This is a genomic window from Pseudoalteromonas sp. MER144-MNA-CIBAN-0113, from assembly GCF_040308965.1.
Taxonomy (GTDB): Bacteria; Pseudomonadota; Gammaproteobacteria; order Enterobacterales; family Alteromonadaceae; genus Pseudoalteromonas; species Pseudoalteromonas tetraodonis.
Window position 1 is genome coordinate 1 of sequence record NZ_JBEOOG010000005.1, and the last position, 57,671, is coordinate 57,671.

The window sequence follows — 57,671 nt, forward strand, 5'->3', positions numbered from 1 at the left end:
GTTACAAACCTCGCGCCGCGATTAAACCGCCCCTAGTTTGAACAAATTTTAATCCGCAAAGGTCAACAGACCCTAGAACCCGATTAGATTTTAGTTAACCAACCGTGTGTATCTTCACTTTTACCCCATTGAATATCGTTCAATGCTTGACGTAAACGTGCTGTTGTTGGTCCTGGTTCACCATTACCCACTTTGTATTCTTTATCGTTATGGATAAACGTACCTACTGGTGTTAATACTGCTGCAGTGCCTGAAAGTGCTGCCTCTGTACCTGGTTTTGCTGCACGCTCTAAAAGCTCAGTTACGGTAAAGTTACGCTCGCTTACCGTCATTCCTAAATCTTTCGCAATGGTTAAAATACTATTACGAGTAACACCATGTAAAAAGGTGCTGTCGAGTGCTTTAGTAATGATTTCGTTGCCATCAATTAATATGAAGTTGGCCGCGCCGGTTTCTTGCACATCGCCACCTGGGCAAAATAAAATTTGATCCGCTTTATATTTAGTGCGCGCTGCTGATATTGGGCCAAGCGCGCTAGCATAGTTACCACCGCTTTTAATCATACCCATATGCGGGGCACAGCGCATGCCGTCTTCTTCTAATAAAACACGTAACGCGGTAGCACCACCTGAAAAGTAGTCACCCACTGGCGATAATAACGTATAAAGCAATGAGCTCATTGAAGGTGCAGCCGCTTTGCCAATGGCAGCTTCAGTACCAATGTGGGTTGGGCGAATATACATAGAACCAGGAGGAAGCGGCGTTTCATCGGCGTATTCACGAACAATATCGATGATCATTGTTTTTAGCATCTCGCCATCAACCGCTGGTAAACTTAATAATTCAGAACTTTGCTGCATACGCGCAATATTTGCATCCATTCTAAAAATATTTACCGAACCATCTTCATGGCGAAAGGCTTTTAAACCTTCAAAACATGTACTTGAATAATGAAGAACGTGTGCACCTGCATGCAACTCAAGCTTATCGCAAGGAACAATTGAGCTTTCGCCCCACTGATTGTCAGAAAACTTAGCTTGAATCATCTGCGGCATAAACACAGTACCAAATGCGGCCATTTTTATTCTCTCTTGTGTGGTCTATTTTTCTCCATTGTATGACAACCCGCTACTATTTAACCATAGCAAAACAGGCTGTTTTTAAATTAATTAGACGAATTATTTGCATGTACTGATGATTATTTAATCAAAAAAGCACTTACTAACTCTTTAATGCAATAATCAGCTAACAATTTAAGGTTAGCTGATTATTTAATGCATACATTATAGTAGCGGCTATTTTATTAACCTCTATTTAAATGAATAACGAAATATACGTTTTAACACCGAGGTATATTGGTGAAAAAAACCGCCGGTGTTGTATGCAATGCCCTGCTTTTGTAAAGCAGCTTGCACTTGTGGTGCTATTTCTTGGTAGCGTGACGATGGCAAGTCTGGAAATAAATGGTGTTCAATTTGAAAACTTAAATGCCCCGTTAAAATATGAAACCAACGCGCCCCTTTAATGTTTGACGACCCAAGCGCTTGGCGATAATACCACTGACCTTGGCTTTCGTTTTCACAATCTTGCTCGTAAAAGGTATGCGTTTGCTCGGTAAAATGGCCACAAAAAATAATGGTTGATGTCCATAAATTACGAATTAGGTTCGCCAATAAGTTACCGCTTAGCACCCATAAAAACAGAGGCCCCGCTAAAAGTGGAAACAGCACATAGTCTTTAATTAATTGGCGCGCCCCTTTACTAAAAAAGCGTTTTTTTAACGTACTATGCGCTACAGCCCCTTTGCGGTTTGGCTTCTTTTTACCTATAAACACACGCTCACCCGCCAGCTCATGGTACGACACGCCCCACTGAAATAGCACACTTAAATTTAAATAGGTAATAAACTGCCAAGTATTTTTTAAACGCCATTTAAAGTCATTACTTAATCTTAATAAGCCATAACCAAAATCGCGGTCTTTGCCAATAATATTAGTGTAAGTATGGTGCTCAAAATTGTGTACTCGGTTCCAACTTTGGCCGTCGCAGGCTATATCCCACTCGTATGTTTTTGAATTAAGCTGTTTGTCGTTCATCCAATCGTATTGACCATGCATTACATTGTGGCCAATTTCCATGTTGTCGAGAATTTTAGCCAAAGCCAGTAATAACACACCCGCCACCCAAAGTAAGGGCTGAATAAAACCAAGCATTAATAAAATGCGCCCACCTATTTCGCACAGTCGCTGCTTGCGGACAATAGAGCGTATATAATTAGCATCCTTTTGCCCTACTTTAGCAAGCGTCGACATTTTTATGCCATCTAAATCTTCGGCTAATTGTTGATAATTTATGGTTGTCATAGCTGTAACTCCAAATCACTGACCGCTTGGCTAACACACAGTTGAATTAACTGCTCGCCGTTATCTGATAACTCACCGGTTTTTAAATTGCGCACCACGCCCGTTTTTTTAATGCACTGGCATTGATGACAAATACCAATCCCACACCCTCGCTGCACAGGTAGTTTTTTTGCCTCAAACTGAGTTAACAACACCTCATTCGCTGCTACGTCGTGGTGATCATTATTAATTTTTACAGTAAATTGACTGTCATCATTTAAGCTTGGCAATGCAAGGCTAAAGGCTTCTTGGTAATAGGTTAAATGATGCTGGTTTGCAAAATGTGCAATTTTTTGCATAAACGCTGCTGGCCCACAGCAGTAAATATCAGGATTGTCATCGATGTTTATATGCGTAGTTAATTGCGGGCTCATATCGCGAGTGAGTAACAAGTAAGAAAAATGCGCATAACGCTCTGCTAATGCGGCAAGTTCTTCAACGCATTGGTGCTCATTAGCTTTTGCAAAATACAGTAATTTGATGGTGTGCTGAGTATTTGCTAATTGCTGGCTAAGCATTGCCAGCATAGGTGTAATACCTGAGCCACCAGCAACAAAGGTGCTGGCTTTATGCCAGCTTTTAAATACAAAGTCGCCACTTGGCGCAGAAATATTACACCACGACGGCGCCTTTAATGTGCTTTGCAACTGAGCTGTAAAACGTCCTTGCTCATTGGTTTTAATTAAAACTCGCAGCAATCCGGTTGCTTTGTATTGCGCGGGGCTGCAAGCAAGCGTAAATACACGGGTAAGCAAACGCCCGTTGAGCTCAAGCGTTAAACTAATATGCTGGCCAGCAATGTGGGCGCGCCACTGTTTATTGGGTTTAAGCGTTACACTTAAAAACTGACCACTCAACGCGTGTACATCAACAATTTGCGCACGAAAAAAGCCGGCTCGCCATGCAGGTTTAACGACCTGTATTAAAGGCTCTATGTAAGCGGCAAAGCTTTGATGGTGTAAAAACCATTTTGAAAATTGGTCTAATACCGAAGTTAGCATGGTTATTAATTCTCTACTTAAATCGACTACCCATCACTTTGTGTTAAGCGAATTCACGCAAACACATGTGCTGGGCTTTAAATATTTGAGCCTACACGTGTAAGCTCAACTTTCAGCGCACAAGTGTACGCTCGAATTTTTAAATTTCAACCCTAATAGAGTAATTATTCAATTTTTTTAAAGCGGTCTTTAATTCCTATACCCGTAAAGTTAGTTAAACACCTGAGGGACATAAACAAGCTCATTAAGCTAAAAACCAACATTAAAGCGGTTAAATAGCGTGCAATTTCATTCATCCCAAATACTTAACACTGTGATTAATAGCGTGCTAAGGTAGTTAAAATTTAGTTAATTTTGGAAGCCATTATGAACAAAGTAACAACGCGTAAAAAATTTTCTACACTCGCCACAGCCAGTTGTGCATTGGCATTTTCGGCGCTTACCAGCCTTAGTGCTCATGCAGTTGATTTTAAAGAACTAGATAAATTAGCGCTTAATGTAAAACCGGTCACTGTTGCCCAAGGGATTTCTATTCCATGGGCTATTGAGGCTCTGCCAAACGGTGATTTATTAATAACCGAGCGCAGTGGCACCTTATATTTATTGCGTAAAAATACCACTAGCTTAACTAAAATTTCTGGGCTACCTAAAATTGATGCCAACGGCCAAGGCGGCCTACTTGATTTAGAGCTGCATCCTGATTTTGCTAATAATCAATGGCTGTATATCACTTACTCAAACAGTGAAGGTGACGGTGCTGGCAGTAACACCGCACTTATGCGCGCAAAATTAAGTAACGATCACAGCCAATTACGCGAGCAACAACAATTATACAAAGGCGAGCATAATTCTAAAAAAGGCCAGCACTACGGCAGCCGTATTGTGTTTGATAACCAAAATTATGTGTATTTTTCGATTGGCGATCGCGGCTCGCGAGATATTAACCCACAAGATTTAAGCCGCGATGGCGGTAAAATTTATCGTTTACACGACGATGGTAAAATTCCAACCGACAACCCCTTTGTAAAACAAAAAGACGCAAAATCAGCGATTTGGTCTTACGGGCATCGTAACCCACAAGGCATGTGGTTCGATGGTGAAAATAATGTATTTTGGGCACACGAACACGGCCCCCGTGGCGGCGATGAGCTTAATATGATTAAGCCTAAAACTAACTACGGCTGGCCAGTGGTAAGCTATGGTATTAACTACAGTGGCACCTCGTTTACCGATTTAACCGAAAAATCAGGCATGCAAGCGCCCACATTACAATGGACACCCTCTATTGCTCCTTCAGACATGCTGCTAGTAAAGGGTGACAAATATCCTGAGCTTAAAGGAAAATTTTTACTCGCTTCAATGAAATACGCGTTTATTAGCGTACTTGAAATAGCAGATGGCAATGTCGTTAAACAAAGTAAATTACTGGAAGGCATTGGTCGTATTCGCAGCCTAGCACAAAGTGATGATGGCACTATTTACTTAGGATTAGACGGCCAAGACATTGTGCGCCTTGACCCACAGTAATCTTTTAATACGCTAATTACAGTAACAGAAAACTTTTTGCGCCTTTACTGCGTATTGTTACTGTAACTAGCTAATAAACAACGAGGGTGTTGATGTTTTCATTTTTAAAGCCAGATCCAATCAAAAAATTACGTAAAGAATACGACGCAAAATTAGAACAAGGCATGCAAGCGCAAAGAAAAGGCGATATTAAAAGCTATGCGATGTTAACTGACGAGGCTGAAAAAATTTGGAATGAAATAGAAGCGCTCGAAGCAAAAAAGGCCAAGTAACATTAAACTAAATAAGTTTAAACCTATCCCCCGCATTAACAGTGCGGGGTTTGTATTTCCCCGACTAAATAACTTCGATAAACATTTACCCAACTAAGTAAAATTAAATACACTTCTTATAAGTTCACTTTGCATTTCCCCCATCACGTTATTACAGCCCTATTGGTGCGACACTCAAAAGCCATTTTATTTCTCGCATAATCAGTTGTTTACATTAAAGTTAATTAGTGGAATTATTAACCAATAATTACTTTCCTCTGTTTGAGGGATATCCACTTTTAGGTCACGGGGTATTTATGGAATTTAAGCAAGCACAAAAAGACATGGATCTCGCCTATTTTGGTGGCGCAACAGGTGTTGTTATTTCTGGGTTAGTTTGGTGTTTTGCTGGTTTAATTGCAGTACTGTATTCAACTAAAGCGAGTATGCTTACCCTGTTTATTGGTGGTATGTTTATACACCCGCTGGCTATGTTGCTATCAAAAGTACTTAAGCGCCCTGGACAACATGACTCCACAAACCCATTAGGCAAACTTGCTTTAGAAAGTACCGTTATTTTATTTGTTGGTTTTTTCCTCGCCTTCTATGTTTCTAAGCTGCATCTGCAATGGTTTTATCCAATAATGCTGTTGGCAATGGGTGTGCGTTATTTAATTTTTAATACTTTATATGGTGCAAAAGTTTATTGGCTTTTAGGTGCTGTGCTTATGCTAGCGGGAGTAGTTTGTATATTATTAAATGCTAACTTCGTCATTGGTGCTTTTGTTGGCGGCATAACAGAAGTTATATTTTCTATTGTGATCTTCAATAAATCAAAAGAGTCAGCAGTAAAAGCCTCGTAGCGAATTGTTATCTAAAAGGAAAGTTACAGATAAAGATACTCTTAGCTTAACACTATGCATCATTAACTTTAACGTCTCCATTATTTAAAAAATAGAAGTACACCGTCAGCACAAATTTAACTTAAATTTTTGCTAACAGTCCACTAATTCTCAGGCTATTTATATTCTACCTTGGCGGTTAAGCGATTAAATAAACTAGGGAAAAACCGTTTTATAAACGGTGCCCAACCGCTTAACCCTTGGCCTATTACAACTTCGTCTTTTTTATTATAGATTGCGGTGAGCATTTTCGATGCGGCTACATTTACATTCATACCATTTTCTATTGAAGGCTCAGGTTTGTTTTGTGCCTCTCCTTGCCCGTTCAATGAATTATGGGCAATCGCTGTTTTAATTGAGCCAGGGCAAATAGTTAAGCAATGTATATTGTGCTGCGCGACTTCGGCGCGTAAGCAATCCATAAAGCCTACTACAGCGTATTTACTGCCTGAATAACCCGTTCTAAACTTAGAGCCCACTTTGCCTGCCACGCTACTAATAGCCACTACTGAGCCGCTTTTTCGCGCCACCATTGAAGGTAGCACCGCTTTAGTGAGGGCAATTAAACCAAAGTAATTTACTTCCATGAGTTGGCGGTACACTTTAAAGTCATTTTCTAAAAATAAACTACGCTGTGATACGCCACCATTATTTATTAAAATATCAATTGGGCCTAAGCTATCTATTTGCGCTGATACATCCTGCAGTACAGTTTCGGGCTTTGATAAATCAAGGGGAATAACACGATGCCCCTCGCCTTTTAACTCGTCTTTTACTTGGTTGAGTTTATCGATATTTCGCGCTGATAAAATAACCTTCGCACCTTGCTCTGCAAATTGTTTTGCAAGCTCTTCACCAATACCTGATGATGCACCGGTGATCCACACTGTTTTATTATTATAATCCATGGTTTACCTTATAGTCTTTGACTGATTATGCTTTAGTTGGGCCCGCTATTTCATTAACTTGCTGTTCTAAATTTTTATAAAAGCCCATTAAAAATAACAGCTCTGCGGTAACATACAAAGGGCCAATAATTAAACCCACTAAATCATCAACAAATGCGGGCTTTTTGCCTTCAAAATAATGACCAATAAACTGTAACACCCAGCCAAATAAAAACACCCCCACACCAATCGTCAGCCAATATGTAAAGGGCATTGCGGCGATAGGCTGCGCTGCCACTAACAATACAGTAAAAATAATGCCCATGATTAAACCTAGCGAAAAGCTCAGCATAAAATAGTAAACCACACTGGCAAGGACAAAAAGCTGCGCCCCATCGACATTAAAACTCCCTATGGGAATTTCAACACGCGCTAGTAAGCACAATGCCGCAAATACAATCAGTGGAATACCAAAAAAGTGAGTTAATACGTTACGCTTTGAACGATGATACAAGCCATACTGGCCAAGTTGTTGTTGTAGAGTTTTCATCGGTTGATCCCATTGTTATTTTTATAAGCAAAGTTCACCTTATAAAAAAGTGCGCACAATAACAACAAATACCGATGGTTATAAATTAAAAGGCTAACTAATGGCTCTATAATTGGGTATTAATGTAAACTATTTAAAATAAATGTTTAACTGTTGGCTTTTGTAATATAAGGAAATCATCATGTTATTAAAAGCCCTAGCCATAGGCTTATTACTTGCTTTGGGCGAGATAATTAATGGCAACATTAGAGTGCGAGTTCTGCATCGATTATATGGGCAACGACGCGCTAAAACACTTAGTTTACTCTCAGGCATCGCCATTATTTTTGCTATAACTTGGTTAACCCTGCCATGGGTTGCCCCTACAAATTACCTAGACTGTTTAAAGTTAGGCTTAGTGTGGCTAATGATAATACTTAGTTTAGATATTTTTGTGGGTAGGTATTTATTTAAATATAAGTGGCAGAGAATTTTTGATGACTTTAATCTCTTTAAAGGCAACTTGCTTAGTGTAGGCATGTTGATACTTTTTATATGCCCAAGCTTGGTTTTTTGGTTGCAGATGAAAGTTATGGTTTAGATCACTGCTCTAAAAGCGCAGCGTCTCTTCGCTCTCTTTGTGTATTAATCACTTAAAAATAATTTAAACTGATAGAAATGAATGAGGATAAAATGAGCAGGAAAAAATAAATTTATTTCAGCCGCTTACTCTAAAGTCGCAGCGTCTCTTCGCCCTCTTTGTAAATTGATCATAAAAAACAGTATGAGCTGAGAGAATTGAATGAGAAGCCATAAAAAATATGCTTTAGATCACTGCTCTAAAAGCGCAGCGTCTCTTTGCCCTCTTTGTGCATAATTCTTAAAATCTATTTAAAATCAGAAGTAAATGAGCTTGCAACGTGTCGTTATCTAAGCTAACGCGGTTACAAGCTTGCCTTTTTCATGCGTAGGTTGCATGGCCATTCGATCAGTGCCTTTTTCGTATTCTTGCTCCAGCATTTTTTGTAACTCTGCAAGCTGCTCTTTAATGGTGTCTATATCAGCACCTTGCTCTTGAAGTTTTTCTGCCAATGCTTCGATTGCAGCTTTTAACTCAGCAATTTTTTCTTTATCAACCCCTAATCGTTGATAAATAAGCGCCTCTTGCGCATTTTCTAAAAAGCTTTTGTCTTGTGGCTTAGTGCTTGCGATTTGCGTTTGTTCGCTATCGTTGGTTTTAGCTGTTGCCGCAGGGCCAGAAGTTGCCACTACTTCGTCAGCTTTTGCCGGTTTATTTATTGTACTAACATAAGTACTATATTGATTTTTAAAGGTTATTGATGTCATCAGCTCAAATCCATTTTTGCGTTAAAATATCTATCTTTAACTATTTTCACTTAGATACTTGTATGTGAATAACTACAGCAACTTTAATACCAACTTATATTTTTTTCGCTTCGCTTTAACTCTTTAGGGCCTGTTGACCTTTGCGGATTACAATTTGTTCAAACTAGGGGCGGTTTAATCGCGGCGCGAGGTTTGTAACCTAGTGGGCTAAGTCAAAACCGAGCAACAATGAGTAAATCGCCCCTAGGCAGAACCCGAAGGGCAGCGCCTGTTTGGCATTGATGCTGCGTTATCGCCTATTTATGGGGAATAACCACACTACATAGGCTCTGCCTTGCCTAAATACCAAACAGACTGCTGCAAATTTAATCTTGAAAGGTCAACAGACCCTAATGTAAATTAAGCCCATTTAGCTCATTACGCACCCATTGCTTATCGAGATATTGCTCTAAATTCAGCTGGGCAAATTTAAAAAAGCTGCGCGCAGCATGAGAAATATGCCTGTCTGTGCGCACTACAAAATACCAATGGCTGGCTAAGTAGGTGTCGGTTACATTGAGCACTTTAAAACTGTTATCGCCTTTTGGTAATACATGATGGGAAAGCACAGCAATCCCCATTCCCGAGGAAACAGCAACTCGTATGGCTTCGTTACTGGCCATTTGCACACTATCACTAAGGACTAAACCACGGCTTTGTAATTCGCTTTCAAAAAGCATACGCGTAGCAGAGCCTGGCTCTCTTAATAAAAATCGATATGGCATTAAATCAGCTAATGTTAATGCTTTTACATCGGCAAGCGGATGATCAAGCGGCACAATAAAAACTAAGGGGTTATGTAAAAAACGCGCAGCTTGGGCATGTTCAAGTGATGGTGGGTGGCTAAACACATAAATGTCGTCTTCTCCACGCTCAAAACGCGCTAACACTGCAGAGCGGTTGCCAATTTCTAATGGCAGCTCTACATGGGGATGGGCATTACTGTAAGGCCCAAGTAGCTTAGGCAAAATATATTGTGCAGTGTTTACCATGGCAATTTTACAGCGCCCGCGCTCCCCGCCTTTAAGCTCGGCTAAATAGTCTTGGTAATCATCAAAGTGCCCAAACACTTGCTCACAAGTTCTAAATAATTGTAAGCCAGCCTCGGTAACCTGTAATTTTTGCTGTTGCATAACAATTAAAGGCTCATTAACGGCTTCTTGTAAGCGCTTAATTTGCAAAGAAACGGTAGGCTGGGTTAAATGCAATTGCCGAGCTGTTTCGCTAATGGAGCCGGTTTTAACTACACTCATAAAGACTTCGAGTAGCCTAAATGATAGCTGCCTTATGTTCATTACTCACCTCATAGATTTTTATCTATAAGATACTATCATTCATTTTATTATTTACTATACAAAGATAGGCTTACAATAGCGCCGCTTAACAAATTGAGTAACTAATAACAAAAAGGAGAACAGTGTGCCTGATATCGTCGTAATGTTTTTTATTTTAGGATTAGTGGCGGGGATTTTACGTTCTGATTTAGCGATACCTAAAGCCACTTATGACACACTAAGTCTATTGTTAATGCTCACCATAGGGTTAAAAGGTGGCATGGTGCTGCATGGTAACTTAAGCTGGCAACTTCTTCCTGAAATGGCCTCGGTTATGTTACTCGGTGGTCTTATTCCCCTTACTCTTTACCCTATTTTAAAATATGTTGTTAGACTCAGTGTGGCCAATAGCGCCAGTATTGCTGCGCATTATGGCTCGGTAAGCGCAGGTACCTTTGCAGTTGCATTGGCTTATGCAGAGTCAGCTAAATTAGAGGTAGGTGCTGAGGTTACACTGTATTTAGTGATGCTCGAATTACCTGCCATTATTGTCGGTTTAATGCTGTATCGTAAACTCGATAAACAACATAGCCAAAGTAATACACTGTCACTCAAAGCGCTTTGGCACGAAACACTTACTAACAAAAGCGTGATTTTATTGGTAGGCGGTGTGATCATCGGAATGATGTATGGCACACAGCAAGGCAGTCAAGTAACCAGTCTTTTAACCAGTAGTTTTAAAGTAGTACTGGCATTGTTTTTACTTGAAATGGGTTTAGTGGCTGCGCAAACTCTGCGCCCATTTCCTTGGCAGCATTGGAGACTCGCTGCATTTGCTATTATTACTCCGCTATTTTTAGGTGCTATCGGCGTGGCTGTAGGCACACTATTAAAATTAGAATTAGGCTCGGTAGTGATACTCGGTAGCTTAGTGGCTAGTGCGTCTTATATTGCAGCCCCTGCGGCAATTAAAGCAGCCGTTCCCAAGGCTGATATTGGCCTAGCTATGCTCAGCTCTTTAGGGGTAACGTTTCCGTTTAATGTGATTGTTGGTATTGGTTTGTACCATAAGCTTGCGCTTGCCATGCACTAAAATAAACACCAATAAAGCCCAACATGGGCTTTTATTTTTTAACTATACCCCGCCATTACTACGTTATCACCCTCTTTAAAAAATCAACAAATATAAAACAAAAACGCTAACTTATTTCTACAATCAGATTGCAATTAAGCGATTAGTTTACGTAAAAAAACATTTTAAAAATTATTTTGATTGAGCAATTAAAAAACACTTTACTTGGTATAAAAAGCAGCATAAATTCGCAGCCAAATTAATCTGCTTCAAATAATCGCGCCACTATCACACCTAAATCAGCAATTATTTAAACCCTTTTTATCGGAATAATCTAATGGTGGAACTTGCCGATAATAGTAAATCAAATAATCCTTTAGCCCCTGTTATTGGTTTATCTTTTTTTGCTATTGCTTCGGGCTTTTTAATGAGCCTGATCCCGTTATCACTGAGTGCTTTTAAGTTAAGTATTGATCTTGCGCCTTGGCTTGCCAGCGTCTTTTATTTTGGTTTACTTATTGGCGCTCTGTGTATTGAGCGTGTGGTAGTAAAAATTGGCCACCGTATGGCATTTATCGCATTTTTAATGTTGCTGATCATCAGTGTTATTGCACAGATTATATCCCCTACAGCAACAATGTGGTTAATTGCTCGCTTTGTTGCTGGTATTGCTGTTGCGGGAGTATTTGTAGTGGTTGAGTCGTGGTTGTTAATGGCGAATACACCTAAGGCGCGAGCTAAACGCTTAGGTTTATATATGACCTCTTTATATGGTGGCAGCGCTGTGGGGCAATTAGCAATCACACCGCTTGGCACTGAAGGTGCCGTACCGTATTTATTTGTCGTGGCCCTTTTGGCGTTGGCTATTTTAGCTCCATTATTAATTACAAAAGGCCAACCTAATGCTCAGCAATTACAAAAGCTGCCACTTAAAGAGTTAAAAACTCTCAGCCGCCCTGCTATTTTAGGCTGTTTAGTATCAGGATTATTACTAGGCCCTATTTACGGGTTATTACCAGTTTATATAGCCGCGCAAACTGATCAAGCCCAATATACCGGCTTACTTATGGCGGTGATTATTTTAGGTGGCATGCTGGTGCAACCTTTAGTGAGTTATTTATCAACCCGTATTATAAAAAGCTTACTTATGGCTATTTTTTGTTTTGTTGGTGCTGCCAGCGTAATGGGAATATTAAACGCGCATAGCTTTGGCGGATTAGTTGTAAGTTACTTTGTATTAGGTGCGTGTAGTTTTGCACTTTATCCGATTGCGATTACTTTAGCGTGCGACTCGTTACCTATGGCAAAAATAGTGTCAGCCACTGAAATAATGCTGCTCAGCTACAGTGTCGGCTCTGTATTAGGCCCGTTGTTGGCAACGCATTTTTCTGATGCAAGCCATGGTGTGCTTATTTATTTAGGTGGTTGTTTAATTACCACCTGTATTTATATGCTCATAAAAAGTATGAAAAAAATACCCACAGGTAACACCCCTGTTGCAGGTTAACTAACGCAATAGACCGCTTAAGCTTATTCGTTTGCCACTAAGCGGTTTATACCTGCGCTACCACTTTACTGGCTATGTTTTTTAACTCTTTTAGCTCAATTTGATGCTCGTTTATGAGCTCGTCAACAAAACAGCTGCGGTTGTTGTCATCACTTATGATAAACACCTTGTGTTTAGCACGAGTGAGCGCCACATAAAATAAGCGTCGCTCTTCGCTATGGGCATACAAATCTTTAGCGGGTAAGAGAGCTTCTAACATTGCAGGCGATGGCTTAGTGCTCGGAAATCCAAATTGCCCGCCATGCATACCTAATATAACTACATAATCGGCTTCTTTACCCTTTGAACCATGAAAGGTATCACACTCAATTTGTAATGAAGAAAAGGTTTGCTGCAAGGCGTTAATATCGGCTTTAGTAGGTAACTGAAAGCGATAGCGTGCCAGTAAATACACAACAGCGGGCTTATTTTTGTTGATAGTGTCGAGTAAATGGGCAAGTGCCCCATTATTTAGCTCAGCTATTTTTGTATTTTTGCTTGAGACAACATTCGCTGTTTTTAATACGCTAATAGCGGGCTTTGTCACTTGTGATAACGAGTTAATTTGCTTAGCTAACTGGGCAGGGTTTTTCATGATAAAACATGAAGCAACCTCACTAATTTTATTATTAAAACGAAACGTAACATCCAGTATGGTTTGTGTGGTAAAACCAAAATGTGCGGCAAATTCTGTGGTCAGGCGCATATCAGCACCACTAAAACGGTAAATAGCTTGCCAGTCATCGCCTACTACAAACAATGAGCTTCTAGGCTTACTATCGCGCAGCGCTTTAACCAACGCCGCACGCGTAGGCGATATATCTTGAAATTCATCAACCATGATATAACGCCAAGGTGATATAAACTTTCTTGTATTAACATAATCGAGGGATTTGAGGATCATATCGTCAAAGTCTATTTCACCTTGAGTATCTAAATAATGGTTATAGTTGGCTAGTAATGGCTTTAATAATTTCCAAGCCTGCTGTATCTGCTTTGAATCGTTCTCAAACGTTATATTTGCTGTTTTATACACGCTAATTAATTGACTAAATAAAGTCGCTAATTTGGTTAAATAACCGCCAGCTTTTATCTCTTGTAGAAGCGCTATATGATTAGGCTTTGCAGTGCTTAATTCAAACCCACTTTTAACGTCATTAAGATTGTTATTTATATAGTTTACCAATGCTTTAGCATACTGTGGCTTAGCATTAGCAAGCGATTCAAAACACCCTTCAACCCATTTTATTTTAGCTTTTTCGTTTTCAGCAAGTTTAGATATTTTAGGCGTTTTTCTCTCAACCTCATTAATAATTGTTAAACCTAAGCTGTGAAAAGTGGCGGTTTTTATAGCCTGTGTATTCAGCTTAGCTTTAATACGTTCGTCCATTTCACTGGCAGCTTGCTTACCATAGGCGAGTAATAAAATATCATCGTAATTAGCTTGCTCACTGTTAACTAAATAGCCCGCTCGCGCCACCATTACACTGGTTTTACCTGTGCCGGCTCCGGCTAATACGAGGTTATTATCGTCATCGATAATGCATGCCCGTCTTTGCTTTTCAGTAAGTGGGGTTGCTTCAACGTTATCGAAAAAACCAGCATAACGCTGCAACTGGGTCTGTGTGTATTTATGCTGTAAAAAGCGAGTTAATGAATCGCTCCACTGACTATATTGTTCGAGCAGTTTTATTTGCGTGCTAACAACTGCCAATGCCTCACTCTTTTTTATCCAAGGTAACCAGCGGTTGTATTGTTGTTTAACGCGCTGTTTTATATCTGCCACATAGGATTGACGCAAAAATTGATGATGTGCAAATTGGTTAATATTTTCTAGCAGCTCATTTAATGGTTCAATATTATTATTGACCCATAGCTGATCCGTCTTGGCTTTAAGTATTCGGTGACTGCCATAAGCCCTCATCCACACTCGATACTGCCCAGACTGTGTTGAAAAACGTAGTGTTTGTCCAAGCACCCCATATTCATAACAAATAGGCGAGGTTAAATCGCACCAATTCAGTGTATCTGTGTGCTTTTTGTTGTTAATGACTAAACCTTGTTGATTAATATCAACAGCGAGGTGTGGGGTAAACAGGCGGCCAAATACGCTGGGGAAAATAGAATTCATTAACAGCAGAATTCCTTTATAAAAATGAACCAATTAACGCTATTTTAAGGTAATACGCGCTGTAAGGATAATAAATCTGGCGGTAAAATTTTCAACGCGTTAAAGTAGAACAAAAAACAACCAATCAATTTATCCATTTCCTTGGCATAACTCCCTATTGTGACTAATATTTACTCTACATACAGTGATTTAACAAGGATTGAAACATGCGAATTAACTCAATTAGAACCAAAGTTATTTTACCTATTGCTTTTTTAGCACTGATCCTTGCAGGTTTACTTGTTTCAATTGCATCAATTACTTACATACAAGACAACGCGATGAAAAGGCAAACCGAAACCTTTTTTGAAGCCGTTACCGTTATTTTAAATGCTGACAGAGACATATACCAAGCACGTATTGCACTGGAAAATCTACTCAGTGCCACAGGCGATAATGAGACCAATAAAGCAGAGTTTTTAGAAAACGCTGAACAAGTCAAAGACCGCTTCAACAAATACTTAACGTACTTAAAAGATGAACAAGCACTATTGTCAAAACATGACTCTTTTTCTCGTTTTGAGCCTTTATACAATCAGTGGCTAGGCCACAGTAAAACGTTAATGGATTCCAGTCACTCACAAAGTAAAATGCAAAGTGATTTGAATCAAACTGAATCTGAATTTTTACAAATACGAGAAATGATGGATCAAGCAGGTGAAGAGCTTCGCATCCATACCAATAAACAGCAGCAAGATAAAGTCGGCTCAGAGTTATTAAGTCGCTATGTAGAAGCAATGGCCGAGGTGCTCAATGCAGATAGAGATATATACCAAGCTCGACTAGCAAAACAAAAAACTGTAAACCAACATGGCGAATTGGCACAAAACCAAAAACTATTTGAAGAAAATGCAGCTCAGGTTATTCGTCGTTTTAATAGTTACCGCAGCTACTTAATTGATAAGCCACAACTGACACAAAAATACGCTAATTTTGATCAACTTTATCAACAGTGGTACGAGAAAGGAAAAGCGTTAGTTTACTCAAGTTCGGCTAATCAAATAGCCTTAATTGATGATAATTTAGCGCAAGCAGATAAAAGCTTTAATGAATTGAGAGAAATACTTGATATAGCGGGCGAAGAAGCGCGAACCTATGCCCGAAAAGTAAAACATGAAGTGCAAGCTAGCATTCAACTTTTTGAAAAAATTGTGTTTGTTATCATTATTATTGCCTTTATTGTTGCTTTAGCTGTGGGTTATTACATCCCTAAAAAACTCACCGACAATATAAATAATATTACTCTACGAATCCAAGAAATTGCCGCTGGTGATGGTGATTTAACGCAAAGAATTAATACTACATCACATGACGAGCTCGGTGAGCTGAGTAATGAGTTTGATAACTTTTTAGCGCACCTGCAGCAAATAATAAAAAACATTCAGCAGCAATCCATTCAACTAGGTACTGTGACCAGCGATCTTAATAATGTCTCTGATACCGCGATGGACGTGACCCAGCAACTTGCTAATGCGTCTGACTCTATTGTAAGCGCTGGTCATGAAATGGATATGGCAAACCAGCAAATGGCTGAGCTGGCTAAAAATACCGCCCACGAAGCTGATATTTCTAGCGAGCAGGTACAGCAAGGAGTTCAAGCCATTGATGTATCGAGTAAAGCAATTGAAGATTTAATCAATGATATTCAATCGGCTTTATCAAATTCTGTTGAATTAGAAAGCAGCTCAACCGATATTACGTCTGTACTTGAGGTCATTAGAAATATTGCCGAACAAACTAACTTATTAGCGTTAAATGCCGCGATTGAGGCCGCCAGAGCTGGCGAGCAAGGCCGTGGGTTTGCCGTTGTCGCTGATGAGGTTCGAACGTTGGCTACTCGCACACAACAAAGCACCGATGAAATAGATACAATGATCCAACGCTTAAATAACAATGTAAAAGCGTCATCAGATTCTATTAAAAACAGTCAAACAAATGCTAATGCCACACTCAGTAATTTTGATGCCGTTATTAGTATTTTTAGCAACCTAACTCACGCCTTTGAAAAAGTGCAGCAAATGTCGGCCGAAACCGCACAAGCAACACAAGAACAATCTCATGTAGCAAACGAGATTAATAGAAATTTGGTATCGTTAAAAGAACAGTCAGCACAAATGAAACAAATCTCTGAGCAAACAACATTGCAGTCAAAAAATGTATCAGCGCTTTACAAGCAAATGAAATCGCAAGTAGATAGCTTTAAGGTATAGTGCTGTATGTTTGTAAAACAATGGCGCAGTGTTTACTGCGCCATTAAGATAAACCCAACTAAACCGAATAGCCTAGGCTAGTGTATCAATAATAATTATTTCACACTCTGTTGTTGCAGTTAGCGTGATAATATCAGCATGAGTGACCTCAGCACCATCCCCTTTGTTCATGGTAATTACACTGCTTTTGTCATCTACAGTAAATACACCATCAGATGCAAGTACATAAGCTTGATGATCAATACGCTGAGTGATGGTGGTACCTTTTGCAATCTTTCCACCATAAATGCGTGCTTGTTGATTGATAAATAAGGTGTTACCCGCATCTTCTGCATAACCCGACACTAAAAGCGTAAGCTCGTTAGCTAAGTCGGTCGGAAATTTTTTACTTTCCCAACGCGGCGGCACATCTTGTTTATTACTTTGAATCCAAATTTGATAAAAAGTAAGTGGCTCATTGGTACGATTATACTCAGAATGCACAATGCCTGTGCCTGCACTCATTACCTGCACTTCACCTTGCTCGGTTATGCCTTTATTACCCATACTATCTTGATGAGTAATGGCACCACTGCGTATGAAACTAATAATTTCCATATTTTTGTGTGGATGCGCTCCAAATCCCATTTCAGGTGCAACCCAATCATCATTAACAACGCGTAATGTACCAAAGCCCATACGTGCCGGATTATAGTAATGTGCAAAACTAAAATGATGTTTAGATTTAAGCCAACCGTGATCGGCACTGCCTAAACTATTCTTTGGATAATGATTGATCATGGTCTTTCCTCAAAAAGAGTAAACATTAATTAATATGGACGTTCACGGTCGTGTGGAGCATCAAAATGATGCTTTGCACCCAGCGGTACTATTTGTGTTGGATTAATCGTTAAGTGGCTTACATAGTAATGCACCTTTGTGTACTCTAAATCGACGGTTTCTTTAACACCCGGTACTTGGTACAGCTCGTTAACGTAATTGCTAATATGGTGAAACTCGCTTAATTTTTGACGGTTACACTTAAAATGCCCGTGATACACCGCATCAAAGCGAATGAGGGTTGTAAATAAACGCCAATCAGCTTCTGTAATAACATCACCAACGAGATAGCGCTGCTTAGCTAAACGCGCTTCTAGCCAGTCTAAACTATCAAATAGTGCGGTGTAAGCCTCGTTGTAAGCTTCTTGTGTAGTAGCAAAACCGGCTTTATATACGCCGTTATTGATGGTGTTATAGACACGGTTATTCACGGCTTCGATTTCTTCACGAAGTGGCTCTGGATAATAATCATCAGTATTGCCAGTGAGCTCATTAAACGCACTATTAAGCATACGAATAATCTCTATTGATTCATTATTTACAATAGTTTGCGTTTTTTTATCCCATAAAATCGGCACAGTAACCCGCCCTTCATAACTAGGATCGGCTTTTAAATACAATTGATAGGCGTAATCTAAGTTATAAAGTGGATCGCCCTGCTCGCCAAATTCCCAGCCGTTTTCCATCATGGGAGCTTCAACAATACTCATAGAAATAATGTCTTCGAGCTGCTTTAATTTACGAAAAATAATCGTTCTGTGCGCCCAAGGGCACGCTAGCGATACATATAAATGATAACGCCCCGCCTCAGGGGTAAATTTGCTTTGTGGCGCTGATGAAATAGTATCCCTAAAACGGCTGTCTTGGCGTACAAATTTACCGTCGCTTTTTTCGGTGTCGTACCATTTATCGACCCATTCACCGTTAACAAGTAATCCCATGTCCGTCTCCTAAGTATGTAGAATGTGCCAACCTTACGCAGATTGGCAGCTTAAAGTTCAATCAGTTATATGATCAGCTTATTGGTTTAATTTGTTATGAATTTTTCCATCAAGGGATAGCTTTCCAGCTCCTTGAATAAATAAGGCCAAGGTAATTGCCAACAAGGATAAACCAAACTCGTAACCGTTGTTGCTCATAAATAAGCCGTTATCTATATGTACGGTAAAAATAGCAACCACCATAGTGATAGCCAGTACAAAACTCGCAGGACGCACCAGCAAACCAGCGATGAGTAGTAATCCACCAAAAAATTCAGCGCCACCCGCCATTAATGCCATTAAATAGCCCGGTGCTAAGCCAATCGACTCCATCCACTGCCCTGTGCCTTCCAAGCCATAGCCACCAAACCACGCAAACAGTTTTTGTGCCCCATGAGCACTAAACACTAATCCTGCAATAAGCCTTAATGGTAGTGTTGCAAAAGACTGTTCAGTTTTTGTGATGGCAGCTGTGATATTTTTAATCGTCATAATGTTTACCTGTATTGTTTCTGTTGATTATGCAGCTATTGTATAAGTTGAATTAAAATTAAATAACTCCTATTATTTGCTTTATATGTTCAAATATTTTGAACAGTTAATATTTGGTATGATGATGAATACACCCCCTATTAGCATAGAAGCTTTACTGGTATTAGACGCCATTGAGCATCGTGGCAGTTATGCAGCCGCTGCAGAACAACTTAATAAAGTGCCATCAGCCCTGTCGTATATTGTTAATAAACTTGAAGAGCAATTAAATGTAACTTTATTTCAGCGCCAAGGTCGGCGAGCAGTTTTAACCCCCGCAGGTAAACATTTACTGAGCGAGGGGCGTAAAGTGCTCAATGCTATAAATAATTTATCGGAGCAAACACAAACCATAGCTAATGGCTGGGAGCCTAGAATACGGATTGCTTGTGACTCAATTATTGACGTAACTAATGTTTTTGCTGCTTTGCAACAATTTTTAATTGAACATAAAAGCATTGAAATTGATGTAAAAGAAGAGGTCATGAGCGGTACATGGGAGGCGTTAATAGAAGACAATGTTGACTTAGTGATTGGTGCACCCGCCCCCGTGCCTACTCAAAAAGGGATCAGGGCAGTGAAAATAACGGATATTCAAAATGTACTTGTGGTTCACCCAACCCACCCTTTAGCAAAAGAGCGAAAACCCATCAAGCCTAGTGATCTTGGTCAATACACCACAGTGATAGTTCATGACTCTGCAAAACAAAGTATTCCGTGGTCAGCTAATTTAATCGAAGGTAGTCAACGTTTTTATGTAAGCTCCGTAAAACAAAAAATTACCGCTATTTTATCGGGAATCGGGATTGGTTATTTACCAGTAAACCTTATTGCTGAACATATTAAAGCTAAAAAACTTCATGTCGTGGAGCTCATTGAACCACGTCCTATTCAAGACTTATACCTTGCATGGAAAATAACCAACAAAGGTAAAGGATTAAAAAAATTGACTCAACTTTTAATCGACAATAATTTACAGACATGAAATAAGCCAACTACATAAATGCAAAAGCCCATGCTAACTAAATTAGCATGGGCTTTTTTAATCACTAATAGATGTTATAGAGCAAGATCTTGCTTAGCACGTGTTAAGTTGTGCGACACTAACTCGTTACCTGATATTTGCTGTGCTTCGTAAAAGTCAGATAACGCTGCGGTTTCGTTTTTAGCCATTAAACGGCCAACACCGCGGTTACTTAAAGCAAATGAAGTCAGCTCACGTACTTTAAAACGTGGGCCTGTACTTTGCTGTAATAATGTAATTGCTTTTGAACAAATTTCTTCAGCTTGGCTGTAGTTTTTTGATTTTACATTTAATGCGCAACTGTTAAATGCAACTTCGAATTCTTGTGGGGCTGTTGCAGCCTCTTCAATAACCATTAACTTGTAGTCACTTTGATCAGCCATTACAGCAGCTGAGCAAGTTAATAAAGAGCCAAGAGCGATGGTTTTGATAAGTGAGCGTTTCATGATTAGTTTCCTATTTGGTTAGTCGTGCTTGTTGCCGACAACTAAACTTTAGAGTGTTTACTTAATCTCGACAAACGATTAAAAACAAACCAATAAGTGAAAAAAACTAACCTATAGACTTTAGTCTAATTAAACTGAGCATATTCGTTTTAATAAAAGCGACAAATAACCGCTCGTTTAACTAGGCTGCAAACCCGGCATGATTATTTACTGATTTAAGTAATCAATAACTTCTTCTTGTAAATCAATATATTCATCTTCAGACATATTTAACTTTTTAAGTATAAACGGTTCAAGGCGCTCCCAATCTTTAATTTTTTCATCACGTAAAATACTATTTACTATACTTTCAGAGAGCTTTAACACACAAAAACAGAGCTGTTGATTAGGATCGGATGTGTCCTCAAGTAAACTTAAATCATGATGGCGTAGGATAAGCTGGCAAATATCTCTTGGTAAATGCCAACTCGATGCTAAGTAATAGCCGATAATGGCATGATTAGCGCCATAAACACGATCTTCAATATCAACTAAACTTTCTTTACTGCTTCTATTTGAACCATGCAGCACATTGACGTAGTCGTCATATTTAATCGCCATGGGGACTATGCCGCAATCATGAAATAAACCGAGTGTGTATAAATATTCAACTGGAATTTTATTTTTTACTCGCTGTCCAACAATCATGTTTACATTAGCAATTTCAGATGCGTTATCCCAAAAACGCTCTAAACTAATACAACATGTTTTTTGTAAAAACATTTGCTTTAATTTAAGCGCAGGAATAAGTGCTTCTATGCCATTCCAACCTAAAAACATGATGGCTTGTTTAATATCAGACACACTACGAACTAAGCCATAAGCGGGTGAATTAACAATTTTCAAAATAGCAGACGCTATAGCCACATCTTTAGCAACGATATCTGCAGCAGCCATTAAAGACGGCTCATTTTGATGTGCTAATCTATCAAGATCATCTAAAATTTGCGGTTTTGGGGGAATAATAAAGTTTTTGTTTACATCAGATAATACCTGCTCATTAACGACAAACATCGATGTCTAGCCTCCAGCTAAGCTATATGGATTATTTATTTAATTCCATTTGAACTTTTATACTAGAAGTTGATTAGAGATTTATCAATTTGTAGGTACTGAAATTAGTAGGGTAAAAATAATTTTTAAAACGACAGCAGCACACGCCCGGTATATAGACGTGTGCTTTGAATATTAGCTTAGAAGTAATAGCCAATATTAATGTTGAAGCGACGCTCAGTTTCGCTGCTATCGCCCGCTAATGAACCACCAACAAACGGCATGTTTTTACCATGAACTAAATCAAAGTAAGTAAATAAACCACCTGCAGCGACCGAGAAACCAGTTACGTTCATCCACGTATCTTTGCTGTTGTCTGATTTGTCGTAAATAGCGCTGTAGTCATTATAAAACTGTAAGTTTGTCACTGCGCCCCATTGCACCGGCACGCTGTATGCTACGTTTGCACTCGACATTGTTGCCTCAGCAGCCATGCTGTCGTAAAACGAGTAAGCGCCTACAGCAATACGGTTTACGTTATCAATATCGTAGTTGTATTCGCCATGTTGTAATTGCAAGTTCCAAGGGCCCATATTACTGTTTAAGTGAAGCGCCCATGCGTTATAGTCACCTGCGCGGTCAACACCATCATGCAAGCCACCAGCAAGCGCTGACACACCAATTTCAGTTTTACCACCCTCATGCTCTATGTGGTAGCCGTAACGACCTGAGAACGTATTATATTCGCCAATTGGATTGGTCGGCTCAGCGTAAACACCATCACCAGCTTCTCTAAAACCAACAATATCGTATGAGTAGCGATCGCTGCGGTTATCTACATAACCATCAACACCACCTAATTCATCATTTTTGAAAAAGCCTAAATCAAGCTGCCAGTTATCGGCAATTTTACGCTTAAATAACACCCCTAAATCGTGGTCGTCTTCAAGGCCTACGTAATAGTTAGTGCTGAAAAAGTAGTTATGTGAATTGTAAGGCCAGTTACCAAAAGGAACCTGAGTAATACCTGCTTGAACTTGCCAATCATCAGCAAAACCGTAAGCAGCATAGGCGTATTTAACAGCTGTCATGTAATCAAAAAAACGAATTTCAGCGTTTAGTTTTACATCACCCACATCGCCTGAGAAATTTAAGCGAAAAATATCAAAGTCAAAATCGCCGCCGCGATTTTTATTGTCGTCATCATACGAGGTGTGGCTATAGTTGGTTCGAACAGCACCGCCAATTTTAATTCCCTGAGGCTTGTGTTCATGTTTAGCTACTTTAACTTCAGCTATATCTTCTTTCTGTTCAATGGTGCGCTCGATTGTCTTTTCACTTTTTTGCTCTGCTTTTGCAAGTTGCTTTTGCAACATTTCCACTTGTTTTTGTAAGCTGCTTAATTGCTGCTTTACTTTATCAAGATCTGTATCTGCATGTGCCGGATGTGAAAAAACAACCATAGCCACTGCCAGTGCTAAAGGTTTCATAGGTGTCATAATTTGTCCTTGCTTGCCTTGCTGATGTTATTAACTCGAACTTGGTCAGCGTGAGCTAAGTACCTGCTTGATTTTACATATTGTTTTACAATGATAACGTATTTTTACAACTCTTCAATTACACTTTATGATTTTGCGCAACACACCAGCAACACACACTACTTTTTAGCAAGGTAAGCATGACAATTAATCATCATTTTAATAAATGAAAGCAGCAGCTTGCAAAATTAAAGCTTAAAAAAATAGTAGGATGATCATGTACCTATTTTTAATGTGTTATTATTTAAAAATCATATTTAAAACAGCCAGTTTGTTGCTACATATATAAATTAAAGACTCTCCAAAAATGAAAAATAACGATACCTTTAACACAATTGCTACGTTAATTTTTAAGCATCTTTATAATAACTTTCCAAGCCCAAGCCAGTTAGATCCTGAACAATTAATTAGCGATGCCTCAGATCATCAAGGTGAGCAAATAAAAGGAACAATTGCGTTTCTTCTTCATGAGGAATATATATTTTCGACGCCCAGCGCCACTTTTTTGCTAACCGAAAAAGGCTTTAGCCACGCTTTGTGTCCTAAGTTTTAAACTCACCGCTTAAAAAGTGATACCACAAAAAAAGCCCTAGCAATTAAAGCTAGGGCTTTATAGTGATTTTTAACGTTTATTTTTTCTCTTTTTCTAAACGCTTTTTAAGGCTCAATGCCGCGTCGGCCGCCAGTAAGCGCATAAATTCAGAACCATTATTTTGCTCACCCTGCCCTGCACCTATAACAATTTCAGGCACTAATCGGCTGTTACCTAAACTAGTAAATAAAGCCGTTTGAATTTTAACTTCTGCTTTTAGTGTTTCATCAAATACATACTTAGGATCAAGCGCTGCTGATTTTGCGCGTAAACGCGCCTCGGCTAGAACGTCCATACCTAATGCTTCTAAGCGTTGCTGTTTTAAAATTTCTTCTTGCTCTTTTGCAAGCTCCGCTTTAACAGCTACACGTTGCTGGGCAGAAATAATCGCATTCGCTTTTATTCGTTCCGCATCAATTTGCTCTTTAATTTTTAGCTTTTCAGACTCAGCTCTTTGCTTTGCAATCGCTTGTTCGCCTAATGCCACTTCAGTACGTGCTTGTTGCTCTGCTTTTTTAAGGTTTTGTCTTGCCAGTGCTTCATCAGCAGCCGCTTGCTTTTGCGCCTCTAAACGCGCATTTACTTTATTTTCGTAATCAATATCAATAATACTCGCATCAACGACTGTGATCCCGTAAGAGCCTAAAATAGGCGCATTACGTAGCGGATTACCTTCATCATCCATTTTAATATTAATAGTAACGCGCTGTTGCTTACTCAAGTTACTTAAATCATCTGTTTTATCACGCTCACCGGTACTAATAATTTGCTCAGTAACAAAAATACCATTAGTCAGTTGATCAGAAAAATCTTGGCTTAATTGACCATTACCACCTGAATAATGTTGTTCAACCGACATCATACGTGCCGACGCTTTTACATTTTCTGTTGTTGCACGCATTAAAAGGTTAGAAATTAGGGTTTCTTGGGAACCAAATTCTTCATGAATTTTTAATAAACCACGCAAAGCACCCGATTCACTAGCGGGTACGTTGCCAGGTAATCTAAAGCGGGAAACACCGCGTGCCCCACCGGTCGTGGTATCTAAGAATCGAATAGGAATGAGTGGTACAATGGCACTGGCTGTTGCGCTGCTATCGCCAGTAAAGTTAATTGAAATAACTTTTTTATAGGCTGATGTCGTACCAAATGCTTTTAAGTAAGGGCCCGCTTGATTTATTACCGTTAAATTACCGGTAAAAGCTGACTGATGAACTAGCCGTTCATCGGCTTCATTCCATGAAATAACCTGCGACGTTAATGTTGCAATCACTGCTAACACCACGACAACGGATGTTAGTAAAATCACATTACGACGACCAAAACGTGCCATAAATGAGGTGTTTTTTGCCTCAGCGACTGCTTGTTGCTCGCTATCCATTTTTAGTACTCTCCATGTTTAGTTTCTTTTTAACAAAATACGTAATTTCTTGTTCGCTTAAATGTGCACAAAAACTACCCGATCGATGCAAATCTATAAAAGTTGCAAGGATCTCTTGTTTGCCTTTAATTGTTTTTTCCTGGTTTTCTTGGGTTTGGTTTTTCTCGCTAAGTTGAGCAATGAGTTCATCAATAATGGTGTCTTTATCAAATAACACATTATATTCTTTTGACTTTCTTACTCGGCTCTTACGTATATTGCTGTAAATCACATAAAGCGCCACACACAAAATAATAACAAGCGTACTTAACCCAAAAATATAAAAAATCATAACGTCTGCTTATATTAATTGAATAATTAACCCCAACAACAAATGTAACGACTAGGTCACAAATGTTAAGCCGATAATTTTACAGAATAACGACCCAAATAACAGAATTAAAACTTTGCTTGTGTATATTTTTGTAAACTAAAAATTAATCAGTGCGATTAAGTAACCTGACTAGCTGGGTGATCACCATTTCTGGCTCATCATTTTGTGGATAGTGGTAACTTTTACTGGTTAGCACTATCTCACCTTGAGGAAAAGCATTAGCCCAGTTTAAATGCAGTTCTCCCCACATTTCACGCCCTTTATCGGTAAAAAATAACACCGATGGATTTTCATATTTTTTAACTGAGGCAATAACCGTCACGGGAATATCTGCTATTTGTGGGTAATCGGGCAAAGGCCGCTTCGACCAAAAGTCTAAATACTGATTCGACATGCCATTTTTCATATCATCACGTTTTATAGCAGCAATTTCTTTTTCAGCGCGCGGTAAATCAATCTTACGCATAATATCAACATCATGCTCTGAGGCGGGTTCAATTAACATTAACGCTTTAATGTTATCAGGGTAGCTTGCTGCAAATACCCTTGCGATATAAGCAGCATAAGAATGCGCCACATAAATCACCGGTTCTTCAATTTTTAACGCTTTAAGTAATAGAAAAGCTTCAGCAGCATACTCCTCAGAGCTATAGTTTTTCTTTATTTGCGCTGAGCCGCCATTGCCAATTCGAGAATAGCGAATTACTTTTGCATGCTTGATAAGCGCTTTATAAATGGGATCCCAATCACTAAGCCCTGCAGAACCACCTGCCTCAAGTAAAACAGTGTGTTTACCACTACCCGCCATTTCATATTCAATATCAAAGCCATTTACTTTAACTTTTGCAAGCTCCGCAAAAACAGCGGTAGAGGTGATTAATACCCAAAATAGAATCGTTTTTATTATTAGTTTCATGTTGTTAAAGCTAATTAGTAGTTAGCTTAAGTTTATAACATTATAAATAGAGCGACAAAACCTTAATGGATGAATTGTTTATTCTATTCTTTTTGGGTTTGTTTGTGTTCCATTGTATACCGGCCATGCAACCGTATATGCAAAAAGGTTGGCAGGCTATGGGTTATGATGGTGCACCCTGGTACTTTGAATTTGTAATAGTGGGTATTGCTGTTTCAACGCTTGGGCTAATGCGATTGTTTAGGGCGTTTTGGGGTGGTCGGGATAAAAAGAAAAGCGCTAGTTAGGAGCTAGCGCCCTCAAGCTTTAATTTTGCGATTTATCAATTTTAGAAATTAATGTATCAAGCACCATTAAATCATTAGCCTTTTCCATATATTCATCGCTATCTTCATCAAGCTGTTTAAGCTCTACTGTTTCTTTTTCAACCCTGCTTTTAAGAGTACTTTTAATTAATCTAAGCTCTAATTGTGAAAACATAATTATCCTACATCTTTATTTGGTATACCGATAAAACAAGGGATAGCCATTGAGTCTAACTGATTTAATTTATCTAAGTACAGAGTCACTGGCATATCGTATAGAGGGCGAATAGTAAAATGGTTTTTACCTAGAGAACCCACATCATCAAGTGAAACATGCAGACCTTGCGGCATTTTAGACTTGGCTGGTAACTTCCACCACAGCGTACCAAATTTAGGGTTTCTGTAATTAAATAGCGATAAGCCACCCGATTTACTGTCAACAAAGTCAATATCATTCTTTTTGTAAACTCTTACATCCCAAGTTTGTTCTTCCTCTCTTGGTGGTGTAGTTCGGATATAATCAAACTTAGCTTTTGTTTTACGACCAAGTCGAAAAAGGTCAAATGGCAAGGTGACATAAAATTGGATTGGTGTATGCATAATCAAATTCCTTATGATTGTGTTTTTAATAGTCCCCAATAAAAATACAACAAATAGATAGGAATATCTAGGTATAAAATAATTCAACCATTTACTTAATCAAATTTACTAGACCAATCTATTTCTTTAAGTTTCTCAACTTTTACAGCCACAACTTCGAGTCGCTTAAGTGCCCTTGTTAAATTTGGTGCTGGTACAAAGTTAAGTGTTGCTGCATTGGTTTTGCTAATGCCACGAACTAAGTAATCACTGAGTGCCGCTTTTATTTCTCACTAGTACTTTTACCAATTACAAAGGGAGCGGCCTTTGTATAATAAATACTGATTGGCATCTACACGACAACCGTATTGCTAAGTGATAGTCCCCTTGGTAGATACACTTACACTTAAACTATCTCTATGCGATAATACACACGGTGTTTGATTTTTGCCTAGCAGCTTTCTTATTTTCGTTTAACTAATTGCCATTTAATTTTTTATACACAGTTAGCAAAAAATTTATACGCGAATTTATACACACCATGCAAATATTAAAGTGCTTTCTAAAATAGACAATAAATAACAAAAGCAAATAAAACCCACGAATATATAGGGCTTAAAGAAAGAATGAGCGAACCAACATACTACGAAAACCAAGCAACAATCTACTGGCACGACTACGAAACTTGGGGGGCAAGCCCACAAAAAGATAAGCCGAGTCAGTTTGCCGGTGTACGCACCGATCTTGATTTAAATATTATTGGCGAGCCGCTTATTGAGTACTGTAAGCCGCAAGCGGATTATTTACCGCATCCTGAGGCGTGTTTAATTACCGGTATTACCCCACAAGTGGCGATGCAAAAAGGCTTAGTTGAGGCTGAATTTATTGCTAAAATTCATGCAGAATTTAGCGTACCCAATACCTGTGTGGCTGGTTATAACAGTATTCGCTTTGATGATGAAGTAAGCCGATATAGCTTTTATCGTAACTTTTACGATCCATATGAGCGTGAATATAAAAACAATAACAGCCGTTGGGATATTATAGATTTAGTGCGCGCCTGCTATGCACTTCGCCCTGAGGGTATTGAATGGCCGTTAAAAGAAGATGGCAGCCCAAGTTTTAAACTTGAGCATTTAACTGTCGCTAATGGTATTGAACATGCCGCTGCGCACGATGCATTAAGTGATGTAACGGCTACCATTGCACTGGCTAAATTAATAAAAGAAAAGCAGCCTAAGCTGTATCACTTCTTTTTTAGTTTGCGTGGTAAAAAAGCACTCGCTGAATTGGTGGACGTGTTTAACATGACCCCATTAGTGCATACCTCATCGCGTATTCCAGCAACCCAGGGTTGTACCACGTGGGTGGCACCTATGAGCTTTCATCCAGTGAATAAAAACGCGGTTATTTGTTTTGATTTAACCCAAAACCCGCAGGTATTACTTGATTTAAATGTAGAAGAGCTACGCAAGCGTTTATACACCAAACGTATAGATTTAGCGGAGGGTGATTTACCGGTAGGTTTAAAACTGGTGCATTTAAACAAGTGCCCTATTTTAGCACCAGCTAAAACACTACTGCCTGAAAACGCTGCTCGCTTGGGTATTGACCGAGAGCAATGCTTGACTAATTTAGCCATTTTAAAAGCCAATACCGAGCTTCGCGATAAAGTCACTGAGGTATTTAATGAGCAAGGCGATTACAGCGCCACCACGAACGTGGATTACTTATTATATGATGGGTTTACTAGCCACGCTGATAAAGCCAAATTTGCGATTATTCGTGATGTAAAACCTGAAGACTTGGCAAGTTTAAAGCTTGAATTTGAAGATCCTAAATTTAATACTTTGTTGTTTAGATACCGAGCCCGTAACTGGCCACAAACGCTAAGCCAACAAGAGCTTGATCAATGGCGTCAATATTGCCAAAGCAAGTTAATGCATGGCGAAGATCAGCCATCAATCAGCGCACAAGATTTTATGATCACCCTTGAAAACTTAGCGCATGAACATGATGACAGTGAAAAAAATCTTACAATTTTAAAAGCGCTGTATAACTACGCGCAAAGCATGTAATTTACTGTAGTTTATATAATTCATAAAAACGCGACCCTTTAGCAAAAAAGTGTCGCGTTTTTTGTATATAGTTAGGTAAGCGAAAGTTAATCCCACAAAGAGAAGTGAATGAGGCATAAATGAGAAACACATAAAACCTATAGTTATTTTTATGTGTATCACTTTCTCTAAAAGCGCAGCGCCTCTTAGCCTCTTTGTGAACAGTTTACTTTTACCAATTACATTACTTTTTATGGAGTGCTTCAATACGCGCTAGTAAACTTGAGGTATCGTATCTGCCGCCGCCAAGAGCCTGTACATCGGCGTAGTATTGATCGACCGTTGCAGTCATTGGCAGCGTTGCACCATTATTTTTAGCTTCATCAAGGGCAATGCCTAAATCTTTACGCATCCAATCTACAGCAAAACCAAACTCGTACTCGCCTGCCCACATTGTTTTGTAGCGGTTTTCCATTTGCCACGAACCAGCTGCGCCTTTAGAAATGGTTTCTATTACTTTTTCGCCATCAAGCCCTGCTTGTTTAGCAAAATGTAAGCCCTCAGCTAAGCCTTGTACCACACCAGCAATACAAATTTGATTAACCATTTTACATAATTGCCCTGAGCCCACTTCGCCTAAAAGCTGACTAAAACGGCTAAATGCCGCCATGATAGGTTGTGCTTTAGCAAATACCGCTTCGTTGCCACCGGCCATGACTGTAAGCACGCCGTTTTCAGCACCTTTTGTTGAATGCAACATTCGGTGCCAAAAGTTGTCAATATGTTTTGACACTATAACACTGATATAATTTGCATAACTTTTGAGCTAAGAATTATTAAAAGCATCAAATAAGTTATTGCTATAAATATACCCGATCACACTAATGTAGAAGCAATAGTGCTCGTAAATAATAAAAGACCTTAAGTCCTTACAAGGATTAAACTAACCTTTTCAATAAACTTGAAGTATCCCAACGATTTCCACCCAACTTTTGTATATCAGCATAAAATTGATCGACTAGAGATGTTAAAGGTAAAGTAGAACCGTTTTTCTTTGCCTCATTTAGAGCTATATCCAGATCTTTACGCATCCAATCAACTGCAAAGCCATGTTCATATTGATCATTGAGCATCGTTTTATGCCTATTTTCCATTTGCCACGAGCCAGCCGCACCTTTAGATATAACTTCAACCACAGCCTCACAATCCATTCCAGCATTCAATCCAAATTGCAATGCTTCTGAAAGTCCTTGGACTACGCCAGCTATACATATTTGGTTCATCATTTTCGCTAACTGGCCCGACCCAGCTTCACCTAACAGTTTTGAATACCTGCTATATGCTTGCATAACATCTTTAGCTTTTTCGAAGTCAGCTTTCTTACCACCACACATTATGGTTAAAGCGCCATTGATCGCTCCAGCTTCACCACCAGACACTGGGGCATCAATAAACCCGATTTTATTTTCACCACACTTTAAATTTAACTCTCTAGCAATATCCGCTGAAGCCGTTGTGTGATCGACTAGAAGAGTGCCTTGCTTCATGGAATTCAATACACCATTATCTAATAGAGTTACTTCGCGAAGATTATTATCATTACCAACACAAACAAAAACTATCTCAACATCTTTTGCAGCCTCTTTTGGAGTCGAAGCGACTTGTCCTTGATACTCCTCTACCCATTTTTCTGCTTTCGAAGAAGTTCTATTATAAACAGTAACATTTAGATTTTCATTTTTTGAAAGGTGACCTGCCATTGGATAACCCATAACGCCAAGACCTATGAAAGCTACATTTATTTTATTCATCGTTCACTCTGTATAATTAAATTAAGTTTAAAGTACGTTGTTACAAGGCTAGCGTATATTAATTTTAGGCACTAGCAGGATCAAACGGTAATCATCATCTAGAACTGCCATTTTTGCACCACATTAAACACAAAATAATTCCTGTTTTTTACGCATTCTTGATTCATCATCTCAAAATGCAACAACCCGTACATAATTCGAGTTCAACCAGCCAGTCACTGCAACTTCATTTAGTAATAAGCCTGCATTTAAGCCTAGCCAATGATAATCTTTACCTAACCAGTTTCTATAAATAATATTGATAAATGGTTCTAGCTGTTATGGCCAGCTAATTTTTCACTCAGCTCAAGTTATTTGTTTACTGGATATAATATTCTTTTGCTTCTAACCTTTTCTTCTCTGATAACGTTATTAGCAACTAAAACGCTGGTAATAATTGAACCGTATGAACGCCCATTTAGTTTGAGCAAGCTGTATAATTTAGCTCTTTCAATACCAGGTACTTCGTGAACTTTTTGAATAACCTGCTTTAAATCATCTAGACGTTTATCTAAATATTCATATGCTTCAGGTCTTTTCATCGTCGAACGGTAATGATTAACCATTTCTAGGTATTCAGGTATTAACCAATTGTCAAAGTGATGCTTTATTGCATAATATTCCCACGTTAGCTCCCCATTGTAAGGAAGTAAGTAATCAAAAAGATGCTCAGCATAAAATTCACAAAGCATATAGAAACGCTTTTTGTATAATGGGAGCCTTTCTTTATCTCTTTCACGGTTAGCTAATAAATAATCATCCCATTCATTATACTTATCGTCATTGTTTATAACGTATATTTTTTCTTTTAGTAACTTTATACTTTTAAAAAGCTCAGTATCAGCAGCGATTTTCAGGCTGTTTATTTTTTCTGGCTCAGAGAAAACATCAAAATCAAAGCCGCTTATACCTGCGTCACGGTATAAGCTAGCTAGCGTATGGTCAAAATGGTCATTATCACTGCCTAAGTCTTCTACATCAATCTGAATGGTTTGATTGGGTTTACCGTAAAACACATCTAATAGCTGACTCAGAAATAGTGCAATTATCTCTTCGATATCTTCAATTGCAAAACTCAGGTCAAAGGTAAAATACTTACCTCTTTCACACACCCCTAAGGTAAATTCCTTTGGTACTGAGATTTTAGCCTCACTCAAAAGCTGAATGATATCTTGATCAAGTAAGCACGAAAACCAGATATGCCCTTCCTGTTTTACACCGGGTGCAACCTGTATGGATGCTTCCAGACTTTCACCCTCTTTTCCTTCCTTGTGTATTTCAAACATATTGTTTTGTAGGTCATGTTTTACTAGGCTTCGTTTTATTTTTTTATAGTGGATATATTCCATACTTTTTCCTCTCTAATTTATTAAGCTGCAATAACAGAAATTTTACTGCCAGACCTTCCTGATGTGACATCAACTCTATGTCCCATTTGGCTTTTTAACTCTGTAACATGAGAGATAATACCAATCATGCGACCTGTTGACTGAAGGTCAATTAGAGTACGAATGGCCAAGTCGAGTGATTCAGGGTCTAAACTACCGAAACCTTCATCTATGAATAACGTATCGAGCTTTATTCCGCCAGAGTATGACTGAACGACATCAGATAAACCTAGGGCTAATGATAAAGCCGCCATAAATGATTCACCACCAGAAAGAGTCGCTACTGGGCGAGATTTTCCAGTGTATTCATCATCAACCTCCATTTCTAAGCCTGATGCCTTATTTCCTTTAGCACGCTCTTCTTTCCTAATTAATTGATATCGACCTTTGCTCATGAGCGAGAGGCGCTGTGAAGCTTGTATTAAAACGTCATCGAGAAGAACACTGAGTACAAATCGTTGTAGACTCACTTTATCTCCAGTTAAACCATTTGATACCTCATATAAAGTACCTACAGTTTTATACTGTTTTTCTAATTCTTCATTTTTCTTATGTGCTGCAATGAGCTTTTTCTGAACAGATATAAGCTGATTATTACGTTCTTCTAATTGACGCCATTTTTCATCTTTAGCTTTGAAATCGATTTTAGCTTTCGATAACTCATCTTCATTATTGTCTAGATTAGGTTTGTTTTTGTCTTTCAATTCCTTAAGAAGTAACGACTTAGCTCCCGTTAAGGTATCAAACTTGGTTTTATACTGGTCAACATCATCATTTAGTTCAGCTTGACTTTCATCGGTAAGTAAAGAGTTTTCAAAGTGATTCAGGTCTTCAAAAACACTTTCGCTTAATGCTTTTTGCCAGGCTAGTTGAGCAGCACCTTCCTGTTTTTCAATATCAACTAATTGGCTAGCTATAGATTTATCGGTGGCTTCTGCTTTATCAAATGCAGACTGTTGTTCTTCTTTATTCTTCCTAGCTGAGGTAAGCTCATCATTTAAAGATATTATTTGCTGAATTAATAATTTAATTTCAGTATTGAGTTTTTCAATATCTCGGTAAGCTTCAGGTGTTTGGCTCTCTAGCTGAGCAACATTAGAGTTTGCAATAATGAGCAGTTTATCGTCTGAAGAAGCTTTTGCTTCTAGCACTTTAATTGTCTGTTCTATTTCCGATAATTTATCTTTATCTGAAATGATGCTATCGCTGATCTCTTTTATATTATCTTTGATAGAAAGTAAGCTTTTAACCTTAGCTTCTTGCACTTCATGCGCTGACTTCACTTCTACTAGTGATTTGTTCGCAGACTCGCCGAGTTCATCTTTTAACGTAGTAATTAATCCTTGTTTTACTTTTTCATTAGCAAGCGCTTCGTCATATGCTGATTTTGCCGCTTCTCTAGCTTTATTTGATTTAGTTACAAGTTCTCTAGCTTTATCGACATCCTCTTTTGTAACAATAGAACTCATATCATCCGTACTTGCTAATTTAGGGTGTTCCTCACTACCACATACGGGGCAAGGTTCTCCATCAGATAATTCGCTTGCCAGAATGGCCGCTTGGTTAGCATGCCACGAAAATTCAGTTTTTTTAGCCGCTTTAGTTTTAGCGTCTAACTCTAATTCTGACTTATCTAAAACTATTTTTTCTTCTGTGGTTAATCGATTAAACTCGGATAACTCTTCGCTTAAGATCTCTAAGTTATTTCTTTTGCTAAGTACTTGGCTCAATTTATCTAATTGAATTTGTTCGTTAGCTAAAGGTTGAATTTCGACAGACAGCTTCTCCAGTTTTTGCTCTTTACCAGAGATCTCACTTTTTATTACTTCTATATCTTTTTGTTTAGCTTCAAGTGCTGTCTTACTTGCAGTTGCAGTTACTTTAGCTGATGAAAGTTTAGAAACAGCTTGCTGTAAATCGCTCGCAAGTTTTAAATATTGCTCAAAATCTGTTTGTTTTTTCTGTAAAGCATCAACAGCTTTGTGTGCTTCTTCTGCTTTCTCAAAAGAATGTATGGCGGCTTTTAGCTTTGCGCCGAACTCCAATAGGTCCTTATTGCTTTGTTCAAACTTACCCTTGATTTCAGTTAATGCTTTACTTGAGTTGACAACAGAATCAAATATTGGCTTTATTTTTTGGGCATTAGAGGCAAGTTGTAATTGTAGCTTTTTACTTTCGATTTGCTCACTAGATAGCTTGTGTTGTTCTAACTCTTTGCTTTTGTTATCTAAGTCTTCAAACTTTTTCAGTAGTTGTTTGGCTTCTTCAACAGCTTTTTCGAAATCGGAAACGGCTTTGTTAGCAGTTGTTTTTTCTTTAAGTGCTAGTGCCAAGTCGGGTTTGATTAACTCGATAGTGGAGCTTACTTCTTCTTCAGTATTTACTTCTGCACCTTCGAGAATACCTTTAATTTTATTTCTGTGCTCTTCAACCGCTTTTCTTATTTCTGCTGCTTGAAGCTTTAAAGCATCTTCAATCTTTTTGTAAATAGAGGTTTGAAATAGCTGACTAAATATTTTTTCTCTGTCTTTTGAGTCAGCTAATAACAGCTCTCTAAACTTACCTTGAGGCAGTACCATAACTTGCCTGAACTGCTCAACATCTAGACCAATTAGCCCCTTAATTTCAGTATCTGCATCCTTAACACTAGAAGGCACCATCAAACGATTACTGTCTGTACCATCAAGCTCCCACAATGTTGCTTTTGAATTCTGAGATGTAGTGCCTTCGCCAACACTTTTTGCTCTTTCTTGCATTGGAACGCGTTTTATACGATAGCTTTTATCAGCTAAGCTAAAATCTAATGTAACCTCGGTTAATAATTTAATATCAGCAAAATCACAACGCATTTGTGAAGCTGAACGTTCAGCTCCAGTTGTTTGCCCATAAAGCGCAAAACAAATTGCATCTAAGATCGAGCTTTTACCTGCACCAGTTGGGCCATTAATCAAAAATAAAGGATTCGTTCCTAATTCATCAAATTTTATGTGCTCAGTTCCAGCAAATGGACCAAAGGCTTGAACAGTTAATTTAAGTGGTTTCATTTTTATTCCTTTATTTTGTTAGTCCATCAATTAATTCAGAAACCAATTGCTTTTGTTCCTCAGACATTTCTTGACCCGCAATTTGAGAATAGAAATCTTTAAACATATCTAACTCCCCTTGCTTCAATGAATCTTGCTTTAACCCGCTTGAGTTAGTTTCGAGCATACCTGGTTTTTCTAAATGCAATACATTGGGGTATACGGCTCTCAATTTACCCATGGGATCCAAAATGGCATGTTTATCAGTCAGTCTTATCAGTAAGTAATCATCGCTGTTAGGATCTACTTTTCCTTGTTCTATAACCGTATCTAACTCATCCTCAATGATTCTCATATCTCTTAAAGGTTTCAACGGTAAATGGGCTTGCGAAACAAGCCCAGTTTTATCTACTTCAACAAGGGTGACGCCTTTTTTCTGGTTTTGTTCTGAAAAGCTATACTTCATAATTGAACCAGAATATCGAATATGCTCCATCCCTTTGTACTGAGGGCTATGAAGATGGCCTAAAGCAACATAATCAAATTCAACACAGGGTTGATAACTAACCCTATCTGCACCGCCTATTTGTAAAGGTCTTTCAGAGTCTGATTCAGCCGCACCATCAATGAAACAGTGGCTAATCAATACATTAACCTGCTGCTCAGACATTACATTTTTTATTTCATTAACTAAGTAGGAATGTGCATCATCAAAGCTTTTAACTTCAACGTCAAAAGTATCTCTAACCATTAATGGCTCACAGTAGGGGATACCATAAAAAGCAACTTCAACTCCCTTTACTTCAATAACAGAAGGCTCCAGTACATCATTCAAATTGCCAATAATATGCAAGCCGGACTCTTTCATTTGTTTAGCGCCGAACCTAACCCTCTCTGCGCTATCATGATTACCCGGTATCAAAATAATGGGAATGTTTAAATCCATACAAATTGACTTCAAAACATCATCTAGCAACTCAACAGCGTTAGCTGGAGGTAATGATCGGTCATAAATATCACCAGCAATCACTAAAGCATCAACATCTTCACTTTTTATATATTCAATCAACTGATTAAGTACGTGCTTTTGATCTTCAAGTAATGAAACGTTGTGGAATTGACGGCCAATATGCCAGTCAGAGGTATGTATAAATTTCATAAATTCCCTTTTTCTATTTTCGTCTGTGTTGCAAGGTTAACGATACAAACCTTCTAACTGAGGCAAGCCTAAAAAGTAAGATGGACTTGAGCTCTTATGCTCGCTTTTTGCATTTCTTCGCAGTGTCGTTTGAATTAAAATACAACATTGCTCTGCTCTAGTAATTCCAACATAGTGAAGGTTAGTATCCTCAGCTAAACTTGGGTAAGTGATATCGTCCCATGTAGCACCTTTCTGTTGATATGGGAAAGTCCACTCTTCCAAATCAATATGGAAAACAATTTTGAATTCTAATCCTTTGGATTTATGGAGTGTCATTAGCTGGACTTCATTTTCATCTACAGATTTAAACAACTTTACCAGTGAGTCATTGCACCATATAAGCCTTACAGCCTCGTTTTCTGCTTCGCATTCAACATATCCAATCAATTCCATTAGATAACTACAACGTTCGATGAAAGATTCTAGAGACTGCTCTGTTCTAATAGCTTTTAATTTTTTTCGTAAGCTCGCAATAATTGTCGATGGAAATTGGAAAAAGTACTTATCTATGATGTCTTGGGCTGTAGAAATGGATCCATGTTTATATGAAAGCAGATCTGAATATACATCAGCACACCCCGTGCCTAAGTCATTCAAAGGTGTGTCGGTATACAGCCGATAATTATGATCTAGTCCTAATGTAAATTCTTTTAATGAGATTTCTTTTTTAGCTAAAATAGCTACATCAGATGCTTTATCAATAGAACCGTCTTTCAGCCAATCTTTTATCCAAGGCGAAACGTGTGCTGCGGCATTTTTTAGGTTCCCAGTAATAACTCTGCGATACACCCGGTTATCATCTTTATGCTCTATTAACTTGTATTCAGGGTCCAGAACACGACATGCATAATTCACAATTGACGGATGGCATCTATGATTAAAGTCGAGTTCAAAGTGCTTAAAATTCAAATTATCCTCGGTTAAGGCTACTAAGAATTCAGGCTGACTTCCTCTAAAACGAAATATTGACTGATCAACGTCTCCAACTGCTGTTGCAATCAGTCCAAGCTCTTTAAGTTTAATAAACAGCTCATGTTGCGGCATTGAAGAATCCTGATATTCATCGATAAATACATGAGAATAACGGGCTTTTATATATCGTTGTGCCGAAATTGAATTATTGATTATCGCTAATGATAATGCAGAAAAACTATTCATCCACAGTATGTCAGCGTCATATAGAGTTTTAAAACCAGTATCGGCATTAAGGTCTACTAATGTTGGAGATTTGTATTCACTTGAAAAATAAAGTTTTTGATGTGAATCTAGCTTCTTTACTATAGTACAACTTGAAGGGTCTCCTCCCCATATTCTTCCTAAGAAAGGCAGTATCAATTCTTTCAAGCAAAAACTATCAATTGTGCCAAAAAAGCTACGTTTTGTGTTGTGAGCATTTTCATTACAACGCCTCTTTAGCTCTTCACTCGCTTTTTTAGTAAAAGTAATCGCAATTACACCTTTATGTGAAGGTAGTTCTGGCGTAATGCCTCGTATTTTTTCCTTCATAACAGTAGTTTTTCCGCTACCAGGGCAAGCTGTGACAACCATACTTTTTTCGTAATCGATAGCGGCTCGTTGTTGATATGTAGGTTTGAAATTACTCATGGTTATGAGTTTCTTAACGCTAATAGTGTATGTAAAGGCTTTGCTAGTTCACCTTGATTCAATTTCGGAAGATCAGCTACAACAGATTTAAGTAATTCTCTCATTCTTAAAGCTTTCTTTCCTTGGAGATAATCAATTGCCGATTTAGCAGTTGACTTCCCTAGTGCTGTTTTTATTTCTTCTTCTAATTCACTAACAAGATCGGTTTCTAGATCCACTTTGGATAAAAATATTCCTTTATCATTAAGCAATTCAGAAGCAGCTTGCCACTCACCATTAGCGACTGTTTCTTGTGCAAAGAACTCCGTATCACTATTATCGAGTTTTTCTTCCCCTACTATACTGAAACAACGGTTTATCCCTGCATATTGCCACTCATCTTTCCTAGGTACTTTTGATACATCATTATCAGTTCTCATAGTCCATGGGATCTGAAGTGCATCTAATATAGATATGAATGCTTTAAATGAAATACCATCAACGGAAAGAATCGACAGATTTTCATAATCAATATCAATACCTAATGCTTTAGACAATGATTGATAAAAGAGCATTTCAGATGGACCTTCTACTAAGAATATGCCGTCAGAAAAAAATGCTTCTGCTGGTAAAATACTCATTCTATAACTCATATCTTCCCAGCCTGCCTCAATACAATCTGAGCAACCTTCAGATGCAGCAACTGTTGCTGAACCTTGAGGCAATAACCTGATGATGGAGTCAGGTGAAAAATTAACGGTTATTTGTGGGGAATGAGAAGATATTATCGTTTGACCCGGTAGCTCATCAATTAAATACGACGCTAACTTTCTTTGCTGATGAGGATGTAAATGCGCTTCTGGCTCTTCAATAACATAGAATATTACTTCGTTTTCTAAATCATGCTCTTGTGCACTTTTAGCTTTCCATAGGGCAAGCAATATTTGATTATTTCTCCCATCTCCACCTAACATCACATTAGATCCGTTTGTATTAGCCCCAAGTTGTAGCTTTTCAATGAAGTCATTGACTTGAATAGCCCCTGTATCCAGTTGTACTTCATAGTCAGCATAGTGGTGAGCTAATTTTTTAAGTTCGTCATTCACTTCGTTAGTTGCTTTATCAACATAAACTAACTGAGATACTTTTTCATTAAGCTCTTCTAGATCCCCACTTATCTCAATCAATAGTTCATCGTCTTCCTCTTTCTCATCATTAGAAAGTGATTCTTGAGCAAGTCTAAGTAGCTGTCTTTTTTCTTTGCGGATAAATTTATCTAAATCTCGTTGTGACTGTATATACTTCAAGTGCATATGTTTAAGATAAAAACGACTAGAAACTTCCTGTAAGTCATCTAACGATGGTCCAATAAATAGTTGGTAATCTAAACTGCTTTTTTGAGCGACATATCTCAAAAAAGTTTCATTCTCTTCACTTACATTACCTTTAAGTACGGAGATGACCGCGTCTTCTTGGATATCAGAAAATTTAACAGTAATGATAATTTCATCATCAATTCCATCTTGGTTAATGTGAAAGTCTAATTCATTCGGCTCAATATCGGCTTCAGATAAACTTTTATCTAACAATATTCGTAAGCCATGAAGAAGGTTACTTTTTCCTACATCATTTGAACCGATGACTAATGTATTATCATTAAAATTAATTGACGCATCAGAAAAGTTTCTAAATCCCTTTAAATGCACATTACAAATTTTCAATTTATTTCCCTAGAGTGCTTGCTGGTTAATGCTAGTTTAATCATAGAGTTTAACTGGTACGTACTACCGCAATTCTATCTTCTGTGTCGTTGAGTTATATCGATAATTTACAATCTGCCCATTCACAATAAGCTCTATAGCAGTATTTATTTGCTCGATTGGTACACTAAACCACTCTCTCGGTTTGCACATATTGCCTTGTAAATCGGCTATTTCCACATCAATGCAAACATCTTTAAATACAGTATGAATAAGGTTCTCAAACTTCTGCGTGTTCATGTTGTAGCATTCATATTCAGCTACAACATTAACAGGTGCCATTAAGTACGTTGGTTCGTTTGCAGCATTCGCGATACGCTTGGCAACAGGTGTTGTTGCATAGCCAATTTTGTATAGGTTAGAAATTGAATTGATACGAGGATCTTCGCTTTGGCTTGATAAAATATAAATAAAACCTGCGGACTCATCATCTTCACCAACATTTTTAATATCAGCGAAGTGTTCGCCTTTTGGTGAAACCATTTTGCCATCAGCATATAGTGACTTAGCAATAGAGCGATAAAGCATGTTCGATTCTGTACCATTTTCAAATATACAGCGTGTTCTTCCATCCTTTCTGAAACGCTTTCCGTCTACCGTTTTTGCTTCACTAGTGATATCTATATGTTCGAGGTACATCAATACTCCACTTAACACATAATATTCACCAGCTTGAAGCTTTTCACCTTTATCATCAAACTCAATAATTTTACGCTGACCACTATTTAGTTCTTGCTGAACAACAGGGAAAAGATCTTTATATTTAGCAAAATCTTTACACGCCTTACGTCTTGCCACAAAATCACTGTCAGCACGTTTGTCGGTTTTCACATGTTTTATATTAAAAATGCTATCGTCAGTATCACCCAGTAAACCAAAGTCATCATCAGCGAATATGTCTTCCACTGAGTTAATTTCTTTTACCACAGGCTTTAGTTCAGGTTTCGGTTCTACTTTAAACCCTGCCGTTGGCTCAGCTACTTCATGCGTTAATGGCAATAAGTTAAATTCATCAAAATCAACCAATGCATGGCACTGGGTGTCATTACCTCTAATAGAATCTAACCGTTTAAATAACATTAGCTCACTAATGTTTGCCATATTGTTTTCAGGCAACCGACCATTCGCTTTATAGAAATCATTTATTTCTTGAAACTTAGCAACTAAGTGCTCATCAGCCGTTGGCGCTTTTGACTTCACTTTAACCGCTGTAAGCCCTAATTCATCATCGTCATTAATAAAGCTTAACCAGTCGTCCATTTCCATCGACTTTAATTTTTGCCATTCTTCATTTTTCATTACGCTTGCATCCTTTTGCGCTTTTCTTGTTTGATATAAATTAAGCACTCAGCCAAACGCTTTTCGGTAAAGTCAGACGCGTTTAAGTCAGGTTCTCGGCCATTTTCATGAACAAACAGCTTAACTTTAGGCCATAGCAATTTAGCTTCATCAAAGTCCATTTGAATGCGGGTGGTTTGAATCGATTCTTGAATAAGTTTAAGTACGTCAGTAGTTACTGATTTTGACAGTATCTCAAAGGCTTTTTGGAATGGATTAATTTCATCAATTAAATCAATACTCAATTCATCAATATTGATAAATTTATCAGCTAAGCGAACAAACTTTTTACCGCCTTGTTCACTCACCTCTGCTGTACTTACTGCTGAATCAACGACTACTTGTTGACGAACTTCTTCAAGTTCAGCTTCAGTTAAATCAGGATATTTACGTTGGATTATCTTAGGTATAAGTATTTTATTAACGACTTCTGGATCAACTTTACCCGCTGATGCCGCAATAACTTTATCATCTTGCAAAATAGCCGCTTTTAAATCAGCTAGGTCTGATTCAATAATGTCTTTAGTGCGCTTAGTGCTTGGCTCTTTAAAGCCGCCAATTTTCATTGTACCCGGTGGCGTTGGCTCAAAATCATCGTCTTTTTTAGCTTTAAATTTAAAGTTAGGGGCTAATACTTGCTCCATAAGCAGTGAACAAGTGATCGCTTTCAGCATGTTATTTACAGCAATGGTTACTTGGTCATTTTCTGCATCTGGCTGGGCAATTAGGTTAGTAAATTGCGCATGATTTTTGTTTGAGCTATCACGGGTACAGCGACCAATTATTTGAATAATTTCAGTTAACGAGCTTCTATAACCCACGGTTAATGCATGCTCACAGTATTCCCAGTCAAAGCCTTCTTTTGCCATACCTAATGCGATGATCACATCCATATCATCTACATTTTTTATACTTCGTAGATAGTTTTGAATTATGTCACGGTCATTTTCTTCAACTAAATCAGCTACTTTTATTACTGTACCATCAGGTCGAGTAACAGGAATAACACCTGTAGCAGGATCACGTTTACCAGCTTCACCTAATACTTCTAAAATGGCATCTACTTCATCATATTTTTCTTTAGTTGATTCACCAGAATTAACATTAGGAATATGAATAATGGTTTTTTTGCCGTAGTTTTCTTCTGAGTTAAGTACTTCATGAATAACGTCGGTATATCTACCTTGGTAAAAATGATAACCAATACCGAGAGATTTTAAGTAGTTATAACCATTGAGTTGCTCGTAATAGTTGAATGATACTTTATCGAATTGTGCTTCAAGCTCAGGTGTTAATACAGGAACACTATCACCACGGAAGTATGAGCCTGTCATAGCAACAATATGGGCATTGCTGTTTTCCATAATCGAGCGTAAAACATCACCCAGTACATTCTCACCATCGGCTGACACATGATGAAATTCATCAATAGCAATTAGGCAATCGTTAAAAGCAGTATCTTCTATTTCTTGAAAGGCAAAACGTAGCGTAGCATGAGTACAAATAAGTACTTTATCGTCACCAGCCATAAAACGCTTAAACGCTTTAGTTTTGCTGGTTTCACCACCGGGCGTACAAAGGTTATTGTCGTTATCAACTTCCCAATCGCAAAAGAAGCCATATTTGCTTAATTCAGTAGTATCAAACGAGCCACCAATAGAGCGTTCTGGTACTGCAACAATAGCCTTTTTAACGCCTTGGTTATGCAGTTTGTCTAAGGCTAAAAACATTAATGCACGAGACTTACCGGATGCTGGAGGTGCTTTTAATAAAAGGTACTGGCTGTTTCTGCCTTCATATGCACGAGACTGCATGGCTCGCATGCCCATATCATTCGTGTTTGAACTCGCACCACTTTGGGCATATTTGAATTCCATTAAATTACGCATTTTGACCTCCTGTCATTTCTTTGTATTGCATTAATAATATTTCTAATCTTTTTTCATCATCTGCCAGCTTTTTACTTGTAAATAAACTTTCAAAAAACTCATCTAATGCACGATGAGCTTCCAATAAATCATCCGGCATTTGATCTCTTCTGTATAAATTACCAATTGTCGTATTTGAGTGATTTTCTCTAGCAGAAAGTATATTTACGGATAAATCAGCCAATATAGCTTTTTCATTCTGACTTAAACGTGGGCAAGGGAATGTGTTGTAACAGATCACATTGGAATACCTATAATCACTTTTTAATCTACCTGCTACAGACTTCACCCATATCATATGCATTTTTGAAGAAAGTACACCAAAAAGCCATAATTCAGGATCTAATATTACTTGAATTGAATTCATTGAAATGTATTCATTAGTAAAGAAACCACATTGCATATAATCTCGATTTTCTGAGCTTGTGCATGGTACAACCATCATTTGAGATTTTGCTATATGTCTATATCTAAATTGGTGTGATCTTTCCACTAAAGTTCTGGCAACTTCACCACCATTTTGTCGAAATTTTCTCACTCCTTCGACTCTATCGAAAATCAAAGGAATATTCATAGCTTCTTCTAAATCATTATCATCTATCCAAATGCACCAGCGTTTTATACCTTTTAAAAACTCTTCACCACCAATAGTAGGTCTGATGAACTTGTTCGCATTCGGATAACGATTAATAATTTCATCTTTTTCAGCTTCAGAAAGCTTCAAAAAACCTCCTTCAAGAGGCATATTTCCGTAAATCATCTCAGGTAAACCATTTAGAGGCTTCCTTGATTTACCTACAATCACCTTGCTTCCTGCATTTAAGTATGGGCCTATTGATGGTGTGGAATGTTTGTATTGATCAGTAAATATGTAGCAATCCTTAGATGTTTTTTGACGCAACCCAACAATAACACAAATCACAGCTGCCTTACCTTTTGCGGAGTTCTCCCACTTAAAAGACCTGTGACCGAATGAAATTTCAATGTTTTGATCGAATATATGCTGCCACAGCAATGATACTTGATCACCTTGGACTATTGAGTTAGTGGAAACGAAAGCGGCTTGTGAGTTAGTGTCTCGAATGAATGTGGAGGCCAAATAAAACCAGCATGAAATGTAGTCTAAGTTTTTATAATCTTTAGAGAAATGGAAAACTTTTTTCATCTCCTCTTTTTGTTGTTTGTTCTGTCTTTTGGCACCTAAATATGGTGGGTTACCTATGATAAATGTATCTGAGTTAGCTCCTTGTACATGGTCATGCCATGAAATTTCGGTCGCATTTCCTTGTAATATGCTCCCCCCTTGCCGAAGAGGTAAAGCAGGTTCACACTCACCAAACTCAGCTTTAAATTCCACATTCATTTGGTGCTCAGCAAGCCATAACGACAAAATGGCTACTTCATGAGCAAAATCATCTAACTCAATACCGTAAAATTGAGAAAGCTTAATACGTGAAAAGGATGAATCTAAACCAACATCACCAAATAGGTCGTCTTGGTTATCGTTTTGATCTAATTCTTGCAAACGCTTGATGATTTCCATTTCAAGCTTACGTAACTCTTTAAAGGCAATAATCAGAAAGTTGCCAGAGCCACAAGCTGGGTCAAATATTTTAATTTCGGCAATACGATCATGTAATTTTCGTAAGCGACTAGGTTTTAACTTCGCATCAATGTTGTCTTCAATATTTTCAAACTCAGCATAAAGCTCATCTAAAAATAGCGGTTCGATTACCTTCATGATGTTAGTGACCGAGGTATAGTGCATACCCATACCGCCACGTTGGTCAGGGTGAACTACCGCTTGGATCATCGAACCAAAAATATCAGGGTTAATATCAGACCAATCTAGCTCACTGCCACACTCAATGAGCATTTTGCGTGATTTAGTCGAAAACCTTGGGGAAGCTATGGTATTAGCAAATAAACCACCATTTACATACTCATATTGTGTAAGATAATCAGGTAACTCACCGCGATTTTCTTTATTTGTATTTAAAACTTCAAAGAGACGATTTAGGTAGTCATCAACATCAGAGCCATCAGTTTTAGTTTTTGACTCTAAGTTTTCACTAAACTGATTACGTGTGAAAATACCAGTATCTTCGGCAAAGAAACAAAATAGTAAACGGGTTAAAAATACGTTTAAGTTATGAAGTGCGTTGGTGTCGTCTTTGTTATCTTCACTGAAGTTATCGGCTTTGATTAAATCGAACAACTTAGCCATTTTTTCTGCCGCTTTAACATCAGCCGGGTTTTCACCTTGGTATACCGCTTTTTCCATTCCCGCCCAAGGTAAGAAGAAATCAAAATGTTTGCCCAGTTCGGTAAATTCAATATCTAAGGTATCGTGGGTACGAGTATCTAAGGCAACAAACTGATTAAAGTCAGTAGCAATAACAAAGCGAATTTTGTCACGAGCAACTGTTGGCTCTTTTTTCATGTTATCAATATCTGACAACACACAATTACTCTGACTTTGCTTAAAGTAAATATGGCGTTTAGCTCTTACTTCGCCATCAACTTTAGCTAAGTTACGCTCACCTGATTTAATACGGCCAATGGTCGTTTTACGATGACCGTAAGCCGCCATTAGTTGGTATATAAACTCATCCTTGTTAACTTGGTTAGCAATAATATCTGATGCTAACTTTTTAACGATTTCTTCTATTTGGGTAATATTCATTTAATAATCCATCAATATTTTATTTTTACAGTGGTAGCAAACATCAATCGCCCACACTGCATATTATTTATATAACCAATTAAGCCCAGCTTTGTTGAAATGACGAGCGTAAATTATTTATTAATTTGGGTGCAGTGCTATGGCATGTGACTCCAAAGAAAGTAGCTGCCCTTGTTGCTCCTACGTAAAGGTACTTATCGAATAGCTCTGGTATATTTTTAGCTAAAGTATCTGCACCTACAAAGAAAACAGCTTCAAATTCCAGACCTTTAATGTGCTGTACATCAAACACACGAACGTCGTTGCCTTCACCTAATGATTGGCCATCACTACAAGCTACAGCTCGAATATTTAAGTCTTCTAATTCTTCAGATAAAGCATCGGCCAATGGTTTCACCTCATCCTCATGATTTACCAGAATCGCGATACTAGGGAGTACATCTACTTCTTGCTCGACTTCAGAAATTCTGTCTTTTAACCAAGTAACTATTTGCGCGTTATCACCAGCATTTTCTAATAACACTGGCATTACGCCTTTGTGGTTTGAGTTTTTAGGAAGCTCTCCACTGTACTGAATGTCGCCTTCCATTTTTGTTAGTAGTTCTTTGGCAAAGTTATTAAGCAACTCACTTTGACGATAAACGATATTTATTGATTCAGTTGTTAGTTTTGAAGATATCCAACTAAGTTGCTCTGCGCTTTTAGTGCCTTCTGTTGTAATCCTTTGATTGAAGTCACCACAAGCAAAAAAAGAACCGATTGAAGGTGTAGTCAAAGCTTCCATACTTGCCAACTGAATAGGTGAGAAGTCTGTTGCCTCATCTACTAGTATTTGATTTTTAAACGTTTCATTGATTAAATTAAGTTGGACATAACCACCTTGATCTAATTTTTGTTGGATGAACCTTTCTTTAAGGAGCTCTCTTGCCATTTTTAAATTTGCTAAAATGAGAAGATCCAATTCTGACTGTTCAATATGACTTGGCTTTGCTGGTGAACTTTCAAACCATTTTTTAAACTGCTCTTCAGATTTACGAAATGCACGATAACTTTTAGCTATGTTTTTTACATATTTAACTTCTGGATTTTTAAATTTTCTTAGTTCACGCATTTGAATGGCTAGGCTACCTAAACCTTTCAGCTTTTCAATTTCGGGTAGTCTTTCATCTAGCCATTTTACAATTGCTGTTGATAAACTGTTTTTTGGTAGACTACGTTTCAAGTATTTAGCACGACCAAGTGCATTTATTGCCTTTTTATATTCACTAAATGCTTGTTGCTGCGGGGTAGCAATTTGATCTTCATCTTCGTCATCATCGTCTTCTTCTTCATCAATGACTTCCGGTAACTTACTTTTTTTCCATTCGTTTATAACTTTAATTAGTTCAGCAATAAAGTTTTTATTACTGTTAACTTGGTAAGTTAAAGTGCCTCTTAATTGTTTTTCTGAATCCGTTTTTATTTCTTTGATTAGGTTTTGTATTTTATCTTGGTATTGCTCAAGGCTTCGGTAAAAGCTTATTAAATTACTTTGCTGTAGGCTTTGCTTCAATGAAATTAGTGCTTTACTAATCTCTTTTAACGAAGGACCGTCAAGTATAATTAATTGGTCAATACTTGCTTTAAGCTCATTGACCATTGATAATTTATGAAAATCAATAAATGAATCATAAACGGCAGGTAAGTTTGAGTTTGCATATGAATTTAAGTGTCGCGTCGATTTTTTAATAAAGCCACTGCGACTACTTGATTGTAATATTGATAAAACATTCCTACCTAAATAACCACTGTAGTTTTCCCATGTTTTAATTTGCTCAGAAGATGCAGGGACTTGTTCTTTAGCAAAAGCTTCTTTTAAATAGTGCTTTAACAAATCTGTAGGGGTAAACATTAGCCAATTGGTTTTATGACCTGACTCACCACTATGAGAGTTTTTAATTTTTTGCTGCTCTGCTGGTTCTAGATATTCAATATTTAGCTTTTGCCCAAGGCGTTTAATTAACGTTGTAGTTTTACCTGTTCCGGGAGGCCCTAAAATAATTAACTGGCTATCAAGTGGCAAACGAAATATTTCAGATTGAAACTTATCGAGAATAGGTTGATCTCTTAGACTCATAGCCGATCTAACTTGATGCTTTACTCCCGTTTCAAAATCATTTGAAGCTTCACCACTGAGGAGTTCATCCAAAAATGACTCATCTGAAAGGTCTACTTCTTCTTGTTGAAATAGCTTCCTTAAAGATGGATCAATAGTAATAGTTTCTTCATCTTCAGGCGTGTAAACCGAAAATGATGAATCCCAGCCATGTTCGCCTTTTCTGGGCTTTAAAGTTAGTGTTTCTAGAACTTCAAGTACTCGTGATTGTCCACCAATATTGGCAGTATACTCATCACCTACTTGTAAAGACGCTAAGTGACCTAAAGGAGAGCCATAACTAGCTAGACTAGCATCACCTTCAAGAGGAATTGAGCTTTTTCGCGCAATATATAGGGTTTTAGTCTGCTCACCATCATCAAAAGTAACCCGTGCAATTGCAGGTTCGTCTTGAAGGCTTATATAGCCTTGCTGTATCGATTGAGCTATCTCACTCATATTATCAACAGCATGTGTATCATTAAAAGAGTTGATGCTTGCAAGTTGACCATGGCCATTCATCTTATTAGATTGCTCTGCTAGTTTTTTTTTGGCTGTTTGAGCAACTATTTCTAGTACACGAACCGCTTCAGAAGCAATAATTTTGATTTTTTCAGGCGTTTCCATTTAGTCTTTATCCTTTTGATATCCCGGCGCAAGTGCGAGATTTTCTGCACCATATAATGTTTGTATATTCTGTAAATAAAGTTGATATTCAGGGCCTGAAAGTGAGCCACTTTCAGAACAATCCACATTCCAACGTCTTAATAAATATCCTGCCATTGCGGCACGTACATTGACTTCTAATATGCCTTTTTCCATCCCAAAATCGAGCTTAATAGCGGTTGGGTGCTTAACGTTATTTGGATGCGGAATAATTTGTAATGGCACCATACGCATCCATTGATGATCTTCTAACTTATCTTCTTTAGAAGATGGTGTCTGTGCGAGAATTGTAACTTTGGTAATGCGCGTTAACACAAAGTCTCTAAATGACTTTGATTTGCGGTCATACGCTCTTAAATGCCATCGTAAGCCGTTATCTACAATTGAATGAGGCACAAGTTCTCTTGCACCCGAACCACTGCTTAAAGACGTGTAGATAACGCTAATAGGCTTATGGTTGATAATCGCTTGAGAGAGCTTAGCGATAATATCAATATCAGGTACGTTCAACGGGCTTGGTGATTCAATAGGGAATGAAGTATCGCCAATAGAATCAAAGCCATCGCTAATGTTGTTCGCTAACTTAATAAGCGTGCGGCGTGCATCATGTTTAAATATGGGTTTGAATTGCGTTGTGATGAAGTATTTTTTTTCTACATTGTCATACGCCATATTCTCAGGCGCATTGTCTTTGTAGAACTTTAAATCTCTGGTTGCAGCGGCAAGGCCTAATTCGAAATGACACACGATTTCACTGCGAGTTACCATCCCAGTAAAATAGAGCTTAAAGTCGATATAAGCTAAACGCTGCTTCTGTGCAAAACTAAATTCATCCATGCATTAAAATCATATTATTGAAGTAATATACCATCAGTGTGTATCTTTTTGATTCATACTTCAAGTGGTTTAGAGTAATGCTCTTTGGTTTTAATCTTCAGTGAATAACTCATCAATCGGAATTTCAAGGATTTGTGCAAAGCGCTTCACTTCTATATCGGTAACTCTTCTAACATTAGATTCTACTTTGGCTAATGTGCTTCGGGTTATTCCCCACTGCTGTACCTGACATTTAGCGACTAGAACCTCTTGTGTCCATGACTTATTCTCTCTAATTCGCTTTATATTCTTTCCGATAATATTCATAACATCATTTGCTCCGCATTCGGAGCTTGATTGTTACAAAAAACGCACTAGAACCGCTCCGATATCGGAGCGGTTAAATTAAATCAGAGGTTTTCTTGAAAATAGACGTTCTTATGGCAAAAATTATTAAAGCGCCAAATTTTGACACATACGCTGTGCCCCGCTTTTGCTAGATGGCCTGCCATTGGGTAACCCATTACGCCTAAACCTATAAATGCAATTTTTACTGACATAAAAATGACCTATTTAACTGATAACTTAGAAACATAAGCTCGATTATGTCAATCGGCCGCTAAAAAAGCGAATGAAAGTCTTTTAAAATTTCCCTCATACGGAAATTAGGTAGGTAATCTATGGATAGTATTTATCAATTTAACGCACCACTTTGTAATAACGATGATTTTTCTTTGAGTCAGCTAAAAGGAAAAACGGTTCTTATTGTTAATACCGCCAGTAAATGTCATTTTTCTGCGCAATTATGCGCGCTAGAAAAGCTATATCAACAATACAAAAACGATGGGTTTACTATTTTAGCCTTTCCGTGTAATCAATTTGATAAAAATGAGCCATTAGAGGGAATGGCCATTAAAGACTATTATCAAAAACATTTTTCAATTAATTTTGAGGTGTTTAATAAGGTCATGGTAAATGGCCCAGATACGCATCCACTGTTTAGTTATTTAAAGTCTCATACACGAGGTATTGCACAAAACCGAGCAATAAAATGGAACTTCACTAAGTTTTTAGTTAATGCACAAGGGCAGCTGGTTGCTCGCTATGCACCGCGAACTAAACCGGAGTCCTTACATAATGTAATAACAAGCTGCTTAGAATCAGTGCCCGTTATAAAACCGACGACCGCTCGTTTAGGAGTCCGTTCGGCTGTATTAAAATAATCCTGTCGTAATTAAAACAACAAGAGTGAAGCATCTATAGTAAGAATAGTTTATGGTAATAAAATAATTGATTACTTGGAGCTAGTTAATGGATATTGCTTTTTTTAGTGCTCAGAAATATGAGCGCCCTTTTTTTGAGCAAAGTTTAAATGGCTTTTCTAACATCACTATTACTTATTTTGAGCAAAGTTTATCGGCGCAGACGGCAATATTAGCTAAAAACTTTGACGCTGTGTGCGTATTTGTCAACGATTCTGTTGATAAAGCGGTAATTGAGCAACTTGCCACATTGGGTGTTAGCGCTATTTTATTACGCTGTGCGGGGTTTAATAACGTTGACTTGCCCGTTGCCAAACAGCATAACTTAAGCGTATTACGCGTACCCGCCTACAGCCCTGAGGCAGTAGCGGAGCATTGTGTTGCCCTTATGCTTACCCTCAGCCGTAAAACACACAAAGCTTATAACCGCGTACGCGAAGACAACTTTGATTTAAATGGCTTACTTGGGTTTAACTTACATAACAAGACCATAGGTATTATAGGCTGCGGTAAAATAGGCCAAGCATTGTGTAATATTTTAACCGGTTTTGGCGCTAACGTTTTAGTGTGCGACCCTTTTGCAAAACCAGGCAATTATACTATTACCGATTTAAACACCCTGCTTACACAAAGCGATATCATTTCTTTGCATTGTCCGCTAAACGAGCACACGCATCATTTAATCGATGACGCTGCATTTAATAAAATGAAAACCGGGGTCATGCTTATTAATACTTCTCGCGGTGCGCTGGTAAACAGCCAAGCCTGTATTAAAGCACTTAAATCACAAAAACTGGGGTATTTAGGGCTTGATGTGTACGAACAAGAATCAGAGCTGTTTTTTAAAAACCACAGTGAAGAAATAAATCAAGACGATATATTTTCTCGTTTAGTGAGTTTTAGAAACGTATTAATAACAGGGCATCAAGGCTTTTTTACTCAAGAAGCTCTAACCGAAATCGCTAATATAACATTACAAAATGCAAACGAGCTTGATCAAGGGCAAACGCTAACCAATCAAGTATTGTAATATCAAGTCATTTAAACTGTAAAAAGCGAACTTTCGGGTGACTCCCAATAGTTCGCTTTTTAAAAACGGCATTTTTAAATTCGCGTTTAAAAGTTTTTAACCAAACGCTACATTTACAAATACTAAGGTCATAAGTACAGGACACACAAAGCGAATATATTGTGCAAACCAATAGTGCGGCCCACTACTTGCCTTGTGCAGCTTATTACCACGTTGCCATAGCCAGCCTACCGTTATAAAGTAAAATAGCCCCATTAACGGCAATTGGTATTGGGTAAATACCATAATCACTAAACCAAACAACCAATCAAAGTTTAAAATAATGGTACTGGCACAAATAAGCACAACAGCACTGACTGCCCATGTTGCTTTGGTTCTATCTACATTGTGGTTTTCAACCAAAAATGCCACAGGGATCTCAGTTGACGAAATAGTTGAGGTAACTGAAGCTATCGACATCAATACAAAAAATAACAAGCCAACCAATAAACCAATTTCGCCCATGGTGCCAAATAGCTCAGGTAATATGGCAAAAATAAGTTGTCCCTCACCAATTAATTTACCGTTATTAAATACTTCAACGCCATTGTACTGGGCAACATAAATAGCCGGAATTATTAATAAGCCCGCCAAAAACGCCACGCTGGTGTCGAGTAAGGCAACACTTGCGGTTAATTTTGGTAAGTTAGCTCCGGGTTTTAAATATGAGCCGTAAATCATCATACAGCCTACCCCAAGCGACAACGAAAAAAACGCTTGCCCCATTGCGGCAATAATTAAATCAGGGTCGAGTATTTTGCTAAAGTCAGGCACTAAATAGGCAGCAAACCCTTCGCTTGCGCCATCTAACGTTGCAATATAAATAATAAGCCCAATGAGGAGAACAAGTAAAAGCGGCATTAAACGGCGTGACCAGGTTTCTATTCCCGACTTCACCCCTTTTAAAATAATACTGGCGGTTAGAATAAGCATAAGCGGCGTAAAAATAAAATTACGTAACATAGAGTCACTATGTAAAAACTCACTCAAGCTATGCAAGCCAAAAAAGCTACTTATAGGCTCTATAGCGTAGGAAAGCATCCAACCGGCCACAATTGAGTAAAAACTTAACATAACGATGGCACCGGCAAGGCCAATATAGCCTGCTGCGGCTCCCACTTTAGGGGCGTGATCTTGCCATGCTTGGCTTAGCGCTTTAACAGGGTTAGCTTGGGCTTTGTAACCTAAATACAGCTCGGTGTACAAAGCAGGTAACGCCAGCAAAAAAATAACGATAAAGTAAACCAGTAAAAATGCGCCGCCACCATGATTAGCAGCCTGCGTAGGAAAACCCCATATATTACCTAAGCCTACCGCTGCACCGGCTGCTGCCAATACAAAACCTAGTCGACTTTGAAAACCATCACGCACTTGTGCCATACACCTACAAATCTGTTATTATTTTAACGAATGCGAATTAAACCATATTTAAGAGCGACTGAGTAATAAAAATGTACTTAGCGCTCACAACAACTAACAACCGCTCACAAACTATCCAGCTTTGGGTAATAAATATGTAATCGGTCGTCATTTATAACGAGCAATGATGAGTGTAACTTACTTTGAAAACCAGCTAGCAGTCACGCCCGCTTTAGCAAATAACAGCCATTGCATTGCGTTGCTTAACGCGACCACCCTCAATGTGGGTGAATTTGATTTACCCCACTATTTAACCCCTTTTGAGCTCAATGTTATTAATCGGCGTAAAAACCCACAAGCTAAACAAGAATATTTAGCCACACGTTTAGTGCTTAAATACCTAGTAAAGACCACTTTTGCTGCTTATTCCTGCGTAAAATCGTGTGATATTAGTTCTGAATTTAACCCCGATAACAGTAAATTAGAATTACATATTAAAAATACAACAGGCGTGATCAGTTGCTGTATTTCTCATTCTCATGGTTTTGTAGGTGCAGCGTTAAATGTAGCATCAACTCAATTTGGCTTTGATATTGAAAAAATTAATTTAAAGCGCCCTTTTAATAAACTCGCTAAGCACTTTTACCACCCAGCCGAAGTGAGCTCAATAATCGATTCAGATAACATAACAACTCAAGCACATCATTTTTTTAGGATTTGGACATTAAAAGAAGCGCTGGCTAAAGCCACCAGCCGCCCCATTGCTCAATTATTAAGCCCTAATGTGTTTAACGAACTTAATAACACTCAGCTTACAGCTTGTAGCAATACCGTGGTTGGAGCACATAACGACATGTTTGATATTAGCGTTGTGGCAAAAAAAAGCACCGACTGGCGGTGCTCAATAATGACTATTAACGATTTACGCAGCGCAATCACTTTCTAGTAATCGGCTATGAATCGCTTGAACCACTGCATCTGACTCGCTTTGCTCAACTAAAAAGCACAAATTATGTTTACTTGCACCATGGCAAATGAGTCGAATATTAAAGTCACTTAATACTTTCATTAAATTCATTTCATGTTGGCGCAAAACAATTTCAGAGCCAATTAACGCTACCAGCGTTAAATTGTTTTCAACCGATACATGGCAAAATTCAGCGAGTTTATCTAAGCACTCTTGATCTAGCTCTGGGCGTGATGCATTAGGCGCATTATCAAGGGTAATTGCTACACTAATTTCAGAGGTGGTAACCAAGTCTACCGAAATATTACATTCACTTAAAATAGTAAATATACGGGCTAAAAAGCCACTGGCTAATAACATTTCTGGGCTTTTAAGAGTTAATAATATTTGGTTTTTACGTTGCGTGACCGCACGAATACCTGGTAGCTGCGATTTTTCACGTTCAATCCAAGTACCACCACGCTCTGGCTCTGTGCTTGAGCCAACAAACACATTTATATGGCTGCGACTGGCTGGCAAAATTGTAGCCGGATGCAGCACTTTAGCGCCAAAAGTGGCCATTTCTGCCGCTTCATCAAAGCTTAAACGCGCAATAGGAGTGGCTTTTACACACAAACGAGGATCGGTGCTAAAAATACCCACTACGTCAGTCCAAATATGCACACTTTTAGCGTTAATAGCCTCAGCAAGCAGTGCAGCGCTATAATCTGAGCCGCCTCTACCGAGCGTGGTCGTTAAATTGTTTGCATCGCTACCAATAAACCCTTGGGTCACAATAACGCTATCATCAAGCAGCGGAATTAAATGTGTTTTAGCGGCTTGCGCTGTGGCGGCCACATTTGGTGTTGCTTTACCAAATTGGCTATCGGTTTTAAGCACCTGGCGCACATCAAAACGAGTGGCTTTTAAACCCTTTAACCTTAGTACTTGAGTAAATAAGTACGACGATAAACGCTCGCCAAAGCTAAGTAGCTCATCGAACTGCTGCTCAGTATTGAGTGTTTGTGCCGCCAACGTTTGAAATGCATCAAGCGTTTGATTAAACCCAAGGGCTAAATCCTCATCTAACGACAGGTCATTTAAAATAGCCTGCTGAATCGCAAGGACACCATCAATATGCTGTTGGCGTTTAGCGGCTTCAATACCCGCTTTGCAAAGCTCCACTAAATGATTGGTCACTCCGGCACTGGCGCTCACTGCAACAATACGTACATTTTTATCGTTTATGATAATTTCGCTACAACGGCTCATCGCCTCAAAGTTAGCAACGCTAGTGCCACCAAATTTGGCAACAATGTAATCTGATTTTGTGCACTGTGAACTTTGTGGCACTGATTGGGTAGTCATTTCGTCTCCTTTCGCGGCATCCAAACCGCAATAAAACAAGAAGAACTTGGCAGGAAATAAAGATAAGAAAAATCTACTGCCAGAAGCTCTCCACCTAAATTGGTGACAGTTTTGAGGATTCAGCCCCATAAACCGAAAAACAATGGTAACGACCCATTATTTTCCTCGGCGAGTACTTCCCTCCTTAATGGTCGCAGGCTGTCGTTGCCTCACATTAAGTACCTAAGTATCGCACCTCTTCTGAATGTATTATTAACCTGTGGCTAATAAAACAAAACCGCACTAAGAGTGCGGCTTTGAAAGTTATCGTTTAGACGTCTAGCTGTCAAGTCGTTTTACTATAAAATCAAATAAAACTACCCATTAAGTAAGAGCCCGCATAACCAAAGGTGTAACACAATAATAAATACAGCGATAAGCGAAGGTAACTTGCAAACGTCAGCTCTTTTACCTTACTCATGGCTATAATACCGGCCGCCGAGCCAATGATTAGCATAGAGCCACCTACACCGGTTGCATACGTAAACGACAACCAATGCTGTTGACTCATTACAATGTCGGCTTTTAATAACGCTGCCGTTAGTGGCACGTTATCAACACCTGCGGATAAAATACCCATTAAGTAGTTTGCGTACTCTGGCGCCATTACCGTATACAAATTAGTAAATTGGCTCAGTACCCCAACTTCTTTTAACGCACCAACAAGCAGTAACACACCCACGAAAAACAGTAAGGTGTCGTACTCTATGTCGCGTATAAAATCGATCATATCTTTATTGATATCTTTTTTGCGCATTAAAAATTGTGCGACTAAAAACATAATAGACAGGCCGAGTAAAAAGGTAAGTAACGGCGGCACACTATATAAAACACTTAAAGTAAGGGTAGAAATAACGGTAGTGAAGAAAATAACAGCGATAGTAATGTCGGTTTTTTCAATGCGTTTAAATTTAGTCTTTTTAAACTCTAACTGCTTGTTCATACCAATTGATAACAAGGTAGCCAGTAATAATACACTTAATAACGCAGGCACAATTAACAGTAATAAATTGCTAATTGTTACTTTACCATCAAGGAAAATCATAAGTGTGGTTACATCACCCGTGATAAGTGATACACCACCGGAGTTTACAGCAAATACAATAAGCGTGGCGTACTTAACTAGTTTTTTGGCTTCAAGTTTTAATGACATAATCACTGCCAATGATATTAGCGTGGCCGTAACGTTGTCGGAAATAGATGAAAATAAAAACGCAAAACACCCCACCAAAAACATTAGCTTACGCTCACTAATGCTGGTTGGCATAATCCGATTCACAACATTTTCGATGAGTCCTTTAGAGTTTAAATAGGCGACAAAGGTCATTGCGGCCATTAAAAACAGCCATAAAGAAGCAATTTCTAAAATATTGTGGTCTAGGAGGGTTTGAATCGTTTCGGGGCTTTGCCCATTAAGAGGAAAAATAAAGGAGATAATCCAGCAAAGTGTACCAAAAAATAACGTCGTTTTGGCTTTGTTAACGTGAATCACATCCTCAATAACGATAAGCAAGAATGCAATCG

At 38.3% G+C, this 57,671-nt stretch carries 47 protein-coding genes, 3 pseudogenes and 1 riboswitch (1 of these 51 running past the window's edge); of the genes and pseudogenes, 14 read left to right on the top strand and 36 right to left on the bottom strand.

What is annotated here, in order from left to right:
* Positions 1-83: 83 nt before the first annotated feature.
* The 3 genes from AAEY57_RS02230 to AAEY57_RS02240 all read right to left on the bottom strand — a co-directional run bounded on the left by AAEY57_RS02230 (position 84) and on the right by AAEY57_RS02240 (position 3,403).
* Positions 84-1,085 carry a branched-chain amino acid aminotransferase gene (locus tag AAEY57_RS02230; protein ID WP_288369064.1) on the bottom strand — a complete coding sequence of 334 codons (1,002 nt, stop codon included), beginning with the start codon at positions 1,083-1,085 and terminating at the stop codon, positions 84-86.
* A gap of 225 nt (positions 1,086-1,310) precedes the next feature.
* Positions 1,311-2,363: a fatty acid desaturase family protein gene (locus AAEY57_RS02235; RefSeq protein WP_350606053.1), complete on the bottom strand. Its 1,053-nt coding sequence runs from the start codon at positions 2,361-2,363 to the stop codon at positions 1,311-1,313.
* Positions 2,360-3,403: a flavin reductase family protein gene (locus AAEY57_RS02240; protein ID WP_024603115.1), complete on the bottom strand. Its 1,044-nt coding sequence runs from the start codon at positions 3,401-3,403 to the stop codon at positions 2,360-2,362. The genes AAEY57_RS02235 and AAEY57_RS02240 overlap by 4 nt, the downstream gene beginning before the upstream one ends.
* Before the next feature lie 366 nt (positions 3,404-3,769).
* Here AAEY57_RS02240 and AAEY57_RS02245 point away from each other — a divergent pair, with 366 nt between their 5' ends.
* From AAEY57_RS02245 to AAEY57_RS02255, 3 genes are all read left to right on the top strand, one after another.
* Entirely contained in the window at positions 3,770-4,930 is a 1,161-nt protein-coding gene (locus AAEY57_RS02245) for a PQQ-dependent sugar dehydrogenase (RefSeq protein ID WP_350606055.1), read from the top strand.
* 92 nt (positions 4,931-5,022) lie between these two features.
* A complete protein-coding gene (locus tag AAEY57_RS02250) occupies positions 5,023-5,202 on the top strand; it encodes a DUF6435 family protein (RefSeq protein WP_010390276.1) in 180 nt (59 codons plus the stop codon).
* A 227-nt stretch (positions 5,203-5,429) separates the two neighbouring features.
* Entirely contained in the window at positions 5,430-6,044 is a 615-nt protein-coding gene (locus AAEY57_RS02255) for a DUF7010 family protein (RefSeq protein ID WP_290191057.1), read from the top strand.
* A 155-nt stretch (positions 6,045-6,199) separates the two neighbouring features.
* Here the strand turns inward: AAEY57_RS02255 and AAEY57_RS02260 are convergent, their stop codons facing one another.
* Both AAEY57_RS02260 and AAEY57_RS02265 read right to left on the bottom strand, forming a co-directional pair.
* Complete coding sequence (locus AAEY57_RS02260; protein WP_138764370.1) at positions 6,200-6,991, bottom strand: SDR family oxidoreductase; 792 nt, start codon at positions 6,989-6,991, stop codon at positions 6,200-6,202.
* Positions 6,992-7,016: 25 nt separating this feature from the next.
* The gene (locus AAEY57_RS02265) at positions 7,017-7,520 is read right to left on the bottom strand and encodes an Mpo1 family 2-hydroxy fatty acid dioxygenase (RefSeq protein WP_350606060.1); all 504 of its coding nucleotides are present in this window, start codon (positions 7,518-7,520) and stop codon (positions 7,017-7,019) included.
* Between the two features lie 181 nt (positions 7,521-7,701).
* Between AAEY57_RS02265 and AAEY57_RS02270 the strand changes: the two genes are divergently transcribed.
* Positions 7,702-8,100: a hypothetical protein gene (locus tag AAEY57_RS02270; RefSeq protein WP_350606063.1), complete on the top strand. Its 399-nt coding sequence runs from the start codon at positions 7,702-7,704 to the stop codon at positions 8,098-8,100.
* A 329-nt stretch (positions 8,101-8,429) separates the two neighbouring features.
* On the opposite strand, the gene AAEY57_RS02275 is transcribed toward AAEY57_RS02270, so the two are convergent.
* Positions 8,430-8,846, bottom strand: coding sequence for a hypothetical protein (locus AAEY57_RS02275; RefSeq protein WP_350606065.1), 417 nt, complete (start codon positions 8,844-8,846; stop codon positions 8,430-8,432).
* 389 nt (positions 8,847-9,235) lie between these two features.
* The gene (locus AAEY57_RS02280) at positions 9,236-10,180 is read right to left on the bottom strand and encodes a LysR family transcriptional regulator (RefSeq protein ID WP_350606067.1); all 945 of its coding nucleotides are present in this window, start codon (positions 10,178-10,180) and stop codon (positions 9,236-9,238) included.
* Positions 10,181-10,304: 124 nt separating this feature from the next.
* Here AAEY57_RS02280 and AAEY57_RS02285 point away from each other — a divergent pair, with 124 nt between their 5' ends.
* Together AAEY57_RS02285 and AAEY57_RS02290 are read left to right on the top strand one after the other, a co-directional pair.
* Positions 10,305-11,252, top strand: coding sequence for a sodium-dependent bicarbonate transport family permease (locus tag AAEY57_RS02285; RefSeq protein ID WP_058154774.1), 948 nt, complete (start codon positions 10,305-10,307; stop codon positions 11,250-11,252).
* A 316-nt stretch (positions 11,253-11,568) separates the two neighbouring features.
* Positions 11,569-12,738 (top strand): MFS transporter, encoded by a 1,170-nt coding sequence (locus AAEY57_RS02290; protein WP_350606069.1) that lies wholly within the window; start codon positions 11,569-11,571, stop codon positions 12,736-12,738.
* A 46-nt stretch (positions 12,739-12,784) separates the two neighbouring features.
* Here the strand turns inward: AAEY57_RS02290 and helD are convergent, their stop codons facing one another.
* Positions 12,785-14,908 (bottom strand): DNA helicase IV, encoded by a 2,124-nt coding sequence (gene helD, locus AAEY57_RS02295; protein WP_350606070.1) that lies wholly within the window; start codon positions 14,906-14,908, stop codon positions 12,785-12,787.
* A 206-nt stretch (positions 14,909-15,114) separates the two neighbouring features.
* Between helD and AAEY57_RS02300 the strand changes: the two genes are divergently transcribed.
* Positions 15,115-17,157: a methyl-accepting chemotaxis protein gene (locus tag AAEY57_RS02300; RefSeq protein ID WP_350606072.1), complete on the top strand. Its 2,043-nt coding sequence runs from the start codon at positions 15,115-15,117 to the stop codon at positions 17,155-17,157.
* Between the two features lie 72 nt (positions 17,158-17,229).
* Here the strand turns inward: AAEY57_RS02300 and AAEY57_RS02305 are convergent, their stop codons facing one another.
* The 3 genes from AAEY57_RS02305 to AAEY57_RS02315 all read right to left on the bottom strand — a co-directional run bounded on the left by AAEY57_RS02305 (position 17,230) and on the right by AAEY57_RS02315 (position 19,448).
* Positions 17,230-17,937 carry a pirin family protein gene (locus tag AAEY57_RS02305; RefSeq protein ID WP_350606074.1) on the bottom strand — a complete coding sequence of 236 codons (708 nt, stop codon included), beginning with the start codon at positions 17,935-17,937 and terminating at the stop codon, positions 17,230-17,232.
* Positions 17,938-17,966: 29 nt separating this feature from the next.
* A complete protein-coding gene (locus AAEY57_RS02310) occupies positions 17,967-18,917 on the bottom strand; it encodes a glutathione S-transferase family protein (RefSeq protein WP_024601612.1) in 951 nt (316 codons plus the stop codon).
* Positions 18,918-18,995: 78 nt separating this feature from the next.
* Positions 18,996-19,448, bottom strand: a complete 453-nt coding sequence (locus AAEY57_RS02315; protein WP_290171833.1) for a DoxX family protein — start codon at positions 19,446-19,448, stop codon at positions 18,996-18,998.
* A 124-nt stretch (positions 19,449-19,572) separates the two neighbouring features.
* Between AAEY57_RS02315 and AAEY57_RS02320 the strand changes: the two genes are divergently transcribed.
* Positions 19,573-20,472 carry a LysR substrate-binding domain-containing protein gene (locus AAEY57_RS02320; protein ID WP_350606078.1) on the top strand — a complete coding sequence of 300 codons (900 nt, stop codon included), beginning with the start codon at positions 19,573-19,575 and terminating at the stop codon, positions 20,470-20,472.
* 74 nt (positions 20,473-20,546) lie between these two features.
* Here the strand turns inward: AAEY57_RS02320 and AAEY57_RS02325 are convergent, their stop codons facing one another.
* The 3 genes from AAEY57_RS02325 to AAEY57_RS02335 form a co-directional block, all read right to left on the bottom strand.
* The gene (locus AAEY57_RS02325; protein WP_013465125.1) at positions 20,547-20,957 is read right to left on the bottom strand and encodes a hypothetical protein; all 411 of its coding nucleotides are present in this window, start codon (positions 20,955-20,957) and stop codon (positions 20,547-20,549) included.
* Positions 20,958-21,164: 207 nt separating this feature from the next.
* Positions 21,165-22,010 carry an HDOD domain-containing protein gene (locus tag AAEY57_RS02330; protein WP_138764362.1) on the bottom strand — a complete coding sequence of 282 codons (846 nt, stop codon included), beginning with the start codon at positions 22,008-22,010 and terminating at the stop codon, positions 21,165-21,167.
* 179 nt (positions 22,011-22,189) lie between these two features.
* On the bottom strand, positions 22,190-23,488 hold the full coding sequence (locus AAEY57_RS02335) for a porin (RefSeq protein WP_350606080.1): 1,299 nt from the start codon (positions 23,486-23,488) through the stop codon (positions 22,190-22,192).
* Between the two features lie 346 nt (positions 23,489-23,834).
* Between AAEY57_RS02335 and AAEY57_RS02340 the strand changes: the two genes are divergently transcribed.
* Positions 23,835-24,080 (top strand): hypothetical protein, encoded by a 246-nt coding sequence (locus AAEY57_RS02340; protein ID WP_013465128.1) that lies wholly within the window; start codon positions 23,835-23,837, stop codon positions 24,078-24,080.
* Between the two features lie 76 nt (positions 24,081-24,156).
* On the opposite strand, the gene AAEY57_RS02345 is transcribed toward AAEY57_RS02340, so the two are convergent.
* The 3 genes from AAEY57_RS02345 to AAEY57_RS02355 form a co-directional block, all read right to left on the bottom strand.
* A complete protein-coding gene (locus tag AAEY57_RS02345) occupies positions 24,157-25,500 on the bottom strand; it encodes an SPFH domain-containing protein (protein WP_350606083.1) in 1,344 nt (447 codons plus the stop codon).
* A complete protein-coding gene (locus tag AAEY57_RS02350; protein ID WP_350606085.1) occupies positions 25,493-25,831 on the bottom strand; it encodes a methanolan biosynthesis protein EpsI in 339 nt (112 codons plus the stop codon). Before AAEY57_RS02350 ends, AAEY57_RS02345 begins: the two co-directional genes overlap by 8 nt.
* A 145-nt stretch (positions 25,832-25,976) precedes the next feature.
* Positions 25,977-26,789, bottom strand: a complete 813-nt coding sequence (locus AAEY57_RS02355; RefSeq protein ID WP_350606088.1) for an alpha/beta fold hydrolase — start codon at positions 26,787-26,789, stop codon at positions 25,977-25,979.
* A 53-nt stretch (positions 26,790-26,842) separates the two neighbouring features.
* Here AAEY57_RS02355 and AAEY57_RS02360 point away from each other — a divergent pair.
* Positions 26,843-27,076: pseudogene (locus AAEY57_RS02360) on the top strand (hypothetical protein); the annotation flags it as partial.
* A 19-nt stretch (positions 27,077-27,095) separates the two neighbouring features.
* Here the strand turns inward: AAEY57_RS02360 and AAEY57_RS02365 are convergent.
* Complete coding sequence (locus AAEY57_RS02365; protein WP_008135644.1) at positions 27,096-27,269, bottom strand: hypothetical protein; 174 nt, start codon at positions 27,267-27,269, stop codon at positions 27,096-27,098.
* A 2-nt stretch (positions 27,270-27,271) separates the two neighbouring features.
* On the bottom strand, positions 27,272-27,694 hold the full coding sequence (locus AAEY57_RS02370; protein WP_350606091.1) for a hypothetical protein: 423 nt from the start codon (positions 27,692-27,694) through the stop codon (positions 27,272-27,274).
* A 605-nt stretch (positions 27,695-28,299) separates the two neighbouring features.
* Between AAEY57_RS02370 and sbcB the strand changes: the two genes are divergently transcribed.
* Positions 28,300-29,751, top strand: coding sequence for an exodeoxyribonuclease I (gene sbcB, locus AAEY57_RS02375; RefSeq protein ID WP_350606094.1), 1,452 nt, complete (start codon positions 28,300-28,302; stop codon positions 29,749-29,751).
* A 223-nt stretch (positions 29,752-29,974) separates the two neighbouring features.
* Here sbcB and AAEY57_RS02380 read toward each other — a convergent pair.
* The 14 genes and pseudogenes from AAEY57_RS02380 to AAEY57_RS02445 form a co-directional block, all read right to left on the bottom strand.
* Positions 29,975-30,472 (bottom strand): annotated as a pseudogene (locus AAEY57_RS02380) (NAD(P)-dependent oxidoreductase); the annotation flags it as partial.
* A gap of 196 nt (positions 30,473-30,668) precedes the next feature.
* Positions 30,669-31,541: an NAD(P)-dependent oxidoreductase gene (locus AAEY57_RS02385; RefSeq protein ID WP_350606096.1), complete on the bottom strand. Its 873-nt coding sequence runs from the start codon at positions 31,539-31,541 to the stop codon at positions 30,669-30,671.
* Positions 31,542-31,891: 350 nt separating this feature from the next.
* Complete coding sequence (locus tag AAEY57_RS02390; protein ID WP_350606099.1) at positions 31,892-32,929, bottom strand: hypothetical protein; 1,038 nt, start codon at positions 32,927-32,929, stop codon at positions 31,892-31,894.
* A 20-nt stretch (positions 32,930-32,949) separates the two neighbouring features.
* A complete protein-coding gene (locus AAEY57_RS02395; protein ID WP_350606102.1) occupies positions 32,950-36,012 on the bottom strand; it encodes an AAA family ATPase in 3,063 nt (1,020 codons plus the stop codon).
* A gap of 10 nt (positions 36,013-36,022) precedes the next feature.
* Positions 36,023-37,150 carry an exonuclease SbcCD subunit D gene (locus AAEY57_RS02400; RefSeq protein ID WP_350606104.1) on the bottom strand — a complete coding sequence of 376 codons (1,128 nt, stop codon included), beginning with the start codon at positions 37,148-37,150 and terminating at the stop codon, positions 36,023-36,025.
* Positions 37,151-37,186: 36 nt separating this feature from the next.
* Positions 37,187-38,797, bottom strand: a complete 1,611-nt coding sequence (locus AAEY57_RS02405; protein ID WP_350606107.1) for a UvrD-helicase domain-containing protein — start codon at positions 38,795-38,797, stop codon at positions 37,187-37,189.
* A 2-nt stretch (positions 38,798-38,799) separates the two neighbouring features.
* Positions 38,800-40,497, bottom strand: a complete 1,698-nt coding sequence (locus AAEY57_RS02410) for an ATP-dependent nuclease (protein WP_138561123.1) — start codon at positions 40,495-40,497, stop codon at positions 38,800-38,802.
* 63 nt (positions 40,498-40,560) lie between these two features.
* Entirely contained in the window at positions 40,561-41,835 is a 1,275-nt protein-coding gene (locus AAEY57_RS02415; protein WP_350606109.1) for a GIY-YIG nuclease family protein, read from the bottom strand.
* Positions 41,835-43,763: a DEAD/DEAH box helicase gene (locus AAEY57_RS02420; protein WP_350606112.1), complete on the bottom strand. Its 1,929-nt coding sequence runs from the start codon at positions 43,761-43,763 to the stop codon at positions 41,835-41,837. Before AAEY57_RS02420 ends, AAEY57_RS02415 begins: the two co-directional genes overlap by 1 nt.
* Complete coding sequence (locus tag AAEY57_RS02425) at positions 43,756-46,488, bottom strand: DNA methyltransferase (RefSeq protein ID WP_350606115.1); 2,733 nt, start codon at positions 46,486-46,488, stop codon at positions 43,756-43,758. The genes AAEY57_RS02420 and AAEY57_RS02425 overlap by 8 nt, the downstream gene beginning before the upstream one ends.
* Positions 46,489-46,567: 79 nt before the next feature.
* Positions 46,568-49,249: an ATP-binding domain-containing protein gene (locus AAEY57_RS02430; RefSeq protein WP_138563814.1), complete on the bottom strand. Its 2,682-nt coding sequence runs from the start codon at positions 49,247-49,249 to the stop codon at positions 46,568-46,570.
* Entirely contained in the window at positions 49,250-50,125 is an 876-nt protein-coding gene (locus AAEY57_RS02435) for a WYL domain-containing protein (RefSeq protein WP_138563812.1), read from the bottom strand.
* A 90-nt stretch (positions 50,126-50,215) separates the two neighbouring features.
* On the bottom strand, positions 50,216-50,431 hold the full coding sequence (locus AAEY57_RS02440) for a helix-turn-helix domain-containing protein (protein ID WP_350606119.1): 216 nt from the start codon (positions 50,429-50,431) through the stop codon (positions 50,216-50,218).
* A 143-nt stretch (positions 50,432-50,574) separates the two neighbouring features.
* Positions 50,575-50,664, bottom strand: a pseudogene (locus AAEY57_RS02445) (NAD(P)-binding domain-containing protein); the annotation flags it as partial.
* Positions 50,665-50,784: 120 nt separating this feature from the next.
* Here AAEY57_RS02445 and AAEY57_RS02450 point away from each other — a divergent pair.
* Together AAEY57_RS02450 and AAEY57_RS02455 are read left to right on the top strand one after the other, a co-directional pair.
* Positions 50,785-51,327: a glutathione peroxidase gene (locus AAEY57_RS02450; protein WP_013465134.1), complete on the top strand. Its 543-nt coding sequence runs from the start codon at positions 50,785-50,787 to the stop codon at positions 51,325-51,327.
* Positions 51,328-51,415: 88 nt separating this feature from the next.
* Positions 51,416-52,396, top strand: a complete 981-nt coding sequence (locus AAEY57_RS02455) for a 2-hydroxyacid dehydrogenase (RefSeq protein ID WP_350606121.1) — start codon at positions 51,416-51,418, stop codon at positions 52,394-52,396.
* 96 nt (positions 52,397-52,492) lie between these two features.
* Here the strand turns inward: AAEY57_RS02455 and AAEY57_RS02460 are convergent, their stop codons facing one another.
* Complete coding sequence (locus AAEY57_RS02460; protein WP_350606123.1) at positions 52,493-53,815, bottom strand: sodium-dependent transporter; 1,323 nt, start codon at positions 53,813-53,815, stop codon at positions 52,493-52,495.
* Between the two features lie 166 nt (positions 53,816-53,981).
* On the opposite strand from AAEY57_RS02460, the gene AAEY57_RS02465 reads away from it, so the two are divergent.
* Positions 53,982-54,740, top strand: coding sequence for a 4'-phosphopantetheinyl transferase family protein (locus AAEY57_RS02465; protein ID WP_350606160.1), 759 nt, complete (start codon positions 53,982-53,984; stop codon positions 54,738-54,740).
* Here the strand turns inward: AAEY57_RS02465 and lysC are convergent.
* Both lysC and nhaD read right to left on the bottom strand, forming a co-directional pair.
* Entirely contained in the window at positions 54,717-56,108 is a 1,392-nt protein-coding gene (lysC, locus tag AAEY57_RS02470; RefSeq protein WP_350606126.1) for a lysine-sensitive aspartokinase 3, read from the bottom strand. The two genes, AAEY57_RS02465 and lysC, sit on opposite strands and share 24 nt — an antisense overlap.
* Before the next feature lie 75 nt (positions 56,109-56,183).
* Positions 56,184-56,356: riboswitch (Lysine riboswitch) on the bottom strand.
* A 98-nt stretch (positions 56,357-56,454) separates the two neighbouring features.
* Positions 56,455-57,671 carry the 3' portion of a sodium:proton antiporter NhaD gene (nhaD, locus tag AAEY57_RS02475; RefSeq protein WP_350606128.1) on the bottom strand. It continues 31 nt past the right edge of the window, so 1,217 of the gene's 1,248 nt are visible here — the last part of the coding sequence; the start codon falls outside the window, past its right edge; the stop codon is at positions 56,455-56,457.

Bases quoted from the DNA above. Each gene is read 5' to 3' on its own strand.
- AAEY57_RS02265 (WP_350606060.1), bottom strand. From the start codon at position 7,520: ATGAAAACTCTACAACAACAACTTGGCCAGTATGGCTTGTATCATCGT.
- AAEY57_RS02425 (WP_350606115.1), bottom strand. From the start codon at position 46,488: ATGAATATTACCCAAATAGAAGAAATCGTTAAAAAGTTAGCATCAGAT.
- AAEY57_RS02400 (WP_350606104.1), bottom strand. From the start codon at position 37,150: ATGAAATTTATACATACCTCTGACTGGCATATTGGCCGTCAATTCCAC.
- AAEY57_RS02455 (WP_350606121.1), top strand. From the start codon at position 51,416: ATGGATATTGCTTTTTTTAGTGCTCAGAAATATGAGCGCCCTTTTTTT.
- AAEY57_RS02405 (WP_350606107.1), bottom strand. From the start codon at position 38,797: ATGAGTAATTTCAAACCTACATATCAACAACGAGCCGCTATCGATTAC.
- AAEY57_RS02310 (WP_024601612.1), bottom strand. From the start codon at position 18,917: ATGGGATTACTTGTTAACGGTGAATGGGTCGATAAATGGTACGACACC.
- AAEY57_RS02250 (WP_010390276.1), top strand. From the start codon at position 5,023: ATGTTTTCATTTTTAAAGCCAGATCCAATCAAAAAATTACGTAAAGAA.
- AAEY57_RS02430 (WP_138563814.1), bottom strand. From the start codon at position 49,249: ATGGAAACGCCTGAAAAAATCAAAATTATTGCTTCTGAAGCGGTTCGT.
- AAEY57_RS02235 (WP_350606053.1), bottom strand. From the start codon at position 2,363: ATGACAACCATAAATTATCAACAATTAGCCGAAGATTTAGATGGCATA.
- AAEY57_RS02290 (WP_350606069.1), top strand. From the start codon at position 11,569: ATGGTGGAACTTGCCGATAATAGTAAATCAAATAATCCTTTAGCCCCT.
- AAEY57_RS02260 (WP_138764370.1), bottom strand. From the start codon at position 6,991: ATGGATTATAATAATAAAACAGTGTGGATCACCGGTGCATCATCAGGT.
- AAEY57_RS02395 (WP_350606102.1), bottom strand. From the start codon at position 36,012: ATGAAACCACTTAAATTAACTGTTCAAGCCTTTGGTCCATTTGCTGGA.
- AAEY57_RS02350 (WP_350606085.1), bottom strand. From the start codon at position 25,831: ATGATTTTTTATATTTTTGGGTTAAGTACGCTTGTTATTATTTTGTGT.
- helD (WP_350606070.1), bottom strand. From the start codon at position 14,908: ATGAATTCTATTTTCCCCAGCGTATTTGGCCGCCTGTTTACCCCACAC.
- AAEY57_RS02435 (WP_138563812.1), bottom strand. From the start codon at position 50,125: ATGGATGAATTTAGTTTTGCACAGAAGCAGCGTTTAGCTTATATCGAC.
- AAEY57_RS02370 (WP_350606091.1), bottom strand. From the start codon at position 27,694: ATGCATACACCAATCCAATTTTATGTCACCTTGCCATTTGACCTTTTT.
- AAEY57_RS02275 (WP_350606065.1), bottom strand. From the start codon at position 8,846: ATGACATCAATAACCTTTAAAAATCAATATAGTACTTATGTTAGTACA.
- AAEY57_RS02315 (WP_290171833.1), bottom strand. From the start codon at position 19,448: ATGACGATTAAAAATATCACAGCTGCCATCACAAAAACTGAACAGTCT.
- AAEY57_RS02355 (WP_350606088.1), bottom strand. From the start codon at position 26,789: ATGAAACTAATAATAAAAACGATTCTATTTTGGGTATTAATCACCTCT.
- AAEY57_RS02415 (WP_350606109.1), bottom strand. From the start codon at position 41,835: ATGAAAAATGAAGAATGGCAAAAATTAAAGTCGATGGAAATGGACGAC.
- AAEY57_RS02385 (WP_350606096.1), bottom strand. From the start codon at position 31,541: ATGAATAAAATAAATGTAGCTTTCATAGGTCTTGGCGTTATGGGTTAT.
- AAEY57_RS02340 (WP_013465128.1), top strand. From the start codon at position 23,835: ATGAAAAATAACGATACCTTTAACACAATTGCTACGTTAATTTTTAAG.
- lysC (WP_350606126.1), bottom strand. From the start codon at position 56,108: ATGACTACCCAATCAGTGCCACAAAGTTCACAGTGCACAAAATCAGAT.
- AAEY57_RS02420 (WP_350606112.1), bottom strand. From the start codon at position 43,763: ATGCGTAATTTAATGGAATTCAAATATGCCCAAAGTGGTGCGAGTTCA.
- AAEY57_RS02335 (WP_350606080.1), bottom strand. From the start codon at position 23,488: ATGACACCTATGAAACCTTTAGCACTGGCAGTGGCTATGGTTGTTTTT.
- AAEY57_RS02240 (WP_024603115.1), bottom strand. From the start codon at position 3,403: ATGCTAACTTCGGTATTAGACCAATTTTCAAAATGGTTTTTACACCAT.
- AAEY57_RS02330 (WP_138764362.1), bottom strand. From the start codon at position 22,010: ATGTTTGTCGTTAATGAGCAGGTATTATCTGATGTAAACAAAAACTTT.
- AAEY57_RS02465 (WP_350606160.1), top strand. From the start codon at position 53,982: ATGAGTGTAACTTACTTTGAAAACCAGCTAGCAGTCACGCCCGCTTTA.
- AAEY57_RS02450 (WP_013465134.1), top strand. From the start codon at position 50,785: ATGGATAGTATTTATCAATTTAACGCACCACTTTGTAATAACGATGAT.
- sbcB (WP_350606094.1), top strand. From the start codon at position 28,300: ATGAGCGAACCAACATACTACGAAAACCAAGCAACAATCTACTGGCAC.
- AAEY57_RS02390 (WP_350606099.1), bottom strand. From the start codon at position 32,929: ATGGAATATATCCACTATAAAAAAATAAAACGAAGCCTAGTAAAACAT.
- AAEY57_RS02320 (WP_350606078.1), top strand. From the start codon at position 19,573: ATGAATACACCCCCTATTAGCATAGAAGCTTTACTGGTATTAGACGCC.
- AAEY57_RS02270 (WP_350606063.1), top strand. From the start codon at position 7,702: ATGTTATTAAAAGCCCTAGCCATAGGCTTATTACTTGCTTTGGGCGAG.
- AAEY57_RS02345 (WP_350606083.1), bottom strand. From the start codon at position 25,500: ATGGATAGCGAGCAACAAGCAGTCGCTGAGGCAAAAAACACCTCATTT.
- AAEY57_RS02365 (WP_008135644.1), bottom strand. From the start codon at position 27,269: ATGTTTTCACAATTAGAGCTTAGATTAATTAAAAGTACTCTTAAAAGC.
- AAEY57_RS02245 (WP_350606055.1), top strand. From the start codon at position 3,770: ATGAACAAAGTAACAACGCGTAAAAAATTTTCTACACTCGCCACAGCC.
- AAEY57_RS02305 (WP_350606074.1), bottom strand. From the start codon at position 17,937: ATGATCAATCATTATCCAAAGAATAGTTTAGGCAGTGCCGATCACGGT.
- AAEY57_RS02460 (WP_350606123.1), bottom strand. From the start codon at position 53,815: ATGGCACAAGTGCGTGATGGTTTTCAAAGTCGACTAGGTTTTGTATTG.
- AAEY57_RS02440 (WP_350606119.1), bottom strand. From the start codon at position 50,431: ATGAATATTATCGGAAAGAATATAAAGCGAATTAGAGAGAATAAGTCA.
- AAEY57_RS02300 (WP_350606072.1), top strand. From the start codon at position 15,115: ATGCGAATTAACTCAATTAGAACCAAAGTTATTTTACCTATTGCTTTT.
- AAEY57_RS02325 (WP_013465125.1), bottom strand. From the start codon at position 20,957: ATGAAACGCTCACTTATCAAAACCATCGCTCTTGGCTCTTTATTAACT.
- AAEY57_RS02280 (WP_350606067.1), bottom strand. From the start codon at position 10,180: ATGAACATAAGGCAGCTATCATTTAGGCTACTCGAAGTCTTTATGAGT.